We start from the raw sequence: 57,671 nt of genomic DNA, 5'->3' as shown, positions 1-57,671 counted from the left end.
GTGCGGCACAGTGCTGGCCCATGGCGGCATGGCGCTGCACCACAAGCTGTGCCATACGCTGGGCGGCAGCTTCAACCTGCCGCATGCGCAGACCCACACCGTCGTGTTGCCCTACGTGCTGGACTTCAATGCCCGCCACGCCGAGGACGCCATGCGCCGCATGGCCGAAGCCCTGGGTACACCAGGCAGCGCGGCGGCAGGCCTGTGGGACCTCGCCCACCACAACGGCGCACCGACCTCGCTGCGCGCCCTGGGCATGGCGGAGGCCAACTTGGATCGCGCTGCTGCCATCGCCACCGAGCGTCCGTATTGGAATCCGCGGCCGGTAGATCGTGCGGCCGTGCGTGCCGTGCTGCAGGCGGCTTTCGATGGCAAACGCCCCGATTGAGTTCATCCATCACAGAGCAATTTCACCAGGAGACAAAACCATGGACACCCCACAAGAACATTCCTCGCCAGCCCTTTTCGGCGAATACGACGTAGCCATCATCGGCTACGGCCCTACCGGACTGGTGGCCGCGTCGCAGCTCGGCCAAGCTGGATACAAGGTGATCGTGGTGGAGCGCTGGCCCACCATGTATGGTCTGCCACGCCTGACGCACATTGACGGAGAAGCGGCCCGTATTGTCCAGGCCAGCGGCGATATCGATCAGGCGATGCGCGATTCGCTGCCGTTGCACACCTACCACTACGTCAACGCTGAGGGCGAGTTGCTGCTGGAGTTGGAATGGAAAGGCAAGCAGTGCGGCTATACGGCACATAACTCCATCTACCAGCCCGACATCGAAGACGCCATCCATGCCCGGGTCGCCTCGCTGCCCAATGTCGAGTTGCTTCGCGGTTGGGAGGCGGTCTTTCTGAAGCAGAGAGACGATAGGGTCATGGTGTCTATCCAGCGCACGAACCAGGCGAAGAATGGATCATCCGATGCGCAATGGGCGGAGCCGCCCAGATCTTTCACCGCAAGCTATGTCATTGGTGCCGACGGGGCCAACAGCTTCGTGCGCCGCACGCTGGGCATCGAGCGCAACGACTATGGCCACAAGCACCGCTGGCTGAACCTGGATTCGGAAAACCTGTCGGATGCCGCCGAGCGTTTCAAGCTGCTAACCATCTTCTGCGACCCGACGCGCGGCCACATGTACATGCCCATCGGTGACAACCGCACGCGATTCGAGGTGCGCCTGCTGGACGGAGAGAGCATCGAGGAATGGGAAGATCCGGCCAAGGGTTGGCAGTGGTTAGAGGAAAAATATGGTGTCGGCCCGAAGGACTTCAAGTTCCTGCGCAATGTGGTCTATACCTTCCAGACCCGCATGGCTGATCGCTGGCGCGAAGACCGTGTACTCCTGGGCGGCGACGCGGCCCATGCCATGATGCCCTACATGGGCCAAGGTGCTTGTTCCGGCATGCGCGATGGCATCAACCTGGCCTGGAAGCTCGACCTGGTGCTCAGCGGCCGTGCATCGCCTGTGCTGCTGGACAGCTACGAGGCAGAGCGCCGCCCGCATGCCCAGAAAATCATGGAGATGTCGCTGTTCCTCGGCCAGGTCACCAATGAAGAGGATCCACAGAAGGCCGCGGCACGCGATGAGGCTTTCCGCACCCGCACCATGCCTCCCATGCCGCCCTTCCCCAAGGTGGAGAACGGCGTCGTGCATCGCGAAGCCGATGGCAGCCTGCTGCCTTCTACCGGCATCCCTGGGCCACAGGCGCGAGTGCGGCGTGGTGCCAGGGAAGGCCGGCTGGACGATGTGGTGGGCCATGGCTTTCTGCTGGTGGCCCAAGAAGACCCGATGCCATTGCTGAGCCCCAGCCAGCAGGCCTTTCTCGAACAACTCGGCTGCCGCACTGTGGTGCTGACCAAGGACGAGCACGTACCCGGCGCCGTGCTCGAGCTGGATGGCGAGATGTCTGGCTTCATGGCCGAGCACGGCATCCGGGCCTACATCGGCCGCCCAGACTTCGCCACCTTCGGCTCGGTGCAGCACATGGGCAATCTTGCAGCCCTGGTCGATGACCTGCGCCTGAAGCTGCATTGGATCGACGCTGCACATGGAGGCCAGGCGTCCATGACATCGTCCACGGAGCAGACGGTATGAGTGACACGATTGCTTCCGCCACGCTGGCCTTCCAGCGCGCCATGCCGATGACCCGGCTGCTCGACTGCGGCATGGAGTTCTCCGACGCCCAGACGCTTTTCCGGCGCACCAGCGCCGGCGAGGATTGGGATCAGGTAGCCGAGGCACTGGCGCAGGCGCAACTGAGTCGCGCTGCCCAGGCCGCGAATGCAGGCTGCCACGTGACGGCGGTTGAAGCCCAGTCTGCGGCGCTGGCTGACCTGCTGTTTGCGCAGATGGCCTTCAACCACGACACCCCTCGCAAGCGTGCGCTCTACGACCAACTGGTCATGGCAGCACGGCAGCTATGCAAATGGTCCGAGGGCCGCATGACGCGCGTCGAAGTGCCGTTTGGCCCGGGCCACCTAGTGGGATGGCTGGTGCGGCCCCACGAGGCACAAGCTCGCGGCACGGTGCTGGTCTTCGGCGGGCAAAGCGGCTGGGGCACGGCCTACCTGCCGATCGCCCGCGCGCTGGCCCGGCGAGGCTTGGCCACGCTGCTGGCCGAAGGGCCCGGCCAGGGCGAGACACGCATGCGCCAGGGCATCTTCGTCGACGTGGACATGGAGGCCGCCTATAGCCAGTTCATCAGCTTCATCGTGAACGACACTTCGCTCGGCGCACCTGGCATCTGGGGCAACAGTGTGGGTGGACTGTGGTCGGCCCGAACGGCTGCCGCTGATCCCCGTGTCCGGGCATGTTGCGTGAATGGCGGCCTGGCATCACCAACGCTCCTGCCCTTCCGCACCTTTGCCGAGCAGGCCGGCGCCATGCTTGGCACCGACGACGAGGCCGCCATTGGCCAGAACTTCCAACGGATGAGCTTCCGTCCGGAGCGCGACCGCATCGCCTGCCCATTGCTAGTGCTGCACGGGGGAGCCGATCCGCTGGTAAAGCCAGAGGATCTGCAACCCTTTCTGGACGGAGCGGACAGCTCAGACGTCACTCTGCGCGTCTGGGACGACGGCGAGCACACGCTTTACAACCATGCAGCCGAGCGCACCGCCTTCGTAGCGGACTGGTTTGCCCAGAGGCTCTGCGGCGACTGACCCTATCCCGCCAACCAAGCCCGCACACCGGTACAGCCATGCGCCTCGAAGGCCTTTCGGCCTTCGTGTGACGCTACTCCATCCAAGCGACTGATGCCCCCTTTTGACCGGGGTGTGGCGGAGCCTTGCCCAAAACTATTCCAAAGGAGACATGTATGCCGAACCTTCACTCAAAGCGCCAAGCGAATCAACGGACACGCCTGCGGCCAACGGGGGCAGGCCTGGTGCTCGCTGCCCTGCATGCGGCGCCGAGCCTCGCCGTTGAGAACGGTAGTCCCATCACACCGCCTGGTGTATATGACTTCGGCTCCGGTATGCTTCCGCCGGTGAGCGATGTGGGAGCCGTTGCCATCCGCGTGGTCAGCACCCGGGCGACCCAGTTGCGCGACAGCGCTGGCAACGTCAGCCCAGTCAAGCCCGACCTCAAGGTCGACGCGATTGTCTTCGCGGGCATGAAAATGACAGACAAGGACCTGCTCGGTGGCAAATATGCCTATGGCGTGGTGGTTCCCGTCGTAGCGAACGGCTCGCTTGGCTTGCGTATCCCGACACCAGGAGGAACACTCCAGCAGTCCGGGTCCAATCAAGGCGTAGGGGACGTACAACTGTATCCCGTTGTCATTCAGTGGAAACCTGCCGAAGGCCTGTTCACCAATGCAGGGCTGATGATCCAACTGCCAACAGGCGCCTACGACAAGAGTCGCACATTCAACGCGGGTGCCAACCACTGGACCATCCAGCCCAATTTCCAGTTCACCTATCTCACAGCCGGCGGCCTCGAATTCTCGGGCAGCACTCAGGTGAATTTCAATGGCCGCAATCCCGCCACCGACTACCGCTCGGGCGTGGAAGTCCAGCAAGACTTCGGCATTGGTCAGCACGCAGGCGATTGGACGTTCGGCGCGGCAGGCTATGTCTACCGCCAAATCACCGACGACAAAGGCCCGAACGTTGTGGACGGAAATCGGGCGCGCGTCAATGCACTGGGCCCTGCCATTGGCTTCTTCGGCCCCAAGCGCCATCTGCCGCTGGTGTACGTGCACGTCTACAAAGAATTTGGGGCACGCAATCGTGTGCAGGGCACACAGGTGGCAATGAGGGCGTCTTGGGTGTTCTAGGGGCTGCGGCCACGATTTTCCCTGGAGTGGGCGCCAAGCCGCCACCTCTGCACCAGCAAGAGAGCGCTCTCTATTTGAAGCAGCGAACAATCCACAAAATTGTTAACTGCGCTAGCAAAGAATACCTACGTGATTAATAAGATTTCTGACTCAATCGCCGAGGCCTTGGCAGGCATCCAAGATGGCGCCACTGTACTGGTTGGTGGCTTTGGTACCTCAGGCAACCCTACAGAGCTACTCGATGGTCTGATCGCCCACGGCGCACGCGACCTCACCGTAGTCAACAACAATGCCGGCAACGGCGACGCGGGCCTTGCCGCATTGCTCAAGAGCGGCCAGGTGCGCAAGATCATCTGCAGCTTTCCACGCCAGGTGGACAGCTGGGTGTTCGATGAGCTCTACCGCACTGGCCGGATCGAGCTGGAACTCGTGCCCCAGGGCAATCTGGCCGAGCGCATGCGCGCCGCAGGCGCCGGCATAGGTGCCTTCTTCTGCCCCACGGCTTACGGCACCGAGCTGGCCCGCAACGCAGACGGCTCCAGCAAGGAAACCCGCGAAATCAACGGCAAGCACTATGTGCTGGAGTACCCGATCCACGGCGACGTGGCGCTGGTGAAGGCCGAAAAAGGCGACCGCTGGGGCAACCTGACCTACCGCATGGCGGCACGCAATTTCGGCCCCGTCATGGCCACGGCGGCCAAATTCACCGTGGCCACGGTGCACGAGATCGTGGAACTGGGCCAGCTCGACCCCGAAGCCGTGGTCACCCCCGGCATCTACGTGAGCAAAGTGGTCAAGGTGCCCCGCGTGGCCACCCAGGCCGGCGGCTTCAGGAAGGCTGCGTAAGACATGAGCAAGTACCAGAAACGCAGCAAACAGGAGCTGGCCCGGCGCGTGGCCGAGGACATCTTCGACGGCGCCTACGTCAACCTGGGCATCGGCATGCCAACGCAGGTGGCCAACTACATTCCCGCAGGCCGCGAAGTCATTCTGCACAGCGAGAACGGCATCCTGGGCATGGGCCCGGCACCCGCCGAAGGGCTGGAAAACTATGACCTGACGAATGCCGGCAAGCAGCCCGTGACCCTGCTGCCGGGCGGCTGCTACTTCCACCATGCCGACAGCTTTGCCATGATGCGCGGCGGCCATCTCGATATCTCGGTGCTCGGCGCCTTCCAGGTATCCGCCACGGGCGATCTCGCCAACTGGAGCACCGGCGAGCCCGGTGCCATTCCCGCCGTGGGTGGTGCCATGGATCTGGCCGTGGGCGCCAAATCCACCTGGGTGATGATGGACCTGCTGACCAAGGCCGGCGAATGCAAGGTGGTCGAGGCCTGCAGCTATCCGATCACCGGCCTTGCCTGTGTCAAGCGCATCTACACCGACTTGTGCACGCTGGAGTGCACACCACAAGGCTTGCGTTTGATCGATGTAGTGCCGGGACTGTCTCAGTTTGAACTCGAAGCCATGACTGGCCTGAGCATCCGGCCTCTCCTCAATAAGTCACCACGCACATGCTCCACAAGCGCTATTACGGAGGCAGGCTTGTCGTAGGTGCCATCGGCACTGCACATGAAGACTTATGCTGTCATCGACAGCCTTCTCTTTAAATGCTCAATCGCATCGAAAACGCCCGCATGCCCCCGGATTGAAGCATCCGCATCAAGGCTGCCAGCGCTTGAATGCCTTGTATTGGTGACTGCGCGGATCGTCCTTGGCCACCAGCGCGCGATCATCCTCGTGGAACCTGGCCACGAAATGCGCTGTAGTCGCCACATGCTCGTGGCCCAGCAGCATCTTGACCGTTTCCAGGGGTGACCTGCCCTGGTACAGGCGTGTCGCAAAAGCATGTCGCAGCTGATGGGGCGTTACTCATAAGCCGCATTGCGAGCCGTACCGACCCACCATTCGCCGCAGTTGCTAGTAGCGATAATCAGGATACCGACCACTGCTTACAAACAACTTCTCAGTGGATCGACTGCCATGTCTGAGCTGCTGCCGGTCCCGAGCGTGAAGCGGTCATTCAGGACAGGCAGCCTTCAACGGCTGGTGTTGGCAATTGCTGCCGCTCAAGCACCAGACCGTGAATGGCTCAGATCAGCCTAAAGCAATCAGCACTGGAAATATCCAGAACGGCTGTTCCAGGCCATTCCCGCCCATGGTCAACTTCATCAAGCCGCGACGGCAGAACGGGGACAATGGGCTTTAGCTGCGCGGCTTGTGCGACGGGAATTGTTGGAAATGCCTGGGCGGAGTGATTGGCGCTGCTGCGGCTCGATCATGGTTTTTTGCGGATGACTGCATCCAAAAGGATGTACCGAGTACGGATCCAAGCTGGTGTCATAGCCAGCCGGCCCGGCGAAAGCGGTAGTAGACATAGCTGCACACGCAAACAATCAGCAGCAGTGCAACAGGGTAGCCGTACTGCCACTTCAGCTCTGGCATATGCTCGAAATTCATTCCCCAGATGCCTACAAAGGCGGTACAGATTGCAAAGATGCTTGCCCAGGCTGCCAGTCGTTTGGTGACTTCGCTTTCATCGATTGTGACCAGCGCGAGGTTGACCTGCATCGCCGTCGCTATGGTGTCGCGCATTCCCTCGATGAGACCGTTGATGCGAACCAGGTGGTCAGCTACGTCGCGGAAGTAGTCCTGCGATCCCGCGCAGACCTGGGGTACACGTCCACCGTGGAGCTTGCTCACGGCCTCCAGCAATGGAGCAACCGCGTGCTTGAGGATCATGACACGTTGTTTCAGCCCATACAACTGCTTGATGCTCTCGCGTGCAGCTCGCTGCGTGAAAATCTGCAGCTCGACCGTTTCCAGCTCGGCTTCCAGGGCTTCGATGATGGGGAAGTAGCGGTCAACCACTGCGTCCATCAGCGCATACAAGACAAAGCCTGAGCCGTGCTTAAGTAGTTCGGGCTCTTTCTCGCAGCGACCCCGCACCCCCAGAAAACCTTGCTTGCTGCGATTGCGGACCGACAGAACGTAGTTGGAGCCGATGAACACATCCACCTCGCCCAGGTTGAACTGGCCGGGTTGAGCGGTATCAGGCTCCAGAAGATGCATGACGGCGAAGAGGGACTGGCCGTATTCCTCGATCTTGGGCCTTTGGTGTCCGTGGCTGGCATCCTCCACGGCGAGTTCGTGCAGGTTGAACTCTGCACGCATTTCGTCCAGCTCAGCCGACGTCGCATCGGACAAGGCCACCCAGACAAAGCAGTCGGGCCTTGCGATGTACTCGCTGATATCGGCGACAGCGATATCTGCCAGCTTGGATCCCTTTTCGTAGGCCACGCAATTGATCAGCATCGAGATCCTCTTTCCACAATCGAAGGGTTCAATGGTGCCATGCCGCAACACGGCAGAGGCCAACGATAGACAGACAATGCCTGGGCTTGGGGGAGTGGACCAGTGTTGTTCAACGTCCTTTCTTCCACCGGTGCTGTTGTGACAGCAAAACTGGCTGGTTGCCGGGAGCGGGGTCGAGTGGCCAGAGCCAAGTGAACTGACGCTTGGAGTAGGCGCTCTGCAGGCCATTGTCGGCTGTGGATTCAGCTGGGCAACAACGGCTTGAAGGACTGCTGTCGGAGGCAACGACGAGATGGTGCTCTCGGCCAGGAGCAGCCGTTCGCGAAGGCTGCTTGGCCGACTGCTTCAAGCTGATTGCTGCCGCACGCAGCAGAAATCCGAATGACTGCTGATGCTCAGAGCAGTCATTGCGTTGGGGGCTTCGTCACAAGTCTAATCATGGCTTAAAAACTGTCAGGTTGAGGATGGACGAACCAAGTCTGCCGACACAACCCATCGCAGAGTTATCTGCAGATGGGCTGTTAGTCTCTCCTCAAGATAGCCAAGTTACTTGGAGGAGTCCGTGTTACCTAGCTTGGAACATTGAGTGCAGGCAACATCAATGGGTTGACCCCACTGCGTGCTAGCTCTTTTTCTTCCATTTCAGCATCAAGGGCAAGGCTAGCCAAATCGTCGGCTATGAGTTCAAGCTGGTGATCCAGCTGCTGGTAGAACGCTTTCAGGTAGGTGTGGCAGCCATTGCAGCTCTCTGCTTTGATTGGCGCTTTTTCGCTTTCCAAGCACCAGTAGTCCAAAGCACCCGTGCTGTCACAGTTGGTGCAGGTAGTGCGGACCACATGCCATTGGCATTCACACAAACTGCATTGCAGGTAGCGCAGACCAGCCTGAGCACCACCTTGTACTAGGCTGCCAGTAGGAACATGGCCGCACACGGGGCAGAGATGGTTGAGGTCACCCATTTCCGCCTGCCCAGACGCTGGCAACTGGCTGCTTAGCTGGCGCCAGTACATGGACAACGCACACCACAACAACTGTGCAATACCAGGCTCCGGCAATGATGCAACATCAGCCAGTTCTTCGCCACGCAACGCGGTGAGCAGGGCATCTGCCCACACTTCGCGCTGCTTGACGTCTGCAGACTGCAGACTTTGCAGTGCCTTTTGTACCGCGCTGGTATGCATGCGCGGCTGCTCGGTCAGTTGCACCAGAAACTGTTCCAGCAGTGCTTGCCAATGAACAGATCGCTTCCATTTGGCCGAGTTCAATGGCGCTTTCTTGCTCTGCTGCAAGGCAGCACCAAGATATTGGCTTTCCTCCTCTGGCAGAGGTAGAGCTTGCGCGGTGGTCTGTTGTGCGTTGACGAGGTCCGCTGCCCATAGCAGATAGTCCGCCATCGCATGATCCTGTGCAAGTGCTTGCAGACGGCTGGATCGCTGTGTGTAGGGAAGCTTGGCGGAGGGAAGTTGCAAGGCCGCGATCTCCCCCACTCCAGGTGAGCGTTCTGATTCAGGAACGATTTGAATACTCATCGTGTTCCTTTGATTTTTGCCTTGTTCTCAGCGTTTTTGTTGCTGATTTCTTGATGCCAACGGTCATGATGGGTACGTGCCCAAGCATGGCTTACGTAGCCCGTAACCATGCCACGGATGGAGCCTTTGACCCAGAAAGCCAGATAGATGTGGCCGATGATCAGTAAGATCAGTCCAACACCTGCAACCGCATGCAGCAGTAACGCAATGCGCAGCACAGGGATGGGGAACAGGTGAGCAAAGTAGGCACGCCAAATGGCCAGACCTGTGAGCAGCAGCACGCTGATCAGCGTCATGATTCCCCAAAACAGGAATTTTTGGCCTGCGTTGTACTTACCAATACGCAGTGGCTTGCTGTGATCGCCAGCAATGACGGACTTGACGTTGTCTGCCCAGATGCGGTCCTCCTTGACGAACAGGTTGTATTTCACAAACCGGACAAACAAATAGACCAGCGCCAGAAACACCACAATGCCAAAGAAGGGATGTAAGACCCGCGCCATCTGTGGGGTGCCGAAGACGCCATTGAGCCAGTTCAAGCTGGGAAACACCCAGGACAGCCCTGACATAGCGACAAGGAAGAAGCACACCACCATGGCCCAATGGCACAAACGGTCAGGTAAGGGGGTGCGCAAAATCATGCGGTCTTTTTTCATGCCTTCTCTCCCTTCGAGGTGGATGTGTGATCACCCTCCTCATCGTCATCGTCGACTTCGTTGGGGCCGGTGGTGATGTAGTGAGCGGCAGCTCCTGCCAAGGCAGTCACGAAGCCGAGTGCTGCTAGTGGCTTGAACCAGCCTTTCCAGCCCCGCACTACGCTGCTGATCTGGGGATCTTTGGGCAGCTTGTGGTAGAGCTCGGGCTGATCGGCGTGGTGCAGCACATACATCACATGGGTGCCGCCCACGCCTTGCGGGTTGTAGACGCCGGCGTTTTCAAAGCCCCGGGTCTTCATCTCTTCCACACGGCCTTCGGCCTTGAGCAGCATGTCGTCCTTGGTGCCAAAGCTGATAGCGCCGGTGGGGCAGGTCTTGACGCAGGCCGGCTCCTGACCCACGGCCACGCGGTCGGAACACAGCGTGCACTTGTAGGCCTTGTTGTCTTCCTTACTGATACGTGGCACATCGAAGGGGCAGCCGGCCACGCAGTAGCCACAGCCGATGCAATGCTCGGACTGAAAATCAACGATGCCGTTGGCGTACTGCACGATAGCGCCGGGTTGCGGGCAGGCCTTGAGGCAGCCTGGGTCTTCGCAGTGCATGCAGCCGTCCTTGCGGATCAGCCATTCCAGTTTGCCTTGTTCGTTGACATGCTCGTCAAAGCGCATCAGCGTCCAGCTCTGGGGCGAGAGGTCGCGTGGGTTGTCGTACACGCCGAAGTTCTCACCCACGTCGTCGCGCAGATCGTTCCATTCGCTGCAAGCGACCTGGCAGGCTTTGCAGCCAATGCAGATGCTTACATCGATCAGCTTGGCGACATCGTCTTTGTGGTCGCGTGCGCGGGCGGCGGGCGTGAGGTCGTTGGTGGCCGAGCGCCGCACAATATCTTGGGATTGCATAGTCATGGGTGCTCGCCTTATGCCTTTTCGATGTTGACCAAAAAGGCCTTGAACTCAGGGGTCTGGGCGTTGGCATCGCCAATGCCAGGGCTCAGCGTGTTGGCCAGATAGCCCTTACGCGTCGCCCCCTCATAGCCCCAGTGGCAAGGAATGCCGATCTGCTCGATTTCCTGTCCATTGACTTGCAGCGTCATCACGCGCTTGGTCACCACGGCCTTGCCCTTAATATGGCCGCGCCTGCTGGAAACACGGATCACATCGCCGGCTCGGATGCCTTTTTTCTCGGCCAGTTTTTCGGACAGCTCGATGAACTGCTCAGGCTGGACGATGGCGTTCAAGCGCGAATGCTTGGTCCAGTGGCGGAACATCTCGGTGATCGAGTAGGTGGTGGCCACATAAGGGAACTGCTCGCGCGAGCCCATGCGGGCGGCGTCGTCGGCAAACACGCGCGCCACCGGGCTCTTGCTGACTTTGGGATGCAGCGGGTTGGCCGCAATCGGGCTTTCGGTGGGCTCGTAATGCTCGGGGAAAGGGCCGTCGTTCATGCCCTTGAGCGAGAACAGGCGCCCCAAACCATCGGGTTGCATGATGAAGGGACTCACACCGCTGTTCGGTGCGGCCGTCAGCGGGTAGTCGGGCACATCCGAGCCGCCCCATTTCTTGCCGTCCCAATGCAGGATCTGGCGTTTGGGATCCCAGGGCTTGCCTGCCGGATCGGCCGAGGCGCGGTTGTACAGCACACGGCGGTTGGCCGGCCAGGCCCAGGCCCAGCCAGGGGTGTTGCCATGGCCAGTGTCGGTGTTGTCGCGGCGGGCCATCTGGTTGCCGGCTTCGGTCCATGAACCAGCAAAAATCCAGCAGTAGCTCGATGTCGTGCCGTCGTCTCGCAGCATGCCGAAGTCGGACAGCAGCGTACCCTTCTTGGCGATCAGCTTGCCCGTGTCGTCAAACAGGTCCGCCAGCGCATAGCCATTGGTCTCCTTGGCCACTTCCTCGGGGTGCGGATCGTAGGGGTTGTGGTAGTCCCAGCGCATGTTCATCAGCGGCGCGGGGTTGGCGCCACCTTCCTTGGCGTACAGCTCGCGCAGCTTCATGAAGATGCCGCCCAGGATGCGGCCGTCGTGGCGCGCCTCCGCCGGTGGTTCTTGGGCCGCCCAATGCCACTGCAGCCAACGGCCGGAGTTGACGATGGTGCCGTTTTCCTCGGCAAAGCAAGACGATGGCAGGCGGAACACCGTGGTCTGGATCTGGGCAGGATCGACGTCGTTGAACTCGCCGTGGTTCTTCCAGAAGGTGGAGGTCTCGGTCTGCAGCGGATCGATGACGACTAGGAACTTGAGCTTGGACAGCGCGTCGCGGATCTTTCCCGAGTCCGGCATGGCCGCCACGGGGTTGAAGCCCTGGGCGATATAGCCGTTGACCTTGCCGCGGTACATCAGGTCAAAGTAGGCCAGCATGTCGTAGCTGCGGTCCCATTTAGGCAGCCAGTCGTAGCCCCAGCTGTTGTCCTTGGTGGCGTGCTCACCGTACAGGTCCTTCATCAGGCTGACGAAGAACTTGGGCGTGTTTTTCCAGAAGTTCACCTGGCCGGGCAGATCGGCCTGCGGCGTGGACTCCTTCAGGTAGTCGTCCATGCTCTGCTGCGCGTCGGTTGGCAGATTCAGGTAACCCGGCAGGCGCGTGGAGAGCAGGCCCAGGTCGGTATAGCCCTGGATGTTGGAGTGGCCGCGCAGCGCATTCACTCCGCCGCCGGCCATGCCGATATTGCCCAGCAGCAGCTGGATCATGGCCGAGCCGCGAATGATCTGCGCCCCTGCCGTGTGGTGGGTCCAACCCAGGGCGTATAGGAAGGTCGCGGTGCGATCGGGTACGCAGGTGCTGGCCAGTTGCTCGCACACGTGCAAAAAGTCTTCGACCTTGGTGCCGGTGATGGTGTTGACCATCTCGGGCGTGTAGCGCTCCACATGCTTTTTCAAAAGCTGAAGCACGCAGCGCGGGTGTTGCAGCGTCAGGTCTTGTAGCGCATGGCCTTGGGCATCGCGCTCGTAGTTCCAGCTGGTTTTGTCATAGCTCTTTTTGCCTTCGTCGTAGCCGCTGAAAAGGCCTTCGTCAAAGCTGTAGTCCTCGCGCACGATCAGGCTGGCGTTGGTATAGGCCTTGACGTATTCGTGCTGGATCTTGTCGTTTTGCAGCAGGTAGTTGACGACGCCCATCAAAAAGGCGGCGTCCGAGCCTGCACGGATCGGCGCGTAAAAGTCCGCCACCGAGGCGGTGCGGTTAAAGCGCGGATCGACCACCATCAGGTGGGCTTTGTTGTGGATCTTGGCCTCGATGGCCCACTTGAAGCCCACGGGGTGGGCCTCAGCGGGGTTGCCGCCCATGACCAGAATCACGTTGGCGTTCTTGATGTCCACCCAGTGGTTGGTCATTGCACCGCGCCCAAACGAAGGCGCCAGGGCAGACACCGTGGGGCCGTGGCACAAGCGGGCCTGACAGTCAAAGCCCACCATGCCCAGCGCGCGCGCAAAGCGGAAGTCCAGCACGCCGGTTTCGTTGGATGCGGCCGAAGACGCCAGCATGCCGGAGGACAGCCAGCGGTTCACGGTCTGGCCCTTGTCGTTCTTCTCAATGAAGTTGGCGTCGCGGTCGTCCTTGAGCAGGCGAGCGATGCGCTCGTTGGCCTCATCCCAGCTGATGCGCTTCCACTCGTTGGTACCGGCTTCACGCACCTCGGGGTACTTGAGGCGCTGGTCGGAATGGATATAGTCCAGTGCGCCTGCACCCTTGGGACACAGAGAGCCGCGGCTCACCGGGTGGTCCGGGTCGCCTTCGATGTGGAATATCTTGGCCTTGGCGTTCTTGGCGCCGTCGCCCAGGCTATACATCAACATGCCGCAGCCCACTGAGCAGTAGGTGCAGTTATTGCGGGTTTCTTTGGCGCGCAGTAGTTTGTACTGGCGGGGAAGAGTGGCTTGCGCCACGGATGGGGCAAAGCCCAAGGATGCAGCAGTGGCGCCAGCAGCAGCCGCGCCGCACAGCTTGAAGAATCGTCTTCTGCCGTGATTTATCATCGTGAGTGGAAGTCATAAACCGCGCTCCCATGACCATGGAGGGCGTTAGGTTTACAGGCCGCGTGTGCATGAGGCACGCCACCTGCTGAGTCGGGGGAACAACCCGAACCCGTAGGCCTCGACCTTGACGATTGCTCACACATTGCCGAGCCTCACGGGCCACGTCGAATGTTGAGGGAATGCCAATGGCAAGCAATTGAGCCACTTGATGAAAAGCAGCTCGCAAGACGAGGAATTGAGAACAAAGCCCTCAAGCTTTGTCACTTGACTCCTATAGAAGAGTCAAAGGTCCGCAAATCTATCACCTGTTACATAAATTTTGAAGAGATACCTGCATAGCGCAGATCTTTTGTCAGTTATTTCAGGCGAATCAGATTCTTTGAATCGACCAGCTTTTCCTAAACGACTTCCGACTTTGCAAAAATGTTTCGATGCGATTCCCTAAACGGCTGCTGCTCGGCCGAGAGCAGTCTTTCATGTCACAGATTCGGTTGGTAGCTATCGCTGCATAGCTGCCATAGAACGGTGAAGTTCAAATGACAGCAAAGGGTCGCAAGCTCCTGTTCACACTACCTGACAGCAGACATCCAGTGACCTATCTGCCTGCACTTGATGGTCGCTGTCCGCTGCACACCTGAAACCCGTCATTGGGCTGTCCCCCGCGTCAATGCTCGGATGGCCGGTATGGGACGGTGACCGTTAGGCTGCGTTGCGGCTACGAGCAGCGGCAATCGCTGCAAAGCGCTCCTCGACTGTCAAATCTTGAAATGCCGCATTAGATCGTTCCAAGACACTCACCCACCAGCCAGAAGCAGTCGCCGGACTAGAACCCAGCCGGAAACAGTGAGCGATCTGCAGCGGTCACAGCCTGGCCAGCAGCGGCGTACTGCGTGGTTTGCTGCGTGGTTCGCGTACATTGAAATTCGTCGTTTCCCTCACCTACGGTCAGCATGGCTGACTGTCATTGAGAACCGCCAACAAACCTTGATACGTCGTTGCGTCGCCTTGTCGTACTTCTGCACTGCCCTCGGCTTCGCGCCTCATCTCAAGCACAAGTCTTCGGTTTGCCCCGCTCTTAGCAACACAGGACTCAGATGCGCTATCTAGTGATCGGCACCAGTGGCTCGGGCAAATCCACCTTTGCAAAAAAAACTGGCGCGCAAGATCCGGGCCTCATATATCGAACTGGATTCGCACTACTGGGGGTCAGACTGGCAAGCGGTGCCACCCGAGCAGTTCAGGCATTCAGTTGTTGAAGCTACTCAAGGAGCATGCTGGGTAGCCGACGGGAACTACAGTGCTGTTCGAGACCTGCTTTGGTCACGAGCCACACATGTCGTGTGGCTCAACTACGGTCGCTTCACCGTATTTTCTCGCCTGCTCCGGCGCACTCTTGGCCATGGCATCACCCGTAAGCGTCTGTCGCACGGGAACCGGGAGTCGCTGCGGATGGCGTTTTTCTCGAAAGACTCAGTACTTCTCTGGTCGCTATCCACCTATGCAAAAAACCAGTCAAAGTTCGCCGCTCTGCGCGAGCATGGCGAGTTCGCGCATCTGCAATGGATTGAATTCTCCGAGCCTTCAGAGGCCTCGACGTTCCTCAAGGCGATCGCGACCTCACAGGAGCTCTGACACGGGTTCATCTCCACTGCCCTGCTTCAGCCCGGCATTTCAATGACCACCTTGTTGCCGCCCGGATGTCGGTTCGGTGCCTGACCGCGACGGCCGCAGTCAGGCCCGGACCAGACCGTCGAATATGCTCGCTATCGCTGCACATCGAGGTCGTAAGTGACCCAATCGGTCGCCGACGCAAGCTTGTCGTAGAGCTGGCGCGCCTGGGCATTGCTGCCAGCGGTAATCCAGCGCACCACGGGCCAGCCACGTTCCTGGGCTTTGGCAGCCACGCCCATGATCAAGCTGCGGCCTACCGGAATACGGCCGTGGGGGTTCAGCGCAAGAAAGGCGGATTGACGGTGCTCGCCTTCATCGATGCGCACATGGTGCAGCTGGTAAGGCAGAGAAAGCTCTTCAAGCGCGATCGTCGCTTTGAAGCCATTGGGGGAACTGTCGGAGTAGAGATGCAACACTGAATTTGTAGATAATCTAAAACCATCGGAATCGCCGGCATCACAAATTCTCAGATGAATACAGCCTCATATAAAGCGATCATTTCTCCCCAATAAATTTAGAAAACCTAAAGTAAACATGAGCTATCCCTTGCAGGCATTGCGCACATTCGTAGAGGTTGGGCAGCGCAAAAGCGTCAAGGCCGCAGCGCAGGCCCTGCACGTCACCCCCGGCGCCGTAAGCCAGCAAATCCGCGTGCTGGAAGACCGCCTGGGAGTTGTCTTGCTCGAACGTGAACGCCTTGGCATGCGGCTGACCGAGGCAGGTGCGAGCGTGTACCCCAGGCTGCGTGAAGCGTTTCTTCAGATTGACCAGGCGATGCATGCCCTGGAACGCAGCAAGGGAGAGCGCAGCCTGACGGTCAGCACCGTCGCAACGTTTGCGGCATCGTGGCTGGTACCTCGGCTTGGGCGCTTCAAGCAATTGCACCCCGACATCGAAATCCGCGTGGAAGCAACGTCGGAGCTGGTAGACCTGCGACGTGACCGCGTGGATGTCGCCTTGCGCCATGGGCTGGGCGACTATCCCGGGCTTGAGGTCACCTGCCTCATGGCGCCGGTTCTGACGCCTGTCGCTTCACCCGAGTTCTTGAAGACCTGCCAGGGGGCGGTGATCAATGAGGCAGGCGATTGCCTTGACTACCCCCTGCTCCACGACGGAGACCGCGCAGATTGGCCGCTCTGGCTCAAGGCGCACGGGGTGGCCGACGACGCGCGTGCGCAGCGCGGCAGCGCATTTGAAGACGACTTCCTTCTCATCCGCGCGGCGGAAGCTGGACAGGGCCTGGCGCTGGTGCCGCAGGCATATGCCCAGGAAGAAATCGCGACAGGCCGACTCGTTCAGGTGCTGGACAAGCCCTGGCCGGCAAGATTCGCCTACTACGCCGTGACCCGCCCTGGTGCGGCTGACCGCCCCGAAGTGCGCGCCTTCCTGGACTGGATTCGCGCAGAAGCGGCCCAGTAAGGCTGCAAGCAGAGACCCTGCTGCCTTGCTGCCTTGCTGCCCTGCAAGTTGCTCGAATTGAATCACCCGCCGCGCGAAGCCGCAGCCAGTACCGCCGTACAACAAGGCGAAGCAACGACGTATCAAGAGTTGTGTTCGCGGCTCCAAGGCAATACCGGGCGATGCAATAACCGCCACGGCAATCAGCGATTATTCATACCATTGTTGAATGGCAATTTCCCAAGCTACTGAAGGTATTTCGCCAATAGACCCGACATGTAACGGCAATGACCCGACACGGCCCCCTCTCAAGCCTGGAATCTCGTCCACTCGCTCAAAAACAGATTATCTCCAGCATTGATTCCTCTAAATGGAATGTCTTAATATTATCTTACTTCTTTCCCTCCAATATCTAAACAATAAAAATTCGGCGTATCAAATATCAATTGAGATATTTCATCTCACAAAAAATACTCAACTTATTTTCCAAGAAACATCACCAAGCAAATACGCTAAATTAATGACTTAAATACACCATCGATATCCAAGACAACAATGCAAATAGCACAAAATTTACGACGTTTTATTTCAATTTCATATAAATTGAAAAATTTAATTAACATAGTTAAGTCAATTAATTATATTAACAACACGACTCAACAAACACAACATCAAGCGGCTACCCATTTCCCAGGATTCATTTTGTAAATTCAGTAAAAATTGACATTATTTGACATTTTCTATGGATTTCCCAATGAGCACTAATTAGTTTCCTAGAGTATTCAAGCCCCCTGGTCTTTTCGTCGGGAGCCATCTATGCCAGCCGTCCAGACTTCATCTTGCCCGCCCTTGTTCACCCATCACAATGACGCCCCTCCATCGCTTAGCCACTCGATGTGGCCCGGGCACATGGTGGGCCAGCGAGAGCAGCCCGTTCGCGTCTTTCTGGTGGACGACGACAGCCATATCCGCAGAGTGATTGCCCAGGATCTGATGGGCGACTCAAGAACCCTGCTGGTTGGGCACGCCTGCAGCTTGCGTGAGGCACGCAAGAGCATTCAGCAGCACGACTTCGACGTTCTGATGATTGATCTCAACCTGGGCGACGGTGAAGGTCTCGATTTGCTTGAACTTGTCCAGGGAACACACCCCCATGTGCAAAGCATTATCGTCTCGGTAACTGAAAGAGATGAAAAGGTCTTTCAGGCTTTCGAGAAAGGTGCTGTAGGCTATTTGCTGAAAAACTCCTGGTTTGGCGACTACGCACAAGCTGTATTGCAAGTTGCCAATGGCGGTGCGTCCATTACTCCATCTCTTGCCAAGAAAATCCTGTCGCTGGTCAGCAGATCACAAACTTATGTCGTTCCGGCGTCAAGCCTCACCAAGGAAGAGAAACTTTCTGAGCGAGAAATAGAAATACTGAAGCTCATTGCCTGCGGCTACAGCTCTCCTGAAATATCCACGCAACTCAAGATAAGCACATTGACCGTATCCACGCATGTAAAGAACATGTACCGGAAACTGCAGGCCAAGACAAGAGCTCATGCAGTGAAAGCCGCCTCTTTGCGTGGGTTGATATAAATTTGAAGGCATTTTCTATATCTATCGCCCGAGATGGCAAGCGTATGGAATCACTGAGAAATATCGGTTGGAGGGCAACAACCATTTTCCTTCAAACCATTACCATACTGAGCTGGTGTTTTCTCACACCACTGCGGGATCAGAATTGGTTTTTTGTCTTCAGTATTTTGGTGGCTTTGAGCGGATTGTTTATCTCGCTTCGCTACATTCCTCGAATCTATCGTCTCATCAAGGCCAGGCTGCGCGCCAGTGCCCAACCCTCAAAAGAAGTCCAGGAAGAGCGCAAGCGCATCGCGTCAGACCTGCACGACACCCTGGGCAGCCAGTTGGTAGAGGCCTTGAACCTGATGAACTCACAGCCCTCGGTTGAAGATGGCCCTGCCAGAAAAGTCCTTGAGCAATCGCTGCTGGACCTGCGCCTGATCGTCGACTCCATGGATGCGCAATCCGACAACCTGGCCATGCGCCTGGCGCGATTGCGCTACCGGCTGGAGCCAGCGCTTCAAAGAAAAGGCCTTGTACTGCACTGGCAGTTGACCGACCCTGAGCTCGGGGTCGGACAGCAGACGACGCTGCAGCTTCCCAAAGATCGCGTTGCGCATGAAATCCTGGCCGTCGTTCAGGCCGGCATAAGCAATGCCATCGAGCACGCCCATGCAACCGAGATGTGGCTGACCCTGGAGCCCTATCAACAAGGCGATCTGCAGAGCTTCGGCTGGGACTGGTATCTGAGCATAGAAGACAACGGCACGGGCTTCGATCTTCGAGCCGTGCTCAACAACCCCGGCAAGTCCGGGCAAGGCGTCATCAACATGTTTCATCGCATGCGAAACATCGGCGGCGACCTTCACATCCAACCCCGTCATGGTGGAGGCACGCAGGTATTGATGCGATGGCGGTCTGAACCGACCAGCCTTTGCTAGTGAAGCCTGAATTGAGCGGGCAGCGCAGGAAGCCATCATCGGAAAGCTCTCCGCACACCCTGAAAAAAGGCCCCTTGAAAGCCCTATGCAGGCCTGCTGAAGGCGTCTTGTCGTCGACAGAGATCCTGTGCCGGCGCTGGAGCAGCACCCAGAGTCGTGCCCACGTCATGCCCATTCCATGCCCACCTCATGCTCGGTTGGGGCACCAGGGCAAGCGATCTCATCTCATTGATGAAACACGCCGCTATTCAGGCAAAACGCCATCAGCTCCTGATTGGACTTCGCCTCGAGCTTGCGCATCGCGGTCATCTTCTGCGAGCTGACCGTCTTGATGCTGCGGTTCAGACGTTCGGCAATCTCGGCAAGGCTGCCTCCCCGCACGTAGTAGCGCAGGACTTCGAACTCGCGCGGAGTCAACGACTTGAAGCGCTCCTGCAACATCTGATGCTGAAGCGAAACGTTGGTCTCCAGGAAGGATGGCGGGGTGTAGGTGTTGCCCAGCGACACCAGCCGTATGGCCTTGAAGACCTCGGTGGGGTCGTCCTGCTTGAAGACCACGCCCTTGACGCCGGCCTCGTAGAGCGCCTTCACGATCATCGGGTTCGACAGCATCGTCAGCACGATGACCTTCAGGCCCTCGAACTGGCGCAGCAGATAGCCGATGAACTTGATGCCGTCGCCGTACTGCGGATCAGGCATGTGATAGTCGACGATGACGATGTCGGGAAGAGACTTCGTCAGCTCCGCCACAAGCTCCGTCGAAGAGCTGGCAGTGGCGGTCAGCGTGAGATGGATATTTTGCTTGAGCAGGTCGCCAAGCCCCATCAGCACCAGCGGGTGATCATCTGCCAGGACTATTCGTAGTTTCGTCATGCTTCTCTCAATTCGGCCTCGATTTTGCCCGCCAAAATCCCGGCTTATCGAGATGTGTCTCAAGACGGCATTAACTTTCAGGAGTGCGCTGCACGACCTCTTGAAGCTAATCAAGACTGATTAGAAAAGATATTCCCGAAACGCAATAGTTAAAAATCTACAACTGTCGGGTTGCGGGCAGCAGCCAGAAAACTCTTGACAAATATTGCGCCCGGTCTCCCCCCGAAAGCTCCGAATTTCAAGATCGCACAAGGCGACTTTGAGAATTTTCTGAGACTTTCCAGGCTCCCATTTTCATATCCTTGCCAGGCACCTCAACAAAAGGTGCGCAAGCAAATCGCAATGCATTTGCATTCGATTTGAGGGAGTTTCCGCACCCGCACTCCAACGCCCGGAAACACTTTCTCAATCTTCAATCAAAGAGTCATTTATGAAAAAACTCGTTATGAGCCTGGCCGTCCTGTCTGCACTCGGTGCTGCGAGCATCGCTCAAGCCGCCCCGGCCGATGGCGCCAAGGGCCTTATCAAGTTCACCGGCGTGATCAATGCAGACACATGTGTCCTGAGCAGCCCCAGTGGCACGATCGCCGGCAAGACCCTGACCGTGGACATGCAGGAAGTCCCCGCCGCCTCGCTGGGCACCGAAGACGCGCCCACCACGACTGGTAACGGTCTGACGGCCGAGGCAAGGGATCTGGATCTGGACATCCAATGCGCCACCGGCACCAAGGTGTCGATGTCCCTCACCCCGTCCGCACCCTCTGGCAAGGGTATTGCAGTGGAAGGCGGTGCCAAAAACGTGCAAATCGTGCTGACGCGTGACGGCAATTTGGTGGACTTCACATCCGGCTCCGCCGATGTGGCTGCCAGCCCTGCGGTCGACGGCAAGTTCCGCGTGCCGCTGAAGGCCTATTACACCCGCGTGGCCGGCAAGGCACAGGCCGATGTCACGGTGGGTGCTGCCAACGCAACGGTCAACTACGTCCTGAAGTACGAGTAAATATCGGAATGCCGCGGCAAGCCGGTAAGCCGGCCGGGCCGCGGCTCAAAAAAAAGAGATTGCAATGACATCTTTCGCCCAATTCCAACGCATCTTCGTCGGCGGCTTTGCGGCAGTGGGCATGCTCTACGGAACTTGCGCCCAAGCATCAATATCACTGAGTGCGACCCGCGTAATTGTCCAAGAGAAGAAGCAGGAAGCCTCTATCTCAGTGCGCAATAGCGGCACCCCGACTCTTGTCCAGGCATGGCTGGATTCGAATACGCCCGATGCTGCCGACAACCTTCCTTTTGCCGTCACACCGCCGCTTGCCAAGATTGCTGCACCCGGTCAGCAGCTCATGCGCGTACTCTATGCCGGAGGCAACACCGGTCTTCCCGGCGACCGCGAATCGGTCATGTGGTTGAACGTGCAAGAAATCCCTCAATCGACAGGCGGAGAAAACCATCTTCAGATCGCGGTTCGGCAGCGGATCAAGGTATTTTTCCGCCCGACCGGAATCGTGGGCGCCGTCGCCGATGCGCCAGGCTCCTTGCGCTGGGCCCTTGTCCAGGACGCAGGCCGGCCGACACTCAAGATCACCAACCCCAGCATGTACCACGTGTCGTTCGCCTACCTGGGTATTGCCGGCGGCAAGGAACTGCCTACGCCGGAAATGATCGCTCCGGGCGAAACGCGCTTGCATAGCGTCGACGGCGTTGCGCCCAATACAAGCATCACCGTCAAGATCATCAATGACTTCGGCGGCGTTGACGCCTTTGACGTTCAACCGACCGAGGAGTCCGCAAGGCCTTCTTCAGCAGTCAAGGCAGACCAGTAGCGGCAGGGCGCCCTCTTCTGCGCCCTGTCTTCCACATCCCCGGGTTCGGACAAGCATTCCGCTGCACATCTGCGGATAGGGCCTTCTTACGCCCTGTTTTTGAGGCCGCCCGCCAATTTGCTCGCCCACCTATGCAGAACCATCACGAACTTCCTCGCGACGACCTCTCTCCTCATCCTGTTCTTCGCCGCTGGCTGGCTGGCGTGCTGTGCGCATCTCAGGCCGTTGGTGCAGCAGCGTGGGCAGAACAGGAAGCCGTGCACCAGGCACCAGGCGGGGCTGCGGCGCCCCTCAAAAAGCCGCAAGCGGTACAGGTTGCTGCGCTGGACGCCCCGGTCGTCGTCGGCTACAACACGGCCTTCCTCTACGGAATGACATCCACCACCGACATCAGGACACTGCTGGCTGGTTCGGGCGTTCCACCGGGCTTTCAACGCGTCGACTTCTATATCAACCAGATGCTTGCCGGCCGCTTGGATGTCGAGTTTTCGCGCAACCCCAAAAGCGACGAAATCGAACCGTGCATTACCGTGGCCATGCTGGAACAAGGCGGGGTTGATCTGGCCAAGCTCCCCAGCCCGCTGGAGCCAGGCGCCAGCTGTCTGCGCCTCCAGGAAGTCATACCGGACGCAAGCGCTGCATACGATATGGCAAGCCTGCGCCTGAACGTGAGCGTGCCGCAGATCTACATGACATCGCTGCGTCGTGGCTATATCAACCCCTCTCTGTGGGAGACCGGCGCCGACGTTGCCTTTCTCAACTACAGCCTCAATGCACGCCGCAGCGAGTCGCAGCACGGCGACTCCCGGAGCGATCTCAGCGCCAGCGTCCGTTCAGGGGTCAACCTGGGGGAATGGCGCTTGCGAAATGACTCGTACTTCACTTCAGGAAGCCGTCAACCGTCCAAGTTCACCAGCCAGAACACCTATCTGCAGCGCGGCTTCAACACCATCAAAAGCCAGATGGTCGTGGGAGAGACATACACCTATTCGCCGTTGTTCGACAGCGTGCGCTTTCTCGGCATGCAACTCGCATCCGATGAGGCCATGCGACCTGACGAGGAGCGAGGCTACGCGCCGGTGATCCGCGGCACGGCGGAAAGCAACGCGACCGTGGAAGTCCGCCAGAATGGCTATCTGATCTACACGACGACCGTTGCCCCCGGCCCGTTTGCAATCACTGACTTGCAGCCCTCCGGCACCAACGGCGACCTGGAGATCGCAGTCATCGAGGCCAGCGGTGCCCGGCGAATATTTCGGCAGGCATTCGCCAGCCCTCCGCTGATGGTTCGCGAAGGCCGGATCAAGTACGACATTGCAGCCGGCCAGGTGCGCCTGGATCGCCGACAGCAGGAGCGGCCTGGTTTTGTCAGCGGATCGATGATCTACGGCCTGACGGCCAACACCAGCCTGGCTGCCGGTCTGCAGGCCTCGCCCGGCTATTTCTCATACTCGCTGGGTGCGGGCCTGAACACGCCGCTTGGCGCGGTCTCCCTGGATGCCATCCACTCGCGCAGCAACGCCGGTAGCTCGTCCGCAAGCGGGGACCGTCTCAACCTTCGCTATGCAAAATTTGTCGAGACGACCGGCTCCCATGTCTCCTTCAATGTGCAGCATGGCTTGCGCGAAGGGTTTCGCACGCTCTCCGATCACATCGAGCGAAACGGCGCACAGTTCGGCTCGCGGCCCGGCTCGTATTTGAACCTGGGGCGAGCAAGCAGACAGCGCCTGGACGGCTACCTCTCTCAACCTATCGGCCGTGGCCATATCTACCTGAACGGGTCCTATGGCAAAAACTGGAAGGGAACTACTTCGCGCAGCGTGTCGCTGGCGTACAACAATACGATCGGCAAGCTGAACTACAACATCTCGTTCACGCAATCACGAAACCTGAACTCGTCATGGGCCAACGCTCACGCTCCTCGTCATGACAACACCTTGATGCTCACGCTCAGCATGCCCCTGGGCGGCCCGGGCAACTCCACGCACGCCTTCTCAACACTGAGTCGACAACGTGCCGGTACAAGTGCGCAGGCCGGCGTCTCCGGCACACTGCCCTTCGAACGCAATGTCAGCTACACCGTGGCCGGCAACAGAGATGCGGACGGCCAGCGAGACGCCTCGATCGGCGTGGGCACCGCAACCTCATTCGGCCGCCTCAATGCCAGCTACACCCATGGCGACCGCTACCGTGCGAGCAATTTCTCGGCATCGGGGTCCGTCGTGGCCCACGCGGGCGGCGTCAACCTCGGCCAGGGCTTGGGCGAAACCTTCATGCTCGCCAAGATCGAGCCGCCGGTGCCGGGCGTGGCAATCTCGAGCTTCTCCGGCGTCGAGACAGGACGCAATGGCTATGCAGTCATCCCCAGCGCTACCCCTTTCCGCGGCAACTGGGTGACGCTCAGGACACTGGGACTCTCCAAGGACGTCGATATCACCAACGGCACGCAGATGGTGGTGCCTACACGGGGCGCAGCCGGGCTGGCCAGGTTCACGGCAGTGACCGGGCGCCGCGTGCAGTTCGAATTGCGCGGGACCGACGGCCAGCCCCTGCCCTTTGGCGCGACAGTCGATGAACTGGACGGGACAAGGCTGGGGATTACCGACCCGCGCGGCCGTGCCCTGACCCTGCTGCCCACAGACCGCGAACACGGCGAGCTGGACGTACGCTGGGACAAGGCCACATGCCGCGTTGCCTATACGCTGCCGCCAAAGGTCGAAGGCGAGAACTACCAGCGCCACGCGCTTACCTGCTCGACACCCATCCCGCCCTCCCCCGCGCGCAAGGACCCTGCCTCCATTGCAGCAAGCGATGTTCGGCCGTCCCAAGGCAGGGCCCCAAGGCTGACGCCTCATAACAGACGTCCAACAGGCCCAAAGGGCGGGAAGTGGTTCCCGCCCTTTTTTGTCCCGGCCAGGTAGCCAGATAGAGCGCTGAGCCCTCAAGGCATAGACGGCTGGAGCTGGCGGCAGCCAGAACGCTACCTTCGCCAGCAAGTTCCATATGCCGACACACGGAATGGATTGAGCCGGCCGCTCTGCAACGCTCAAACACCGTCGCGCCTTCATCGATACTTGCCTGACTTTTCGCGGCTCTCGACTCCTCGCCTTGCAATCTGGCTGGCGATGCCCCGTGATCTGATGGTCTGAGACAGGCACGGCGGCGCCAGCAGTCATGGCTGCGTATTCCGGTCGAACTGACCGCCTGTACCGGTTGTGGCTGACCAGGCTGCTGGTCGTTACCGACTGAGTTCGGCCAGGAGCTGCCGTCCAGTGCGTGACCGCGAACGGCAGTTCTAGGCTGATTGCAGAAGTTCACCAACGACTGCTGTGGGACAACTTGGTGCAGGTCAACGAGCCCAATGGGCTGCGAGCCGCGCCGCAACCCAGCTCGCTCGTTATGCCTATTTGCCCTTGAAGCCACCCCAGCGCTACCACGATGCGTTCCAGCGCATCCATCACCAGCAGCCGGAGCTGCTTGTCGAACACGTACAGGCCGACCGCATTCTGGAAGGTGGTTCCAGCCCGGAAAGCATCAAGCGCGAGGCACTCTTCACGTATCTTCTTCGGCTTGCGGCCCTGCTCATCCAACCGACACAAGGGCTCGCCGCGCTCGCGGAACGCGAACCAATAGGCACTGGGCGGTAGTAGCCGATGCGCTCTAGGTAATCCAGCCCGTGCGCCAGGTCGATGACGACCATGCCTCGGCCGAACAACTGATCTAGTTGTTCGGCATAGCTCTTCCAGGGCTTGGGGTAACTCACTTGACCAATCCGATAACGAGCGAGCGTCGTCAATTGCAGAAACTCATGCAGTAGCACCCGGGTTGCACTTTGATTTGATGAATTCAAAAATCGGCCTGAATGGTTCAAAACATGGCTTACCAAGCGCGGGGACAATCTCCTTGGCGAAAGTGGTTTTGTCTCTATCCGATTTGAAGACCACTTTCGAGCCACCAACGCAGGGCTCCTGATGGTAGTAGTCCGCTGTCGCCGCTTGCCCGTAAAACAAGTGCTCTATTTCACAGCACGACTCACCACCAAAGGTTTCACCAGTTGCCGGGTTTCGGATTACCTGCTTCTGAATATCGGCATGCGCAGGGATGGGCAGCATGACTGCATAAGACTCGCCATGGGCCCATTTCTTAATCAAGCCTTTGAATGGATCGTTGGCTGTCACCTCTCCGTTGAGGCCATTCCATTGATCATACGCCTTATCAAAATCGAATAATGCGAAAATAGGCAGTCCACCCATCTCTCCGTGAATTCGGTTGTCGGTCAACAGCTGATTGATGTAAGTGCAGCTGAAGGCATAGAACGGGATGAAGGGCATCTCCTCCTCATAGAGCTTGTACCAAGCTTCCTTGAGTATGACCGGGTCGGTGCTACCCTCAGTAAAAAGAACGGGTTTCTTTTCGATCTGGACTGCATTAATAATGCTGAGCAATTGTTCCTGTTCTGAATACTTGATCAAGTCCGAGCTAAGTTTTTTGATTGCAATCGATTTTGGCAAATCGAAGCAATTTGCCTGATTGTCCTTGATGTCAAAGAACTTGATCTTTTTCTTGTCGTGAGGAATGAGCGTCACAGCGCTGTGACTGCTCATCAAAACGTGGCTGGTTTTCGCTGCAGCGTCAGTGATATCGAATACCTGCCGCAAGAAATCAAACTGCCATTCTGGATGGAGAAATGCATCAGGCTCATCTAGTAAAATTAGGCAATTGCGGTCTTTGAAAAGCTCGACGATGGTGTAGATGTACACCGACTGAAACTGACCATCGCTGAAATGGGCAATGGTGCCGTCCAGGCCGCTGGTCAGGGTGAGCGGGACAGAGAGGTCCGCTAACATGCCTAGGGTCTTCAAATTATCGAACTGTCGAAAGGTGTCCGATAACGACACGTCGGCAAAGCGCTGTTGAAACAGTTCGATATTGACAGGTATTTGATAGCGCTCCTTCTCCGCATCAAATACATTGCTGTGATTAAACTCGCCCTTGACACAGACAATCAACTCGTCCAGAAAGTCACGCGTTATGCCGTCCGCACCCCAGTAGTGAGTGCGAGGATCAAAGTTCTCGATGCTGTCTGTGCCAAGTACCTTGAGTGCGCCAGTGGCAAATGATGGCCGCTGCAACACCAGTTGCAGATCAGATCCAATATTTTGTATTCCCAGTTTTTGGCACGCGAACTGCCGCGCCTTGACGCCCTCTGGCTGTGTCAGCAAAACGGATAGCAGCAGCGCCTTGTACTCTGGCCCAACGCAGATAAAGCGCCGACTTTCGTCGAGATTAGCGCCTTTGATGCGCTTGCGAAAGCTATCCTCATAACGCTGCACCAGATCGGCCACGGTAGTGTTGTGGCCGGAATAGTAGATCAGCACATTGTCTGGCAGTGGCGTCTTACCCAGCGTGGCGCGCGCCTTGCCGTCAATGGCGAGTGCACCAGCGTTCCAAGCTATTTCCGTTTTCGTCCCGTCGATTTCGTACTTGAGGGTGTAGTCGAAGCCGGGGTTGCCTTTCTCTTTGTCGTACTCAAAAAGGTGACGGAAGATTTCCGTCAGAGCCTCGAACAGATTGGATTTTCCACTACCGTTTTTACCGACAAACACGTCGATAAAGCTGTTGCCGTCGAAGCTCAGGGAAAAGTTCCGCAGGTTTTTGTACTGGCTAATGGTGAGCGCTATCAGACGCATGATCGCTTCCTCAAACCTGCGCCATTACGGCGCGCAGTAGTTCGGTCTGTTTGTCTGTCGCATCGCTGATCTTCTGGTCCATCGTGTCGCACAGGGCCATCAACTGGTCGATGCGGGCGACAATGCGGTGTTGTTCCGGTAAGGGAGGTAACGGGACAAGTGTCTCCTTAATTTTCCCTACATTGAGATTGGGCTGGGCAGCACCTTCAGCAAGCAGGCGAATCTCGTCGTATATCTTGATAAAAAAATACTTTAGATATTTTTTTATCCCTTCAGATGATCTGAAAAACACCAGTGCAGCCACGGCCTGGTTTGTAGCTCCAGGGAAGACAATTTCACTTACCTGCCCACGAGTTTTCCCCTGCCCGTACATTGCAACCATTAAAGATCCAGCGGGAAATACTTTGCAATTGGTCTCGCTGATTGCCTTCTCGGTAATGAATTTATCTGGCATTGGTGCAAACAAATCATTGGTTGCAGAGCTGGTGTACCAAGGGATACTTCCACCGTAAAAATCTTGATTTGTTGTTTCTGGTGTTGAACCTGTTCCCACATCAGTCAGCTCAGCCACTCGTACCCACTCCCACCCCTGCGGCAATTGATAAGGCACTTCCTCCGGCTTGATCGGCGGCAGCGGCTTGGGCGTTTTGATCTTGCCTGCCTTAACCAGCCGCAGTCTTTCGGCTCCAATTTCCTCGAGCAGTTCGCTGGCCGGAAGGTCGTTGGGGTCTTGAGGGACGAGGTGGCCCATAACGGCGAGCAGGAGGATGGCTTTGCGCAGTTCGGCGACGTTTTCCTTGACGCTGTAGAGCTCGCCAAAGTGCTGCTCGATAAAGCCCCAGGCCGAGCTGTCCGACGCGGCGAGAAGTTGCTGCATGGCGGCAGCGTGGACAGTCAGTCGCTTTTCCTCCCGCTCCTTGCGCAGGGCTTCCAGCGCATCGCAACGCGCCATCAGTTGGTCGATTTTGGCGACGATGCGGTGTTGTTCGGGAAGAGGAGGTAGAGGTACAAGCTTTTCGTTGAGAACCTTAAAATGCCGAGCATATCCTCGGTCTGTCAGGTCGAATGACTGGATAAGGCGGTATAGAAAATTTGTCGAAATACCTATGTGTGGACAAAGGACTTTTACACCATCTGCTCCGATGACAAAGTCAAAATCTACGAATTTTATATTTTTCGTATGATCACCGAAAACAATGACTGGGCGCTCTAGATGGAGAAGCTTTGACTTATCGTCACAGTAGCCAGTGACGAAGTTTTTTCCTTGGTCAATTACTGGAAACTGGCCGTGCTCAAGATATTCCTTGGTTTGAATTTGATTCGATTTGTTGCCTATTCCGAAATAACATTCTGGCAACCTCACCCACTTCCATCCTTTTGGCAGCTCGTAAGGCACTTCCTCAGGTTTAATCGGCGGCAAGGGCTTCGGCGCTTTGATCTTGCCTTCCTTTACCAGCCGTTTTTTTTTCGGCCTCAATGTCTTTCAGCAATTCACTAGCCGGCGCGTCGTTTGGATCTTGTGGAACCAGTTTGCCTTGCATGGCCAGCGTCAAGATCAGTTCGCGCAGCTTGGCAATGCCATCGGGCGCGGCAAAGGCGGTGTCGAAATGCTGTTTGAGCAGATCGCGGGTCGCGGTAGTCATGCCTTGCCCCCGAGACACGCCATCAGCTCGGCTTTCAAAGCAGTCTGCGCTGTTTCGAGCTGGGCGACGATTCCCTGGTATTCGCGCATCAAGTCTTCTGGCTCGCCATGCTCGACTTCTACCAAGTGCGGGTTCTTGCCAACGGCATCCAGGTTGTAGTTTTTGTCGGCTATCTCTTTTGCAGAAACTTTCCATGCGTATTGCGTTGTCTTGCGACCTTTGCGGCTGGGGCCACCCCACCAGGCTTTTTCGAGATCGAATTCCTCGATGGTCAGTGGCTTGGAGCGTGAATAGCTCTTGTAGCCCTCCGGGTAGGGGTGTTCAAAGAACCAGACGTCCTTGGTCGGCTCGCCCTTTTCGAAGAACAGCACATTGGTGGCGATGCTGGTGTAGGGCGCAAAAACACCCTTGGGCAAGCGCACGATGGTGTGCAGGTTGAACTCTTCGAGCAGTTCGCGTTTGAGCGTGGTCTTGGCGCCTTCACCAAACAGGAAGCCATCCGGCAGCACGACGGCGGCGCGGCCTGTCTCGTGCTTGAGCAGATGCATGATCAGCGCCATGAACAGATCGGCGGTTTCGCGGGTCTGGTACTTGCGCGGGAAGTTGTTCTCGATGCCGTCTTCTTCCATTCCACCAAAGGGTGGATTGGTGAGGATGATGTCGACACGGTCTTTCGGGCCGTAGTCTTTGAGTGGGCGACTCAGGGTGTTGTCGTGCCTGATATTGCTGGGTACATCGATGCCATGCAGCATCAGGTTGGTCATGGCCAGCATGTGGGGCAGTGGCTTCTTCTCTACGCCGTGGATGCTATCTTGCAGTTTGGTTCGGTCTTTGTCCGTTTTCTCCTGCTTCTTCAGGTGCTCAATGGTGCAGGTCAAGAAGCCACCCGTTCCGCAGGCTGGGTCCAGCACGCTCTCGCCCAATTGCGGATTCAGAATATCCACCATGAACTGGGTAACGGCACGTGGCGTGTAGTACTCGCCTGCGTTGCCTGCCGACTGGAGATCGGCGAGGATTTTTTCGTAAATGTCGTTAAACAGATGCCTGTCTGTGGAGGAGTTGAAATCAACATCATCTTCAATGGTGTTGATCACCTGCCGCAGCAGGGTGCCAGATTTCATGTAGTTGTAGGCATCCTCGAACACCGAGCCCAACACCTTGCCATGGGGCGTGACACCGGCAGAGGTGGCCAGCTTTTTCAGCGAGGGGAAGAGTTCATTGTTGACGAAGTCAATCAGCTCTTCGCCGGTTATGCCCTCGGCGTCTTTGGCCCAATTGCTCCAGCGGAATCGGGTTTGCAGCGGCGACTTATAGCCGGGAATAGTGAGCTGCCATTCCTGCTCTTTGTCGTCGAAGATTTTCAGGAACAGCAGCCAGACGATCTGGCTGATGCGCTGAGCGTCGCCATCCACGCCGACGTCCTTGCGCATGATGTCTTGGATGGTTTTGATCAGGGTACCGATAGACATGATTGTGGATTCCGTGTTTTTTGTTATGCGCGCAGCTGTGATGAGCCGTATAGCGCTTGTTCGAGTTCGTGCACCGCGTGCTGGTATTGATCAAGCCCGCCAAAGGTGCGGATGATTTCGATGGGGGTGCCGAAGCTGGTGAAGGGCGCGATGGTGAGGATCTGGGTTTCCTCAATGGGGCCCACGCCTTCATCGGCGTATTTATCCAGCAAGGCCTGCAGCACGCGCTGCGCCTGTTCGCCATAGCGGGTGAAGTAGTCGCGCTTCTTCACCTGCTCGGCACGCTCCTTGCGGGTGAGCGGCGGCTGGTCCCAGGCGACATGGCAGACCAGATCGAAAGGGTCGAACTCCTTGCCCGACTGACGGCCAATTTCTTCGGCCAGTGCCTCAAAGAACACGCCTTCGTTGGCCAGTTCGTCGATGATGGCCTGCTTTTTCTCGGCATCGTTCCAGCGCCGCAAAAAGTCATCGAGTGAGCTGAACTCTTTGGCAAGCGCCTTGCGTGTGTAGTCTTTGAGAGATTCGGTGATCAAGCGGCCAGCGGCATCGAAATACTGCACCCGCTCGGATGCCACCTTGACTTCTACATTGGCGACCACATAGCGACGGATGCCGCTGCCTTCTTCGCCGGGCGGAGGTTCAGCTACGCCCGACCACGGCGATTCTTCTGCCGGTGGATAGGTGAAGCCATCTTCGGCGGGTGAGCTCTCGCCATCCTCCGGCGGTACTGGCGAGTCGTCGCCCTTGGGTTCATAAATCTGCACCGGGTCGCCATCAAAGTCTGGGTCGGCAAACAGCTCCGTTGCCTTCTTGAAATCAATGATGGTGAAGTAGTACTTGTCGTAATCCTCATTGATGCGCGTGCCGCGCCCGATGATCTGCTTGAACTCGGTCATGGACTGGATACGCTGATCCAGAACGATGAGTTTGCAGGTCTGCGCATCCACACCCGTGGTCATCAACTTTGAGGTGGTGGCAATAACGGGGTACTTGGACTCTGGGAAGATGAAGTTGTCGAGCTCTGCCTTGCCCTCTTCGTTGTCGCCGGTGATGCGCATCACGTACTTGCTGTTCTGTGCAACGAGATCGGCGTTCTCGTTGACCAGGGCTTGGCGCATGCGCTCGGCGTGATCGATGTTGTCGCAGAAAACGATCGTTTTATCGAAGCGATTGGTTTGCTTTAGGAAGTCACTGATTTTTTTTGGCAACCAGTGTAGTGCGCTTCTCCAAGACGAGTTTTTTATCAAAATCCCGCTGGTTGTAAATCCGATCCTCAATTTCATTGCCGTGTTTATCGACCATGCCTTTGTCAGGGCGCCAGCCGGTGAGGTCTTTATCCAGGTCAATGCGTACCACCTTGTAGGGGGCAAGAAAGCCGTCGTCGATACCCTGCCGCAGGGAGTAGGTGTAAATCGGTTCGCCGAAGTAATCGATGTTGGATACTTCTTTTGTTTCCTTCGGGGTGGCTGTCAAGCCGATCTGTGTGGCCGACGAGAAGTATTCCAGAATCTCCCGCCAGGCCGAGTCGACTGCCGCGCTGCCGCGATGACACTCGTCGATGACGATCAAGTCGAAGAAGTCACGGCTGAACTGTTTGTAGATGTTGTGTTCTTCTTCCGTGCCAGTGACGGCCTGATATAGCGACAGATAGATTTCATACGACTTGTTGGCCTGCCGCTTTTGGATTTTGGTCATGGCCGACCCGAAGGGCTTGAAATCGTTGGTCATGGTCTGATCGACCAGGATATTGCGGTCGGCCAGGAACAAGATGCGTTTTTTGGCTTTGGATTTCCACAAGCGCCAAATGATCTGGAAGGCGGTGTAGGTTTTGCCGGTACCGGTGGCCATGACCAGCAGCAAGCGGTTCTGGCCGCGAGCGATGGCTTCAATGGTCTTGTTGATCGCCAGTAATTGGTAGTAGCGGGGTGCTTTGTTGCTGCCGTCGCTGTAGTAGTCCTGCGAGACCAGCTCGCTTTGCGCCGCGTTCAGGCCGAGGTGTTCTGCCCACCATTGCCAAAGCACATCCGGGCCCGGCAATTCGTGCAGAGCCAACTCACGCTCGATGACCCCATCCTTGGCAATCTTGTTGTGAAACAGGAAGCCGTCGCCATTGCTGCTGAACACAAAAGGCACCTGCAGCATTTCGGAATAACCCAGCCCTTGCTGCATGCCATCGCCCAACGAGTGCTTATTGTCTTTTGCCTCGATGACCGCGATCGGCATGTTGGGCTTGTGGAACAAGACGTAGTCGGCGCGCTTGTTTTGAGCGCGGGTGTGTAGCTTGCCTCGGACGATGATGCGTCCCTTCGTAAGTGGAAACTCTTCTCGCACCTGGGTGGCAACATCCCAGCCCGCTTGCTCAATCGCGGGGGTGATGAACTTGGTACAGATGTCCCGCTCTGACAGCTCTTTCTTATTCATGCGCCATTCCCTTCCGGCCTGTGCTCAGCGAGGCTGGTCTTCAAATCGTGAACTCGCGCGTAGTCCAACACCAAGATTTCGATCATCGACGCCACCGAACGGCGCTCGCGATCAGCCGCCAAGCGCAAAAGCTGCTTGATCTCGGCGGAGGTGCGGATGGAAAGGGTTTCGTCTTTCAGGCGTGACATGGCAGCGTCTCGTCAAGGTTGACACGCAAATGTACTGCCTTTGTATGTTTCTACGCAATGTCGAGTTGCACCTTAGGCACACCCTTCTAGAGCGTGTTATGAACTTGCCCCTGAAGCCAGCACCCAAGCGGCTGCCGGCAGCATGAGCACGGCAAAGACCAAGAAATGCAGACCGCTGAGAACCATGGGCAAGCGCTCGTAATCTCTGGCCAGCCGACGAAACCGCGCCAGCCAGCCAAAGCTGCGCTCGACCACCCAGCGTCTGGACAGCAGAACAAAGGCCTTGCGGGGCATCGCTCCACTCTGCCGCTACGACGCCACTTCGGAAAGTTCATGACACGTTCTTGCCAGCGAAATTGGCCCATTTGGCGAAGGCATTGCCTCATCGAGCCGGGGCGACAGCCCTCTGCGCGGGTTTGTTCGGCTGAGCTCAAACGTTAGGCGTCTGCTTTCGGGTGACGAGTTCGGCAATTTGAGGGACGGCACCCGCTGCTAAGCGGACCTCTGCTGGCAAATAACGAACGGCAGCAGCGGGTCGTTTGTTGCCGGTGGTCAGTACAAGCAGGCCGGTCATTGCGTATCGAAATGATGGTCAATGAAGGCCAGCGCCCGCACATGGCCTCTTGTCCGCATGCAACTTCACCGGTCGCTTGCGTGTCTGCCCTCGGCAAGCCTTCAACAGCTGCAATCACATCCAGGCATCTCTCGAACATCATGAGCCGCGCCATGCTTGGCGGGCCGCACTGCGACACAGGCCATGTCAGGTTCGCCGTCCCCTGATTAGAAATACTCACAGCCTTGAAGAACAGGATCGACAACATCTCCAGGAAGTGCGCAATCCTTGCAACCCTGGTTCGACAGCCATCGAACTCTTCAGTCCATGCTTGCTGCTTGCACCGGGCACACCAGGCTGTAGAGATTCGAGTTGCTGCACCTCAGATACAAAAAAGTGCCCGGCCTCCATCACGGAGAGCGGGCACTGTTCTGATAACAATCTTATTTATAGCTGATGGTAAACGTGGCATTGGCATTCGCACTGCCGACAGTAGGTTTGAGAGTCATAGACGTTCCGACGTAGCGTGCTCTCAACTTAATGTCCACGGGCACATTACCAAACTCGCCAACCATCCATTGGTTCTCCTCCCCGGATTCCGGACCGTAGCGAACAAGCTCGCCATTATCTCGAAGGATTTCTATCCCGACATTCTTTGCCTTGGAGTCTTTGGAGAGAGAAAGTGTACTTGAACGGTTAGAGGGGTTCGTAGAATCCGAGAAAACAATGAACATTCTCGTCGTTGAATTAGGATCTCCACCCGAGCACTGCAGCCTCAGGTTGAAATCTTTTGTTGGCCCCGCGCGCTTGTCGGTCAGCTCACTTGCATCGCCGTCCAGTTCAACACTGACGGTTTTTGTTTCCAGCGCACAAGATGGCACTCTTGGCTTGACCTCAATTCCTTGACCCTCAAGCCGTATTTGTCGAACGACATAACCAAAATTGACAAACGTGGTTTCACCGATGACACCAGATATTCTACCTCCCGCCGTAATTTTGCCTATTTTCACAAGTTCCACGGTGAATTCATCGGCCGCTAACATGTCAATCCACCGTTTGTTACCATAGTCTATCCATTGCGGCCACCACTCCTGGTTAATGCCACCTTTGATCCGTATTCCTACGCCCTCTATGCCAGTCAAGTACGTATTGTATGGACCTCGACTATGGCTTGTCGAGACTGTGTAAAAGCTTAAACCAATATCCAGCGGGCATATAACTCTTCCTCCTTTTCCATTGGCTCTCGAATTTGACCTATAGAACACTGTTCCATCAGAAACATTGGGATCAAATTCGCCCGCATTAAAGGAAGGGAATGTCCAATCCAACCGATCCGCTCTTCCGCCACCATCCAGTTCAATATGGCAAACATCAGACCTTGCGGCTGTCGACAGCAGAATTGAGAACAACAGAAAAGATATCCGTACAAAATTTTTCGGATAATTTTTTGATTGAAATTGATAGTTTGCCATTATTCATCCAATATTTTTTGGACATGAAATAGTATCTGACTCAATGGTATTCAGGCTTAGGAAAATTCTCAAAATCTCGGCGGGTTTAGACTCTCGCCAGTACGGGAGTTCTCTCACTCAGTCTTTTGCTTGACGGAAAAATACCTCGCTCTTCAACTCATTGATTCATTTATGAAAAATTCGAGTTCTTCGAGAGCATTAACCACATATTTTTCTTATTCATCAGGCAATACTCCCAAGAAGTCGAACGTCTTGACATGCGACTTCGCCTTACACGGTATCTGTTTGCATGCAATGCTGCCGCCCTGCTCCCTGGTGTGGAGATGACGCCATGAGTTGCACGCCTTCGTGAGCGCAATTTGTGAGTCCTGCCGGGGGCCGGCCCGGGCCAGCCGCTCTAAAGCGGCCAACACGACGCTGCAGTCGCGGCTTGGTGAAGCAGGTCATAGGCGGGGATTGCCTGGAGCAGGCACCCGAGGCGCACAAATCAGGCGCATAGTAAGGCTGTGGGTGCTGAGGAGCCGAAGACATGAAATCGGATGCTTCGTTTCGTGACCGGGCGGAGGCCGGCCAGGCCCTGGCCGCGGTGTTGACTGCGTGGCGTGAGCAAGCCGATGTGCTCGTGCTGGCCTTGCCACGGGGCGGCGTACCGGTCGCCTATGAAATTGCCAGCGCACTGGCCCTGCGGCTGGATTTGATGCTGGTGCGCAAACTAGGCACGCCCGGCCATAAGGAGATGGCGATGGGCGCCATTGCCAGCGGCGGCGTGCGGGTGTTGAACGATGATCTCATCCGTGGCCTGCACATCCCTCCATCGGCCATCGATGCAGTCACGCAAGAGGAAGTACTGGAGCTACAGCGCCGTGACCTGGCCTATCGGGGCCAACGCCCCTCGCCAGCCGTGGCCGGGCAACGGGTGCTACTGGTCGATGACGGCCTCGCGACCGGCGCCACCATGCGTGCTGCGATTGCTGCGGTACGCCAGCAGGCGCCGGCGCACATCGCAGTCGCCGTACCGGTCGCGCCCGTGGAGACGCTGGCGATGCTGCACCCTCTGGTCGATCAAATGATCTGCCTGCTCACTCCAGCGCCCTTTCTTTCCGTTGGTCAGTGGTACCGCAATTTCGCCCAGACCACGGATCAGGAGGTGAAGACCTTGCTGAGCAAGGCCTGGCTCAGGGAATTGCGTGATGCTGACCAATAGCCCGGTGCGCTGTGCAGCTGCTGCCCGGCCACTCCAAGCCGGAGTCGACACCGAGGTGCCTGAACATCAGGGTTGACGATGCCCGCGAGATCTCTGAGCAGACGGAGATTTGAAGCTGTTGAAGGCAGCAATGTGGCGCTGGGGCGAGCTAGCATTCCCGGCCAGAAGCTGTTCTTGAAGGCACTCCCTCAGTTGACTGCTTCAGGCTGAGAGCCGTCATCAAGTTTTGGCCGCTCAATGACTGCTGATGTCGATACCTGACAGACTTTCGTAACCTTGATGCCTGCGTTGTAGACCTCAACGATTTGCCTGAACTCTTCTCTGCTAGTACCCAGATGTGCCTGAACTACCCGCCAGCAAGGCCACCAAATCAACCTCGCGCTCGACCTCCGCACCATCGATCACCCGCTGCTCCAGCTCATCCAGGTGGGTCATGGCCACGGCCAACGCTTTATCGAGTGCACCACTCAGCAAGGCGTTGATGATCTCCTGGTGCTCACGGGGGGCACATGCGGTCGCAGCCACGCTGTCGAACAAGGCTTTGTACAACTCAGTAGTGGCCACCAAGCGCTGTATGTAAGACAGCAACTCATCGCTGCCCGCCATTTGCGCCAGCACCAGATGGAACTCACCGGCCAGCCGAATAGAGTCTGCTCGGCGCCCTTCCTCCAGCGCCTGGTGTTCCGCCTGCACATGGCGCTGCAGCACCTCTGTCTGCGCGCTGCTCAACTGGCCGCACAGGCTGGTGACCAGACCGGCCTCGACAATGCGCCGTGCACGGTAGATGCTGCGCATTTCCTCAACCGTCGGGTTGGGCACAAAGGCACCACGGTTGTGCTCCAGGATCAGTCGCTTTTCAGCCCCTAAGCGCGCGAACACCTTGCGTACGGCACCACGGGTGCAGTCCAGCGCCTCGGCAAGCGCTCGCTCGCGCAAAGGCGTGCCGGGCCGCAGCTTGCCGCTCAGCAGCGCCCGCGAGATTGCCTCATAGACGCGCTCGTCCACGCTGCCTATGCCGTCGGCTACAGGCTCTTCGCTGGGGACATTGGGAGCAAGGCGGCGGGAGGAAGCGGACATGGGCAACACAAAGACAACAAGCGTGAAATCTTAGCGGCAAGGGCACCCTGCATTGAAGTCAGGCGGCTAGTCACCGCCAAGCATCAGGGTTTACGCGCAATACCTGCATAAATAGTTGTCAGATCCTAAATCTTGGTTAACCAAAATATAGAATTTGGTTAACCATTTTATGATCAGCCCTGGAAGAAGGAGAGATATGCCATGAAACCTGTTTATTGCAGTGTTGCCCAGACCTTTGACACCCTGGTCTTCATCGTCGTCGCTCTCATCAGTGGATGTTCTTCGTCGCCCGCCAGGCACATGTCGGTCTGAGGCATTTTTCTGTTCTCTAGAAAGTTATCCATGGGGCAATTTCCCGCTTTTCCTCTCAAAGCCCTGGCGGCCCTGTCGCTAGCTGCAACATCTGTCTTAGCCCACGCCGCATGGCCTGACCGCCCCATCTCCCTGGTGGTGGGTTTCACCGCCGGTGGATCGGCCGACACTCTGGCGCGCACGATCGCCGAGCCGCTGTCCCGCCGCCTGGGCGTGCCGGTGATTGTGGACAACGTGGCCGGCGCTGGCGGCACCATCGCCACCCAGCGTGTGGTGCGTGCCAAACCAGACGGCAACACCATCATCCTGGCATCCAACAGCGAAATCGTGCTGGCCCGCCACTTCAATAACGCCATTGCCTACGATGGCACCAAGGATCTGCGCCCGGTCACGCTGGTAGGTGTCATGCCCATGGTGCTGGTCGCCGGTCCCAAGGTGCCAGTCACCTCGATCGAGGCCATGCTCGCGCGCGCCAAGACCCAGGCTGGTGCTGACACCTTCGCGTCCTCCGGCATTGGCACGGCCTTGCACATTGCCGGTGAAATGCTGAACCAGCAGGCCAAGGTGTCGATACAGCACGTCCCCTACAAGGGCGCAGTACCCATGCTGACCGACATCATCGGCGGCAATGTGGATTACGGCTACTTCATGGTGCCTTCGGTGCTGGGTTTCCTCAAAGAGGGCAAGGTCAAGCCATTGGGCACCACCTCGAAGACCAACTGCGAAGTCCTGAATGGCATCCCCGCCATGTCGGCGAGCAAGGCCCTGCCCAACTATGACTTCGGCGTATGGACCGGCATCTTCGCCCCCAAGGGGGTGGCGGACACTGTGGTGACGCGTCTGAACACCGAGATCAATGCAGTGATGCGCGAACCCCAAGTCATCAAAATGCTCGACCAGGCATGCATTGGCCAATCGGGCGGTACGCCCGCTGATTTCGCCAAGCTGATCCTGTCAGACGCCCAGAAGATGCGCCAGATCGCAACGCCCGAAATCGGCGCCGTGCGATAGGCGCCATCACCACAGGAAACATTCAACGTGAGCACTTCCAGCCTTTTACTGCAGAACGTTCGCCCCATGGGCAAGCCAGCCTGCGACCTGTTAATCGAGCACGGCCGTATCGCGGCCATGGGCACCTCTCTGAATACACCCGAGGGTATTGAGCACATCGATGGCTTGGGTCAGTTGCTACTGCCCGGCCTGATCGAATCCCACACCCACCTGGACAAGACACTCTGGGGCCAAGACTGGTACGTCAACGAGGTGGGCAACCAGTTGGTCGACAAGATCAACAACGAGCGTGCCTACCGTTCCCAGGCCCAGCACGACAGTGCGAGCCAGTCGCTGCGCATGGCACGCGAGTTTCTCGCGTTGGGCACCACGCGCATCCGCAGTCACGCCGACGTGGATACGGAAATTGGCACCAAGCATGTGGCTGGCCTGCTGCAGACCCGCGCAGACATGGCGCCCTGGCAAGACATTCAGGTGGTGGCTTTCCCGCAATCGGGCCTGCTGCAGCGCAAAGGCACGGCACAGTTGCTAGATGAATCCCTGGCCATGGGGGCTGACGTGCTGGGCGGTCTGGACCCCTGTGCCATCGACCTGGACCCTGCTCAGTCGCTGAACGTGCTGTTCGAGATCGCCGAGCGCCATAACAAGCCGCTCGACATCCACCTGCACGAACCCGGTGACATGGGAGCTTTCTCGCTCAAGCTGATTTTGGACCGCACCGAAGCCCACGGCCTGCAGAACAAGGTGGTTATCAGCCACGGCTTCTGCCTGGGCGATGTGAGTGATGCCCAGTGCAGCGCGCTGCTGGCACGCATGGCCAAGTTGGGAGTCTCGCTGGTCACCAGTGCGCCGCCTTCGCGCATCGTGCCGCCACTGGGCGCTTGCCAGCGCGCTGGCGTACTGATGGCCGGCGGCAACGACGGCATCCGCGACACCTGGTCGCCCTATGGCCGCCCTGACATGCTGGAACGCGCCATGTTCATTGGCATGCGTTACAACTTGCGCCGCGACGATGAAGTGGAACAAGCCCTGCACTGCGTCACCCATGCAGGTGCCGCAGTCTGTGGCTTTGCCGACTATGGCCTCACACCGGGAAGCCGAGCCGATCTGGTGCTAGTGCCCGCCCAGACGCCCGCCCACGCCGTAGCCGCCCGCCCCGTTCGCTCACTGGTCATCGCCAACGGCCAGATCGTGGCGCGCGAGGGCAAATTGCTGCTGGAGTAACCGCAATAAGAAGCTCAGTACCCACTGACGAACTTCTGTGGAGCCTGCATTCAAACAGCAAACTGTGAAGTGTAGCGAGCGCTCGAGTTCACAACCACTCATGGATCACTCGCCGTTAAAACCCTCGTCGGTGCCGTTTTACCAAGGCTTGCGGCGAATGGTCAATCGCCCGATCGAGCTGTGAGTGCTTCACGCCTCGCGCCGGCTGGTCAGCACTAAAGTGGCCGCCTTTGTCGATTACATGTGCATCGTCTTTCCACACTGCACTTTGGTGGAGGCCCCATTAACTGTTCCCAAAGGACACCCACTCGCAGAAAAGCAAGACATAGGGCCGGTCAATCTTTTGCGGCAACGATGGATTGGCGTGAGGCACAAGGAAAGTGCACTGCGGCACGACACCGCCGACTTCCAGCTGAAACCCGTCGCTGGGCCGGATCGAACCTCGGTGCTCGGATGACCGCTATGTGGCTGTGACCGAAAACTCACGATGAGGCCATGAGCGGCAGCAATCGCTGCACAGCAGACCTTGCTTGACGGGACTCAAACGACAGCAATGGATCACCCCCTGTACAAATGAAGGAAAACCGGCCCCAGGAGTTGCACATATTGGATTGACCAATCCCTTGACCGCACATCAAGCCATCAAGCGCACCCAAAATCGCTCAGCCTCTGACGAGAGCCGTGGACTCGCAAATCACTCTGGCCATGTCCTCTTCTCGGATGGGCTTGCAGAGCACCTCATCGGCGCCGGCAGCCATATAGCGCTGCCGTTCCGCGTCTTCGATGCTGGCGGTCAGTGCCACGATACGGCAGCGAGTTCGAGCCTCGCTGGTTTCACGTGCGCGTACTCGAGAGATCAACTCGGCACCATTCATATGGGGCATCTGGCCGTCCGTGACAATCAAGTCGAAATCCATCTCGCTGCACAGCTCCCAGGCCTGAACGCCGTCCTCGGCAACCTCGGGCACCACACCTTGATCGGACATCATGCCTTTGACAATCTCGCGATTCAGCGCGTGGTCCTCTACAAGCAGCGCGCGCAGCAGCGACGCGCCATGGGCTGGCGCCCTGGCTGCCGGCCGGGGCATGGTGCGCGGCTTCGGCGGCGGCAAAGTCTGCGCCTCGACAATGGGCAGCGTAAGTTTCACCGTGAAGCGGGAGCCTCGTCCGAGTTCACTGCTGACCGATACGGTACCGCCCATATGGTTCACCAAACGGCGGGTGATGTGCAGCCCGAGACCGCTGCCAAAGGCCTGCCCCTGCTGAGCCGATGCCACCTGTTCATAGGGCTCAAAGAGCCGAGCCTGATCCACTGGCTCGATACCGATTCCGGTATCTTCGACCTCCAGGCAAAGGTTCAGCATTCCGCCCTCTGCGCTGCCAGTCGCCGTCAGGGCAATGCTCCCGCGAGCGGTGAACTTGACGGCGTTGCTGAGAAGATTGAACAGCACTTGCTTGAGGTGCAGCGGGTCGACCATCACCCATGCATCGACCTCAGGGGCGACCGACATCTCCAGGGTGAGCTGCTTGCGATAGGCCATGCCCCGGACCAGGACCGCCATGTCCTCGATCAAGGGCCTGAGCGCCACGGGCTTGGGGCTAGAGTGGATCAGGCCCGACTCGATCCGGTTGAGGTCCAGCACATTGTTGAGCAGCAGCAGCATGGTCTGCGCCGCATCCTGAGCTGCTGGCAGGCTGGCATCCTCGGCGGCCGCTCCCTGGCTTCGCTGCCGGGCCATGTCCAGCAGGCCGATGATCGCCGCAAGAGGCGTGCGAATCTCATGGGTCATGGTGGCGAGGAACTGGGTCTTGGCCTGATTGGCGGCTTCGGCACGCTGCTCCGCGCGCCTTGTCCGGCGGACCTGACGGGTCAGGTATATCCCCCAGATCAGCGAGATCGCGGCGGCCATGCCCAGTGCGGCCGCCACCCGCAAAAGCGCCTGTCGATGCTCGTTCCAGAACCCCCAGCCATCGGCCGGATGTCCGGGCTCCCAGTTGCGCACCAGCTCAGCCACGTCCTCAGGCGTGATTGAAAGCCGGGCTTTCTCCAGGATCGCAATCAGCTCGGGCTCCTGCGCCTGTACCGCCATGCTGACGCGGCGCGTGTAGTCGTCCAGAATGCCTATCGGCGCCAGCCGGTTGCCAAGATACCTGGCGTTGATGAAGCGCATCGCGTAGTCGCTGCCGACAACGGCATCGCTGCGCCCTTCCACAACGCTCTGCATGGCCTGCGTCATGTCCGGGAACGCGCGGATCTTCACGCCCGGATGGTCGCGTCGGATGACACTATCGAGAAAGTAGCCCTCGACGACGGCCACCCTCTTTCCATTCAGGTCTGCCAGATGGTGAATGCTCTGCCCGTCGTCCGTGATTCCCTGGGCTGCTCCTGCCGGGGCCATGACGATGACCGAGGTCCTCAGATAGGGGCTGAGCATTTCAAGCCCCTGCGGCGCCTCATCCGAGGGTGCGAAAACCGGGGTCAGCAGCGCCTGCCGCTGGCCCAGGATGGCATTGAGCTGCGAGTAGTTGCGAGCGCGAATGTAGTCAAACTTGAGCCCGGTGCGGCGACTGATGAGCTCCAGATAGTCGGGGCCTATGCCCTGGGCCTTCCCGTCGCTGGAGAACTGCCCCAGCGCCCCCAGCGAGCCATTCAAGACCACCGGAATACTCGGATGCGCGGCCAGCCAGCGATTCTCGGATGCAGTCAATGGAATACGGTCGTCGCCCAGGCGCAGTGGTCGTCCGCCGCTCCAGGAGTACAGGATGTCGTCGCCATATTCCGCCGCAACCTTCGGAATGGCCAGGTCGAGATAGTCGAGCAGCGTGTCGTCGCCCCTGCGGACCAGGAAGCCAAATCCACCGCTGTCCACGGGAACAAAGCCCTGGATCTTGAGATTCACCAGATAGTTGACGCTGATGAGGTAGTGGGCTGACGATGCATCGGCCAGGACGGCATCGACCTCGCCCAGACTCAGTGCCTCCAGCGCACGTTTGGGCGACACAAAGTTCAAGAGACGGCTGTTGGGATACACCTCGGCAGTCTGTGCAGCCGGCAGATATCCCGGGTTGACCGCCATTTTGGTTCCCTGGGTCTTCCCGTCGAAGGGAGCATCGATCCTGGAGACCAGCACAGGCTGGTCCGCAAGATAGGGGTGGGTGAGTTGCAAGCCTGCCAGCCTGGCTTCGCTGGGTGTGCCGCCGCCAAGTATGTCGATCTCGCCGCGCTGCAGAGCCTGCAAGGCATCCTCGCGACTGCTGAACGGCTGCACGCGCACGGGAGACGCAAACAGCAGGCCCACATAGTCGGCCGTGATGCCGCGAAACCGGCCTGCATCAAAAATCCCCAGGGGCGGATAGTCCGGCAGCGAAACACCCAGCGTGAGCTGGCCACGCTGGTCCAGCGTTTTGCGCTGCTCATCGCTCAGCCAACTGCGGGAGGCAGAAGTAATACGCGGTTCAAAATTGAAGACGCTCAACTCTGCCCGGCCTGGGGCCATGACTGCCAGCGACAGGATCAGGAGAACCAGGGAACACCGAATAAAGCGCATCGTCTTGGTATGTTTGTTTATCTCGCCATTCAACTCACTGATTACCTTGGCATTGCATGCGCGCCAGCCGAAAGCGGTCTTCGGCTCGACGAAATAAGGACTGACGGGGTTTCATGGTCAGCCCCCTGCTCTGCAGCCCTCACTGCGCCTGATCTTATCAAGCAGGCCGCCGATAAACGCCGGGACGGCATTTTCTGAATATTGATCGGCGGGATAGATTCACGCATCACTACCTGCTCGATTTCTGCCTGGAGATTTCCTGAGGACTATAAAGCTGGTCAAGAAAATCGGGGCATGGAGATGACTTGAATTCATTGCTGCGCCTGATGGCCTAACTAATAAGCCTACTAAGCCGGCACTGCCCGTCATTCAACTACCAAGTGCCAAGTATTCAGTACCAAGTACTAAGTGCAATTACGCGTCCGGGCAACTGCGCCGACCTGAAAAGCAAGACTCTGCGTCACGGAGCAGGAATTCGGCAGCAGCGTCTTCCCTGCCCTGCTGCCACGCATGCAGCAAGCATGTGCTGCTTGCCGCATTACCGCCAATCACTACGGGACTATGGGCTGGGGTTGTTCCCCCGCGCGGCCAGCGACCAGGAGAGGCCGAAATCGCTCCTCTCATTGATTGGGCTGAGGTATGGGACTGAGATATTGGAGTGCGAGGGCAATCTGCAGCCCGATTCTCCCCTGCCCTGTTTTCAGAGAGCGATGTTTTAAGAATTTTCCTAGACCTGTAAAAGAGCTCGACTTCTATCATTCCTTGCATGATTTTGACCAACCCTCCCACCGAGAGGTTGAACACCACCGCGCTCGGCTTGCCTATGCTGCTGCTTCATCTGTTGGCTGTAGCGCTGCTGGCCTGCATCCTGTTTGGCACCGCGCTTTATCTGTATTGGGCATTCAGCGGGGAGGTTTCCAACTACCGACGACGCATGAATGCAGCCGCCTACAGCGCGCAGCTTTATTTTGACCAGCGCGAAGCCTTGCTCAAGTCGATCGCCGGATCGTCCGTGCGCAATACCAACCGCATGTCGCCCGAGCGTACCCCGCAAACATTTGGCGAAACACGCCAGATCAGTGTCACGCCGCTGCTGACGGACAAGAACAGCTATGACTGGGCCCTGGTTCTGACTCCGCACGATAGAGCCGACGTCAAGCAGGCCAGCGCCCGCATCATCTATCTGTCGCTGGAGCATTCCACGGCAAAGCGCCTGGGCGCAGATACGGCGGCAAGGCCCTCTCCGGTGTCGCCCGGCACCACGGCGTGGCTTACGGAAGCCCTGGCCGAACGCGCGCCTGCAATCGAGGCTGGCAGTCGTGCGCCCATAGTCTGGCTGCGCCCGCCAACAGATGAAATGGACAGGATCTTTCTGTTCACCCCGCTGGACGCAGCGCATCCTGAACAAACCTGGATCGGGTTGGAGGTCGACGGTGTCGCCTCGGTCATCGCCTCCGAATGCGCAAGCGATGGCGGTAGCTACGCGCTCTATGACACCAACAGCCGCATAACCCTGCACGGCGGCCCGCTGCCCATGATGGGCGATACGGTTGCAACGCAGCTGACCCAGGACTCTTTCGGAGTCCAGGGCGGCACCTGGTTTCCCGAGAATCTCGTGCTGGTCAAATCGGTGGGTGAAGCGCAGTGGAAGCTCGTCTACTACGTCCCGATGCGGGATGTCCTGACCCGTAGTGCCCACTCCTTCTGGATGGCAGGAGGCGTCGCAGCCGTGCTGGCCGCCATCGTCTTGCTGGCCGTGCGCCACATCAAGAGAAAGCTGGTGGCGCCGGCTTTGCGCCAGTACGCGGCTCTTGTCGACAGCCTGGCCCTCAACAACAAGATCATTGAAGTTGCCCCTGTCGGCCTGAGCCTGGTGCGCCGCTCAGATGGCAGGCTGCTTGTATCCAACGACGCAGCCAGGCGCCTGCTCGAGGAGCACGACAGCTGGCGCGAGGATATCCGCCAGGCCACGACCCGGGCAGGCAGCCGCGAGTGCGAGCTTCGCGACGGGCGCAGCGTCATTCTGACCTTCGCCTCCATGCCTTATCAGTCCGAGGACGTGGTCATCTGCGGCATCAGCGACATCACCGTGCAAAAGGAGGTCGAGCGGTCGCTGCGAAGCGCGAAGCTGGCCGCCGACCAGGTGAACGAAGCGAAAACGATGTTCTTCGCCACGCTCAGCCATGAGATCCGTACACCGCTGTACGGCATCGTGGGCACGATGGAGCTGCTGGCGCTGACAGGCTTGAACGTGCAGCAGCAGCAATACCTGAACACGATCCAGCAGTCCTCTGCGACGCTGCTGCGCACCATCAACGACACCCTGGACCTGTCGCGCATAGAGGCCGGCCGGCAAGAGCTATACATCGCCGAGGTCTCGCCTGCGGAGCTGCTGGAGCGCGTCGTCGCGAACTTTGCGGCGCGCGCGCAGGGCAAGGGGCTGCTGATCTACGGGCTTTGCGACGTTGGGGTTCCCTCCTCGGTTCGTGCCGACTCCGCCCGCATACTGCAGGTTCTGAACAATCTGGTCGGCAATGCGGTGAAGTTCACCGAAGCAGGCCGGGTTGCCGTGCGCGTGAGCGCCGAGAATCTTCAGCCCGGGCGCATTCGCCTCAAGTTTCAGGTTGCGGATACGGGCGTCGGCATTCGGGCCGAAGCCCAGGCTCAGCTCTTCGAACCCTACTTCCGTGCCGACGCCAGCGCCAAGGAAGACATTTCCGGATCGGGGCTGGGCCTGGCCATCTGCCGGCGCCTTTCAGACCTGATGGGCGGAAGCCTGTCTGTTGTCAGTGAAAAAGGCCTGGGCACCAGCATTACGTTTGCCGTCACGCTGGATGTTGCCGCGTCAGAACCTGCCCCGCCGGTGGTACTGCGCAAGCGCGCGGTGTATGTCGACGGCGCAGCTCCGGAAGTTGTGGCAAACCTGTGCGAGTGGCTGAACTCATGGGGCGCTGTCGCGCTGCCGTACCGGAGCGATCTGAAGCTTCCGGCCTCGAAAGACGCCGTCTTCGTCCAGGCCTGGCCGCCGGCCCCGCCTGATCTGCCGTGGAAACACAAGAGGGTACGCGTCGTGGCACCCGGGTCCGGCCAGGAGTCCTTGGCCTCGACAAGCTCCAAGCTGAGCATCACCTGCACCACGAATCCGGTCAGCATCGGGCGCGCCGTCCGGATGGCACAGGATGGTATCGAGCGCCCGCTGAGCGCGAAGGTTCACGCCAAGCGGATATCGCTGGGATTGCGTGTGATGGTGGTGGAAGACAACATCATCAGCCAGATCATCCTGCGAGAGCAGCTGGAGCATCTGGGCTGCAAGGTAGTCACTGTCGTCAATGGACATGAGGCGCTGCGCCGCTGGAGCGCTCAGGAGTACGACGTCGTCATTACCGACCTGAATATGCCGCTGATGGGCGGCAACGAGCTGGTCCGCGCCTTGAGAAAGCTGGACTACCAGGGCGCCATTCTGGGCCTGACGGCAAGCACCGCGCCCGATGTCGCGCGCCGGGGTGTCGAGGCCGGCATGAACCAGGTGCTCCTCAAACCCTTGCCACTTCTCACCCTGGCGCAAACCTTGCACACCCTCGTAGAGGATTTGACCTGACCATGCTTTCCAAATACAAAGTTCTTGTCCTGGATGATCACGCCTTTCAATGTATCCGCCTGAAAGACATGCTGGAGGAAGCAGGCTTCGCTCATGTCGACGCGGAGCAAAGCGCCAGTGTTGCCCTGACGCGGATCAAGGAACAGGGCTACAACGTCGTCGTCATGGACGTCAACATGCCCCTGATGGATGGCGCCCAGTTCATCGATCAGCTTGCGCGCCAGGACTTGAATCCCGTCCTGGCCATTGTCACGGCATGCTCGCGCCGCATGGCCAACAGCATCAGCCTGATGGCAAAGGAGCGCGGCTTCGCCGTCATCGGCTCATTCGTGAAGCCTATCGTGCGCGAGCAGATCGACGAGATGGTCAGGAACCTGTTGCGCCGCCCCGCGGCAGAGCGCTCCAGCGCGGCCGCATGCGACGACAGGGTCCTGGACAAGGAGAGCATGGAGATTGCGCTTCGCGACGGCAGTATCCGGGCCTGGTTCCAGCCGAAGAAGTCGCTGCTGTCCGGGAGCATCGTGGGGGCGGAAGCCCTGGTTCGCTGGCAACACCGCGATTTCGGCCTGATGATGCCGGCCTCCTTCCTGAAATCTCTGCATGACTATGGACTGGACCACGCGTTGCTGATGCGCATGGTGGAAGATGGAGTCGATGCCTACAGGACATGGAGACGCCAGGGCTATCGGGTGCCGATATCGATCAACCTGCCGACATCGTTGCTGGATCAGCAGCAGTTGCCGGACGAGCTCCACGCTATAGTCACCAATTGCGGCGTGCCGACAGAGGATGTCACTTTCGAGCTGCTCGAAGACGACATGAGCATGGACGCCGGCCAGTTCTACATGGGTGCCAGCCGCCTGCGACTGCGTGGTTTTGGCCTGTCTCAGGATGATTTCGGCAAAGGGTACAGCTCCATGTACAACCTGATCTCCATCCCGTTCACCGAATTGAAGATTGACCGGGCCTTTGTCTATGGCGCCGCCAGCGACGAAGTGCTGGCCGCGGCACTTGCTTCATCGGTTCAGCTGGGCAAACAGCTGGGCCTGCTGGTGACTGCCGAGGGTGTCGAAACCATGGAGGATCTGCAATTCGTGCGGCAGCTTGGCTGCGACTGCGCCCAGGGATACCTGATCTCAGCCGCCATCGACGCGCCCGCATTCGGCGAGCTGCTGATTGACGAGCCCAAGCTGCATTTCCCTGACTCTGCGCCACATTGAAACAAGAGCGCGTCAAGCGTGCACCACCTATGACACGACAGAAGCATCAAAAAATGGTGATGCCCGCCTCCAGCCGCTTGAGAGCACTTTTTTTTCGGCGTTTTTCCGGTTGCTCTTGTGCTGGCTGGTGCCGTGTATTGGCTCGGCCAGCATATCCTGCAGAATGAAAAGGACCAGCTTCAGGCGGACTTTTCATTCCTGATGGGCAACATCAACGCCCAGGAGCAGATGTTGCGCGCGCTGCGCATGCAAAGTCAGCAGGCCGAACGGGCGAGCCTGGCTTCACGCACTTCGGTCAGCTCGGCTGCAGGCACCGAGTCGCCCTCCTGGCGATTCTTCGATGGGCAACGCGCAGCGGCGTCCATGCCGTTCACCCTGCTCTGCCAGCGGGCAGAATTCTGCCCGGTGACGAGCGGCGTCTACTCAGGGGCAGGCTCGTATCTTTCCGACTTCTATTCCACGTATTGGGCAAATCTGGCGTTCCCAGCCGCGCCCGTCTTCGTCGTATCGCCCGCCAGGCAGTTCAGCCTGAGCGTGCCGGCAGTTGCCGCAGATTCAAGCCATACGCCCCTGACGCGCCGAGTGTTGCTGAGCGTGGTTCAGGCGATCCAGCAACACGCATCCAGCGAGAGTCCGCAAGGAGTCAGGCTAGATTCACCGATCGAGTGGCGACGGGACGCCGATCTCCCCGGCGCGATGATTGGGGTTCTTCCGGTATCCCTGCCTTTGGACGCAGACGATGCGCAGTCCGGCACATCAGGCAATGTCTATGCGGCGACGCTGTTCACGCGAGACCGAATCAGTGCATCGGAGCGCCCCTCTTTCCAGCCTGCCTACGATGATTTCTGGTTGATGCGGCGCGACAGCGGCGTGCTGATAGGCGAGGGACGGCTTCCGGCTGCCGACGATATCGGCTTCAAGGCTTCGTCCGAAGGCTTGATTCTTCGGCTTGCCGACAAAAATGGCGATTGGACTGCGGTCTACTTGCTCGGCTACAGCAGCTTCATCAAGAACCATGCTTGGCTGCCGGTGGGCGCCTTGACCGCATTGCTGCTGGTTCTGGCGGGCGGATTGGGGTTTAGGCGATGGTATCGGCTGCATGTCACCGATCCTGCGCAGGCCGCAGCCCAGAGCGAGCAGGAAATGGATGCATTCAATCTCACCTTGCTTGGCACTGTCCCGGTCGCGCTCTGCGTCCTGTATCGCTCGACCGGCAAGGTCGCCTTCAGCAATGAGCTCGCGGCGCAATGGCTGGGCATAGGGGCCGACGCTGAATTGCACAACGCCCCGGGAGCCAATGGCCTGCTGCGGCAGATCATGGGCACCACGAAGCCGGGGAGCATCGAAAGCATTCAGGGCCTGGACGGCCGCCCCTTGCATGTGAGATTCGTGCCGACACGCTACAAGAGCCAGGATGTGGTGCTCTGCGTGTTCGCGGACGTCAGCGCACGAGCCGAGATGGAGCGCACCCAGGAACAGGCCAAGGTGCAGGCACAACGGGCCGTAGAGGCGAAATCGACCTTCCTGGCGTCAATGAGCCATGAGATCCGCACGCCCTTGTATGGGTTGCTGGGCACGCTGGAGATTCTTGCCATGACGCCACTCAGTGATGAACAGCGCCGACATATCGATCACATCCAGAATTCATCGGGCATTCTGCAGCAGCTGATCAGCGACATCCTGGATGTCACCAAGATCGAGTCGGGGCAGCTTGCACTCGAGGCAGCAGCCTTTGATCCCGGCGAGCTGGTACAAAGTGCGGTCGCGTCCTGCGCGCCAGCCGGCGAGCAAAAAGGCCTGGTCATCTATGGCTGCGTGGACACCTCCGTGCCGGCATGCGTCTACGGGGATGCAGGGCGCATACGCCAGATTCTCACCAGCCTGCTTGGCAACGCCATCAAGTTCACGAACGCCGGACATGTCATCACCCGGCTGCGCGCCGAATCCTTGCAGGACGAGAAGGTTCGGCTGTGCCTGCAGGTGGTGGACAGCGGACCGGGCATCGGCCCCGAAGAACGAAAACGACTGTTCGAGCCTTTCTATCGGATCAACGGCGGCTCGCATACGGTTGGCGGCATGGGCATCGGCCTTGCCCTTTCCGCCAGATTGGCCAGGCTCATGGGCAGTGAGCTCCATGTCACCAGCGAACCCGGCTTGGGCAGCAGTTTTTCCGTGGATCTCGTTCTTGAAAAGGGCAGCCCGCCTGCGAGCTCTGCTCCCCAGCTGCGAGATATCACGACCTATGTACGCAGCCCGCGCAAGGAGCTCAGCGAGAACCTGTGCCTGTGGCTGACACGCTGGGGGGCTCAGGCAAGCGCCCTCTCCCCGCATGCTTATCCCGAGAGCGAGTCGCCTGGCGTGCTCGTGGACGTCGTGCTTGATGATCGAGTCGATCTTGAGGAATGGACGGGCCCGCGGATCGTGGCCAGGGGATACGAAGACTTTGGCAGGCTCCCGCCGCAGGCAAACCGATACTCCGTGCGCAGCGTCGGATTCGCCATTCAATATCTGGTGAGCGGGGAGCTGGAGATTTCGCCGGAGCCCGCTCATCCGCCCTATCATCAGCTGAATCTGCATATTCTTGTTGCCGAGGACAATCCGATCAATCAGATCACGCTGCGCGACCAGCTTGAACAGCTTGGCTGCCAGGTAACCATTGCCCCCGACGGGGCAGACGCCCTCGCGCTATGGAGCATTAACAACTTCGATCTCCTGCTTACCGACCTGAACATGCCGCGCATGAATGGCTATGAGCTGGCAAGCACCCTGCGCGAGCGTGGCGTGTCCACGCCCATCATTGGAGTGACGGCGAATGCCATGAAGGAAGAAGAGACCCGATGCCGGGCTGCCGGTATGAACAGCTGGCTAGTGAAGCCTATCGATCTGCGATCGCTGTGGCTGCACTTGCGCGCGCATGCGAAAGCCAGCGCTGATGCAGCGCCGCCAGGCGGCTCGGACGATCCCGCCGGCAATCCCAGGCTCGACACTTCGGCGAACGCCGCCGCTATTCCCAGAAAGTACCGCGAGGTCTTCATCCAGACCATGAGCCAGGACCTGAACACCCTCGAGGAGTCCGCCAGTGGGGACAATGCCCCGGCCATGCTCGCCGTGTTGCACAGGATCCGGGGAGGTCTTTCTGCTGTCGCGCTCAAGGATCTCCTTGCGCAAGCCGAATCCCTGGAAAATCAGATCAGGTCCAACGGACAAACTCCTGCGTCACGGGAAATGCTGACCCTGCTTGTCAAGGACATGCACGAAACCCTGGACATCGTCAGAAGCAGCATTTCCGCCTAGAAGGTACGCGGCGCCCCGCAGGCCAGCGCCAGCAGTCGACTCGCCTGAAACGACTGCGCTCTGCGCTGAGCCACACCACCCCGATCCCTGACGTGACTACGCCACCGCCTGCAATTGTGCGCGACCCGGCTCCGTGAATCGATGGGCAACGGCAGCCCGGATGTGCAGCTCGCTGAGCTGCCGGAATGGCTTACGTACAGGACTGGCCATGGACAGCCATCCACTCCTATCAGGCTTCAGCACAAATCAGTTGCACAATACAACCATATAGTTGTATATTGCAACCAATATTGATTGCTTGACACCACAGATGACCAACACCCTGTCTGAAATTGACTCGATCCGAGCCGACTCCCGCGCCCTGGTAAGAGAGCTCGGATTCATGCAGCCGACACTGGCCGCAACGGATTACTCGGCATCGGCTGTGCATGCATTGCTTGAAATCGACGCCCATGAAGGCATGACCTCGGTTCAGCTCGTGCAGCTTTTGGGGCTGGAGAAGTCAAGCGTCAGCCGAATGCTTGCGAAGCTGGTTGCAGCAGGAGAGATCAAGGAAGTGGCTGCTATCGATGATGGCCGTTTCAAGCTACTGCAGTTGACGGCCCAGGGGCGCAGCACGGTCAGGCAGATTCATTCCTATGGCCAGATGCAGGTACAAGCTGCGTTTCAGCACCTCAATCGCTCCCAGCAACAGGCGGTTGCGCAGGGCTTGTCTGCATATGCAGGAGCACTTAAGGCCCACCGCTTGAATATGGCAGAAAAGCAGCAAAGCCCAATCACCGTCAGCGCAGGATATCGCCCCGGACTGGTTGGGCGTATTGCCGAAATGCATGCAGCGTTCTACTCGAAGCACTCCAATTTCGGGCAGTTCTTCGAGAGCCAGGTCGCGACTGGCGCGGCAGAGTTCGCCGGACGGCTGAACGAGCCGTGCAATAGGGTATGGACCGCCCTGCTCAATGACCGAATTGTTGGCTCGCTCGCGATTGACGGCCAGGACTTGGGTGACAACAGAGCCCATCTGCGATGGTTCATCTTGGACGATGGTTGTCGCGGTAGCGGTGTCGGCAGGCAGTTGATGACAGAGGCGATGACATTCTGCGATATACGTGGGTTCCGTGAAGTCCATCTGTGGACATTCAAAGGCTTGGACGCCGCCCGCAAGCTGTATGAGTCTTTTGGCTTCAAGCTGCAGAAGGAGGAGCCAGGAGCGCAGTGGGGAAGCACGGTGACCGAGCAGCAACTCGTTCGCTTGACTTGAAAATTCATTGCCTGTTTCAAGGACAGCTTCTGGCCGGCTGCAGCTGTCTTGAGTTTGCCGGGTCGTGCCAGCCGCCCCAAGGGCAAGGCGTGTAACGTTCGACGATGCTGAACGCCGATTGGCTGTTCAGCATCGCCATTGTCCATGGCGTCATCTTCCAGTGAACGCTTCTGAGATGTGCGAAGGGCCACAAATGGTCCATCTATGACTGTCGCCATACGTCCCAAGGTGGTTCGGCAAGGTGCTATTTCCTTGCTTCGGTCAACATACGTACGGCCAAGCCGGCGAGAACCGTTCCCATCAGCCATCGCTGGACCAGGATCCACGTCGGACGGGCGGAAAGAAATACTGCTATCGAGCCTGCAAGCATGGCAATCGTGGCATTCACACTGACGCTGATCACAATCTGGGTGAAGCCCAGAACCAGGGATTGCGAGAGCACGCTGCCATGTTCAGGGCTGATGAATAGAGGCAGCAGTGACAAATACATCACGGCGATCTTCGGGTTGAGAAGATTGGTCAGGAACCCCATCAGGAACAGCTTCTTTGGGCCGTCCTGCGGAAGGTTCTTGACTTCAAACGGAGAGCGGCCACCCGGCTTGACGGCTTGCCATGCCAGATAGATCAGGTACAGAGCCCCGCCAATGCGCAACGCATCGTAGGCATACGGTACCGCCATGACGATCGCCGTAATGCCCAGTGCCGCACACATCATGTAGAACACGAAGCCGAGAGCAACTCCCCCCAGGGAGATAAGACCGGCGGTACGTCCCTGGCATATCGATCGGGAAATCAAATAAACCATGTTCGGTCCTGGAGTGAGGACCATTCCAAGGGAAACAAGGCCGAAGGCAAGCCAATTCTCAAAGCCAGGCATGATGGTTTCTCAAGTGCTGTTGCATTTGAATATATCAGTCGAGGACTGCTCCTGGCCGAAAGCAGCAGCGCTCGACCCGAATCAGGCAGCCGCAGAGTGAGAGGCTCTCTCCAGCCGCATGCGCCCTATATTCATCAACAACATGCCGAAGATGGCCGTAGCGCCGCCACCCAGCAGCGAGTTGGTGATGGGCTCTCCGAGCCAGACGCTGGACAGCAGCATGCCAAACAGCGGCACCAGTGACATATACGCGGCTGCGGCGCCAGCACCCAGCTCCTGGACGCCCTTCAAGTACCAGGCGTAAGCCAATGCCGTAGCGCCCAGGGCCAGCGCCACAACGCTGTACCAGGCGACGGCAGGGGCTTTTGCCAGGCCAGTCCAGGCGGACGAGCCCTCCAGAGCAATGCTGGCCATAAGAAGCAGTGCAGCGCCAATGAGTGCGGTTGCCGTCGTCGTGGTCAGCGCATCCACGCGGGTCAGAACGATGCGTCCTATCAGGGTATAGGCAACCCAGCATGCGGCGCAGCCAAGCAGCAGCCATTCTCCCACGCCGGACGAGGAAGACACCAGCTCCCCCAAAGCGCCGCCGCTCAGCGCATACAGGGCGCCCGTCACGGCCAGCCCCAAGCCCAGGCACATGACGGCGTTCACGCGTTCACGAAACAGCAGCGCTGCGAACAGCATGGTCAGTACCGGGTTGAGCGCCACCACCATGGCCGCCTTGCCCGCGGGCACGGTCTTGAGTGCCTGCAAGAAGAACACGGAGTAGCCCAGCACGCCTACGGCAGAAGCGCAGGCCAGGCCCCCCCCATTGGCGAGGCCCCAGAACACGCAATGCACCCATGCGCCCGCTACGGTATAGCCACAGCACCAGCAGGAGACCAGCCAGAAAGAAGCGCAGGCTGGCCGCTGCCAGCGGAGGCATGGTTTGCGCGACGATGCGTCCCCAGGGCCAGGAGGCGCCCCACAGGGCAGCCATGCCAATCAATCCCAAATGGGTGGAAGTTCGTAATGTGTTCATGAGACGTTACTATCTGATAATCAGCATTCATCGTCGAATGAGTAAAAGCTCATGACATTCACACAACTCGAAGTCTTTGCAGCGCTCGCCCGGGTCGGCAGCTTCTCTCGCGCAGCGGGTGTGCTGGGTATTTCCCAGAGCGGCGTCAGCCATGCCATCAAGCAGTTGGAGACAGAGCTGGGTGTCTCACTTTTCAAGCGCGAAGGGGCTGCGGCAACACTGACCGAAGTGGGCGCCAGGCTACTGAGCCGCGCCAATGACATTCTTCAGCAAAAAGAGGCATTGCAGCAGGAAGCCGATGCGGAGCATGGCATTGCCCGAGGCACCTTGCGCATTGCATCTTTTGGCGCCACCTCGTCGCTGCGTCTGCTGCCGAAGCTCCTGGCACGCTTTCAGCAGAAGCACCCCCTGGTCGAGGTGCACATCGAGGAAGCCATGGACGACACAGTCGTTCAGTGGCTGCTGGAGCGGCGTGTGGAACTGGGCTTTGTCGTCTTGCCCGACGAGCGCTTCGACACCCTGACCCTGGCTGAAGACGAGCTGGTGGCGGTGCTGCCTGCTGCGCACCCCCTTGCGTCCCAATCGGCCATTGCTGCCATGAGCTTTCATGGACAGCCCTTTATCCGTACCAGCGCAGGCTCGGGCCCCCATATCGATGCTTTTTTGGCCAGCCAGGGCGCCTCACCCAGAACTCTGTTCAAGTTTGAGCAGCTCACCTCGATGATGGGCTTTGTCGCGCAAGGCGAGGCAGTCACCATTGCCGCACGTCTGGCTCTGCCCGAGCCCCCGGCAGGTGTTGTCTACCGCCCGTTAAAGCCCCGTTGTCGCCGGAAAATCGCGTTGGCCGCGCTGAGCTTTGACAAGCTCTCGCCCGCTGCTTTGGCATTTGTCGAGCTGGCCCGGAAAAGCAGGGCCAGCCTGACGGTTGAGTACTGAGCGACCTCGTCATCCGAAGCAAGTGGTCTCCCGAATGCCTGAGGCCAAAGGTCGTCTGCAAAGGCCACGCAAGGCAGATTGCCATCTTCGATAAGGCAACCAGTCATGGCCGTGCAATGAGTGCAAGGTTCATTGCATGACTGGATATCGGCTAACCAGTCTTCGCCGTCATGGCAGGCTCAAGTCCATGCCGAGCATTCTGGCAAGGCCGAAGGTGAACAGCAGAACAAACAGCAGCCCCAGCATGAAGGCGGCAGCCACCTTGCCACCCGTGCGCAGCAGCGCGCGCCTGTCCATCCCCTTCTTTCCTTGGTCGTAATGCCACTTGATGGCGAAGAACATGCACGCGCCGAAGATGAGAACCTTGAACGTAACAAAGATTACAGGGACCCAATCGATCATTTTGAAAATTTCCAGCTATGACTTGACACTGTCTACCGTGAGGAACACCGCCTCCCGAAGGAGAGAGGCGAAAACGTCGGCGATTGCCATACAAGAATGGGATCGCCACACGCTCTGAGGCATATTACTTAAAAGCAATTTCCATACATTGAGACAAAATGTCTGCGTATGAAAACCATACAAGATGACAGTTTGCCAGTTTGGCTGCCGCGATTGGCCGTGCATGGCGGGCCACGCTTCTTGCAGATTGCGGATGCCTTGCAAGCGGCAATGGCAGACGGTTCGCTGAAGCCGGGTGATCGTCTGCCTCCGCAGCGCCAGCTGGCAGCACAGCTGAACCTCGACCTGACGACGGTCACGCGCGCATACGACGAAGCCAGACGCCGCCATCTGCTGGAGGGCCGCGGCGCGCGAGGTACTTATGTCGCGGCACCGAGAATTGAACTGACCTCGGTCCTCGACCTGAGCATGAACACTCCTCCCCCACCCGCTGGCGTGGACTTCGACGACCTGCTGAAACAAGGCCTTTCTCAGGTAATGATGGGGGCAGACACCGCATTGCTGATGACTTACCACCTGGGCGGAGGAAGCGACTCCGACCGTAAGGCAGGAGCCAGATGGCTGGAGCCGATGTTTGGATCCCTGGATTCAGCGCAGGTTGTTGTCTGTCCGGGCGCGCAAGCCGCAATTGCCGCATTGATCCTGGCGCTGACGAAGCCTGGCGATGTGATATTGACAGAGCCAGCAAGTTATCCGGGCCTGCGTACTGCTGCGACCCAGTTCGGCCGGCGCATCGTTGCGGTGGAAGCGGACCAGCATGGGATGGTGCCCGAGATGCTGGAGCAGGCCTGCCATCAGCACCAGCCTGGGCTGCTCTACCTCAACCCTACATTGCAGAACCCGACCGCCATCACCATTCCGGAGCGCCGGCGCAAGGAGCTCGCCAACATCGCCAAGCGCTGCAATGTACGCATTGTCGAAGATGACCCCTACTGGCTGCTTGCCGATGCACCGCCGCCACCTATTGCCACGTTTGCCCAGGAACAGGTGTCCTACATCTCGACCCTGTCGAAGTGCCTGACGCCCGGCTTGCGTGTCGCCTTCGTGCTCATACGTGACCCGCATGAACGCGAACGCTTCCTGGTCGCGCTCAGGTCATTTGCGCTGATGGTCGCTCCTCTGACGGCCGCACTGGCCACACAGTGGATTCTCGACGGTTCGGCTGCT

General features: G+C 58.6%; 40 protein-coding genes and 6 pseudogenes (2 of these 46 cut by a window edge). 23 read left to right on the top strand and 23 right to left on the bottom strand.

The genetic code is table 11. The annotated features are described in order from the left end of the window. The 6 genes from V8Z78_RS20065 to V8Z78_RS20040 form a co-directional block, all read left to right on the top strand. A protein-coding gene (locus tag V8Z78_RS20065; protein ID WP_349731972.1) for a maleylacetate reductase crosses the window boundary here: on the top strand, window positions 1–388 show its 3' portion. 677 nt of this gene lie to the left of the window's left edge; the window shows 388 of its 1,065 coding nt (coding positions 678–1,065); its start codon lies off the left edge, out of view; the stop codon is at window positions 386–388. A gap of 40 nt (window positions 389–428) precedes the next feature. Continuing rightward, entirely contained in the window at window positions 429–2,102 is a 1,674-nt protein-coding gene (mhpA, locus tag V8Z78_RS20060; RefSeq protein WP_349731971.1) for a bifunctional 3-(3-hydroxy-phenyl)propionate/3-hydroxycinnamic acid hydroxylase MhpA, read from the top strand. Beyond that, a complete protein-coding gene (locus tag V8Z78_RS20055; protein WP_349731970.1) occupies window positions 2,099–3,169 on the top strand; it encodes an alpha/beta hydrolase family protein in 1,071 nt (356 codons plus the stop codon). Before mhpA ends, V8Z78_RS20055 begins: the two co-directional genes overlap by 4 nt. Before the next feature lie 155 nt (window positions 3,170–3,324). Then, on the top strand, window positions 3,325–4,287 hold the full coding sequence (locus V8Z78_RS20050) for a SphA family protein (protein WP_349731969.1): 963 nt from the start codon (window positions 3,325–3,327) through the stop codon (window positions 4,285–4,287). A gap of 129 nt (window positions 4,288–4,416) precedes the next feature. Continuing rightward, window positions 4,417–5,133 (top strand): 3-oxoacid CoA-transferase subunit A, encoded by a 717-nt coding sequence (locus tag V8Z78_RS20045; RefSeq protein ID WP_349731968.1) that lies wholly within the window; start codon window positions 4,417–4,419, stop codon window positions 5,131–5,133. A 3-nt stretch (window positions 5,134–5,136) separates the two neighbouring features. Then, window positions 5,137–5,841, top strand: coding sequence for a 3-oxoacid CoA-transferase subunit B (locus V8Z78_RS20040; protein ID WP_349731967.1), 705 nt, complete (start codon window positions 5,137–5,139; stop codon window positions 5,839–5,841). A gap of 108 nt (window positions 5,842–5,949) precedes the next feature. Here the strand turns inward: V8Z78_RS20040 and V8Z78_RS20035 are convergent, their stop codons facing one another. The 6 genes from V8Z78_RS20035 to fdnG all read right to left on the bottom strand — a co-directional run bounded on the left by V8Z78_RS20035 (window position 5,950) and on the right by fdnG (window position 13,760). Beyond that, a complete protein-coding gene (locus V8Z78_RS20035) occupies window positions 5,950–6,144 on the bottom strand; it encodes a tyrosine-type recombinase/integrase (protein WP_502878866.1) in 195 nt (64 codons plus the stop codon). A 483-nt stretch (window positions 6,145–6,627) separates the two neighbouring features. Next, window positions 6,628–7,602 (bottom strand): magnesium and cobalt transport protein CorA, encoded by a 975-nt coding sequence (locus tag V8Z78_RS20030; protein ID WP_349731980.1) that lies wholly within the window; start codon window positions 7,600–7,602, stop codon window positions 6,628–6,630. A 569-nt stretch (window positions 7,603–8,171) separates the two neighbouring features. Continuing rightward, window positions 8,172–9,131, bottom strand: a complete 960-nt coding sequence (fdhE, locus tag V8Z78_RS20025; RefSeq protein ID WP_046462334.1) for a formate dehydrogenase accessory protein FdhE — start codon at window positions 9,129–9,131, stop codon at window positions 8,172–8,174. After that, complete coding sequence (locus V8Z78_RS20020) at window positions 9,128–9,787, bottom strand: formate dehydrogenase subunit gamma (protein ID WP_046462335.1); 660 nt, start codon at window positions 9,785–9,787, stop codon at window positions 9,128–9,130. The genes fdhE and V8Z78_RS20020 overlap by 4 nt, the downstream gene beginning before the upstream one ends. Then, window positions 9,784–10,695 (bottom strand): formate dehydrogenase subunit beta, encoded by a 912-nt coding sequence (fdxH, locus tag V8Z78_RS20015; protein WP_349731966.1) that lies wholly within the window; start codon window positions 10,693–10,695, stop codon window positions 9,784–9,786. The genes V8Z78_RS20020 and fdxH overlap by 4 nt, the downstream gene beginning before the upstream one ends. Window positions 10,696–10,706: 11 nt before the next feature. After that, on the bottom strand, window positions 10,707–13,760 hold the full coding sequence (gene fdnG / locus V8Z78_RS20010; protein ID WP_502878865.1) for a formate dehydrogenase-N subunit alpha: 3,054 nt from the start codon (window positions 13,758–13,760) through the stop codon (window positions 10,707–10,709). Between the two features lie 1,094 nt (window positions 13,761–14,854). Here fdnG and V8Z78_RS20005 point away from each other — a divergent pair. Continuing rightward, window positions 14,855–15,392, top strand: a pseudogene (locus V8Z78_RS20005) (AAA family ATPase). A gap of 269 nt (window positions 15,393–15,661) precedes the next feature. On the opposite strand, the pseudogene V8Z78_RS20000 reads toward V8Z78_RS20005, so the two are convergent. Further along, window positions 15,662–15,847, bottom strand: a pseudogene (locus V8Z78_RS20000) (glutathione S-transferase N-terminal domain-containing protein); the annotation flags it as partial. Between the two features lie 118 nt (window positions 15,848–15,965). On the opposite strand from V8Z78_RS20000, the gene V8Z78_RS19995 reads away from it, so the two are divergent. The 3 genes from V8Z78_RS19995 (at window position 15,966) to V8Z78_RS19985 (ending at window position 19,333) form a co-directional block, all read left to right on the top strand. Further along, entirely contained in the window at window positions 15,966–16,850 is an 885-nt protein-coding gene (locus tag V8Z78_RS19995; RefSeq protein WP_046462331.1) for a LysR substrate-binding domain-containing protein, read from the top strand. Between the two features lie 888 nt (window positions 16,851–17,738). After that, window positions 17,739–18,410, top strand: a complete 672-nt coding sequence (locus tag V8Z78_RS19990) for a response regulator (RefSeq protein WP_052951111.1) — start codon at window positions 17,739–17,741, stop codon at window positions 18,408–18,410. Window positions 18,411–18,454: 44 nt separating this feature from the next. After that, window positions 18,455–19,333 (top strand): sensor histidine kinase, encoded by an 879-nt coding sequence (locus V8Z78_RS19985; protein ID WP_349731965.1) that lies wholly within the window; start codon window positions 18,455–18,457, stop codon window positions 19,331–19,333. Between the two features lie 225 nt (window positions 19,334–19,558). On the opposite strand, the gene V8Z78_RS19980 is transcribed toward V8Z78_RS19985, so the two are convergent. After that, window positions 19,559–20,206 carry a response regulator gene (locus V8Z78_RS19980; RefSeq protein ID WP_034363443.1) on the bottom strand — a complete coding sequence of 216 codons (648 nt, stop codon included), beginning with the start codon at window positions 20,204–20,206 and terminating at the stop codon, window positions 19,559–19,561. Window positions 20,207–20,636: 430 nt separating this feature from the next. Here V8Z78_RS19980 and V8Z78_RS19975 point away from each other — a divergent pair, with 430 nt between their 5' ends. From V8Z78_RS19975 to V8Z78_RS19965, 3 genes are all read left to right on the top strand, one after another. Beyond that, entirely contained in the window at window positions 20,637–21,206 is a 570-nt protein-coding gene (locus V8Z78_RS19975) for a fimbrial protein (RefSeq protein ID WP_349731964.1), read from the top strand. A 64-nt stretch (window positions 21,207–21,270) separates the two neighbouring features. Beyond that, window positions 21,271–22,026, top strand: coding sequence for a fimbrial biogenesis chaperone (locus V8Z78_RS19970; protein ID WP_349731963.1), 756 nt, complete (start codon window positions 21,271–21,273; stop codon window positions 22,024–22,026). Between the two features lie 131 nt (window positions 22,027–22,157). After that, entirely contained in the window at window positions 22,158–24,947 is a 2,790-nt protein-coding gene (locus tag V8Z78_RS19965) for a fimbria/pilus outer membrane usher protein (RefSeq protein WP_349731962.1), read from the top strand. Between the two features lie 393 nt (window positions 24,948–25,340). Here the strand turns inward: V8Z78_RS19965 and V8Z78_RS19960 are convergent, their stop codons facing one another. The 9 genes and pseudogenes from V8Z78_RS19960 to V8Z78_RS19920 form a co-directional block, all read right to left on the bottom strand. Continuing rightward, entirely contained in the window at window positions 25,341–25,625 is a 285-nt protein-coding gene (locus tag V8Z78_RS19960; RefSeq protein ID WP_349731961.1) for an Abi family protein, read from the bottom strand. A gap of 207 nt (window positions 25,626–25,832) precedes the next feature. After that, on the bottom strand, window positions 25,833–27,716 hold the full coding sequence (locus V8Z78_RS19955) for an AAA family ATPase (RefSeq protein ID WP_349731960.1): 1,884 nt from the start codon (window positions 27,714–27,716) through the stop codon (window positions 25,833–25,835). Between the two features lie 10 nt (window positions 27,717–27,726). Continuing rightward, entirely contained in the window at window positions 27,727–29,136 is a 1,410-nt protein-coding gene (locus tag V8Z78_RS19950) for a restriction endonuclease subunit S (protein WP_349731959.1), read from the bottom strand. Beyond that, window positions 29,123–29,359, bottom strand: a complete 237-nt coding sequence (locus V8Z78_RS19945; protein WP_349731958.1) for a hypothetical protein — start codon at window positions 29,357–29,359, stop codon at window positions 29,123–29,125. Before V8Z78_RS19945 ends, V8Z78_RS19950 begins: the two co-directional genes overlap by 14 nt. Then, the gene (locus tag V8Z78_RS19940) at window positions 29,356–30,828 is read right to left on the bottom strand and encodes a type I restriction-modification system subunit M (RefSeq protein ID WP_349731957.1); all 1,473 of its coding nucleotides are present in this window, start codon (window positions 30,826–30,828) and stop codon (window positions 29,356–29,358) included. Before V8Z78_RS19940 ends, V8Z78_RS19945 begins: the two co-directional genes overlap by 4 nt. A gap of 23 nt (window positions 30,829–30,851) precedes the next feature. After that, window positions 30,852–33,249, bottom strand: a pseudogene (gene hsdR / locus V8Z78_RS19935) (EcoAI/FtnUII family type I restriction enzme subunit R). Then, entirely contained in the window at window positions 33,246–33,437 is a 192-nt protein-coding gene (locus V8Z78_RS19930; protein WP_349731956.1) for a hypothetical protein, read from the bottom strand. Before V8Z78_RS19930 ends, hsdR begins: the two are co-directional and overlap by 4 nt. A 96-nt stretch (window positions 33,438–33,533) precedes the next feature. Next, window positions 33,534–33,725 (bottom strand): annotated as a pseudogene (locus V8Z78_RS19925) (transposase); the annotation flags it as partial. Window positions 33,726–34,433: 708 nt separating this feature from the next. Next, entirely contained in the window at window positions 34,434–35,462 is a 1,029-nt protein-coding gene (locus V8Z78_RS19920; protein WP_349731955.1) for a fimbrial protein, read from the bottom strand. Window positions 35,463–35,991: 529 nt separating this feature from the next. Between V8Z78_RS19920 and V8Z78_RS19915 the strand changes: the two genes are divergently transcribed. Both V8Z78_RS19915 and V8Z78_RS19910 read left to right on the top strand, forming a co-directional pair. After that, window positions 35,992–36,666: a phosphoribosyltransferase gene (locus V8Z78_RS19915; RefSeq protein ID WP_349731954.1), complete on the top strand. Its 675-nt coding sequence runs from the start codon at window positions 35,992–35,994 to the stop codon at window positions 36,664–36,666. A gap of 8 nt (window positions 36,667–36,674) precedes the next feature. After that, window positions 36,675–36,779 (top strand): annotated as a pseudogene (locus tag V8Z78_RS19910) (integrase); the annotation flags it as partial. Window positions 36,780–36,990: 211 nt separating this feature from the next. On the opposite strand, the gene V8Z78_RS19905 reads toward V8Z78_RS19910, so the two are convergent. Next, window positions 36,991–37,743 (bottom strand): GntR family transcriptional regulator, encoded by a 753-nt coding sequence (locus V8Z78_RS19905; protein ID WP_003070010.1) that lies wholly within the window; start codon window positions 37,741–37,743, stop codon window positions 36,991–36,993. A gap of 342 nt (window positions 37,744–38,085) precedes the next feature. Between V8Z78_RS19905 and V8Z78_RS19900 the strand changes: the two genes are divergently transcribed. Both V8Z78_RS19900 and V8Z78_RS19895 read left to right on the top strand, forming a co-directional pair. Then, the gene (locus tag V8Z78_RS19900) at window positions 38,086–39,066 is read left to right on the top strand and encodes a Bug family tripartite tricarboxylate transporter substrate binding protein (RefSeq protein ID WP_003070015.1); all 981 of its coding nucleotides are present in this window, start codon (window positions 38,086–38,088) and stop codon (window positions 39,064–39,066) included. Window positions 39,067–39,093: 27 nt separating this feature from the next. Beyond that, entirely contained in the window at window positions 39,094–40,290 is a 1,197-nt protein-coding gene (locus V8Z78_RS19895; RefSeq protein WP_349731953.1) for an amidohydrolase family protein, read from the top strand. Window positions 40,291–40,952: 662 nt separating this feature from the next. On the opposite strand, the gene V8Z78_RS19890 is transcribed toward V8Z78_RS19895, so the two are convergent. After that, window positions 40,953–43,766 (bottom strand): ATP-binding protein, encoded by a 2,814-nt coding sequence (locus tag V8Z78_RS19890; RefSeq protein ID WP_314353671.1) that lies wholly within the window; start codon window positions 43,764–43,766, stop codon window positions 40,953–40,955. Between the two features lie 838 nt (window positions 43,767–44,604). Here V8Z78_RS19890 and V8Z78_RS19885 point away from each other — a divergent pair. The 4 genes from V8Z78_RS19885 (at window position 44,605) to V8Z78_RS19870 (ending at window position 53,208) form a co-directional block, all read left to right on the top strand. Beyond that, complete coding sequence (locus V8Z78_RS19885; RefSeq protein ID WP_046462339.1) at window positions 44,605–47,436, top strand: ATP-binding protein; 2,832 nt, start codon at window positions 44,605–44,607, stop codon at window positions 47,434–47,436. 2 nt (window positions 47,437–47,438) lie between these two features. Then, window positions 47,439–48,656: an EAL domain-containing response regulator gene (locus V8Z78_RS19880; protein ID WP_179626249.1), complete on the top strand. Its 1,218-nt coding sequence runs from the start codon at window positions 47,439–47,441 to the stop codon at window positions 48,654–48,656. Between the two features lie 117 nt (window positions 48,657–48,773). Next, the gene (locus V8Z78_RS19875) at window positions 48,774–51,950 is read left to right on the top strand and encodes a hybrid sensor histidine kinase/response regulator (protein WP_349731952.1); all 3,177 of its coding nucleotides are present in this window, start codon (window positions 48,774–48,776) and stop codon (window positions 51,948–51,950) included. Between the two features lie 310 nt (window positions 51,951–52,260). Continuing rightward, window positions 52,261–53,208 (top strand): bifunctional helix-turn-helix transcriptional regulator/GNAT family N-acetyltransferase, encoded by a 948-nt coding sequence (locus V8Z78_RS19870; protein WP_314353664.1) that lies wholly within the window; start codon window positions 52,261–52,263, stop codon window positions 53,206–53,208. A gap of 244 nt (window positions 53,209–53,452) precedes the next feature. Here V8Z78_RS19870 and V8Z78_RS19865 read toward each other — a convergent pair whose 3' ends face one another. From V8Z78_RS19865 to V8Z78_RS19855, 3 genes and pseudogenes are all read right to left on the bottom strand, one after another. Next, window positions 53,453–54,085 (bottom strand): LysE family translocator, encoded by a 633-nt coding sequence (locus V8Z78_RS19865; RefSeq protein WP_314353662.1) that lies wholly within the window; start codon window positions 54,083–54,085, stop codon window positions 53,453–53,455. Window positions 54,086–54,166: 81 nt separating this feature from the next. Continuing rightward, window positions 54,167–54,916 (bottom strand): DMT family transporter, encoded by a 750-nt coding sequence (locus tag V8Z78_RS19860; protein ID WP_349731951.1) that lies wholly within the window; start codon window positions 54,914–54,916, stop codon window positions 54,167–54,169. A gap of 64 nt (window positions 54,917–54,980) precedes the next feature. Beyond that, a pseudogene (locus V8Z78_RS19855) lies at window positions 54,981–55,064 on the bottom strand (hypothetical protein); the annotation flags it as partial. Between the two features lie 93 nt (window positions 55,065–55,157). Here V8Z78_RS19855 and V8Z78_RS19850 point away from each other — a divergent pair. After that, entirely contained in the window at window positions 55,158–56,042 is an 885-nt protein-coding gene (locus tag V8Z78_RS19850; RefSeq protein ID WP_314353658.1) for a LysR family transcriptional regulator, read from the top strand. Between the two features lie 168 nt (window positions 56,043–56,210). Here V8Z78_RS19850 and V8Z78_RS19845 read toward each other — a convergent pair whose 3' ends face one another. Next, the gene (locus V8Z78_RS19845) at window positions 56,211–56,444 is read right to left on the bottom strand and encodes a hypothetical protein (RefSeq protein WP_003062279.1); all 234 of its coding nucleotides are present in this window, start codon (window positions 56,442–56,444) and stop codon (window positions 56,211–56,213) included. A 168-nt stretch (window positions 56,445–56,612) separates the two neighbouring features. Here V8Z78_RS19845 and V8Z78_RS19840 point away from each other — a divergent pair, with 168 nt between their 5' ends. Next, window positions 56,613–57,671: the 5' portion of an aminotransferase-like domain-containing protein gene (locus V8Z78_RS19840; RefSeq protein ID WP_314353655.1), read on the top strand. It continues 342 nt past the right edge of the window; 1,059 of the gene's 1,401 nt are visible here — the first part of the coding sequence; its start codon is at window positions 56,613–56,615; the stop codon falls past the right edge of the window.

Source organism: Comamonas sp. wu1-DMT (genome assembly GCF_040187805.1).
Classification (GTDB): domain Bacteria; phylum Pseudomonadota; class Gammaproteobacteria; order Burkholderiales; family Burkholderiaceae_C; genus Comamonas; species Comamonas thiooxydans.
This window is presented reverse-complemented; position numbering and strand designations above follow the sequence as displayed.

Bases quoted from the DNA above. Each gene is read 5' to 3' on its own strand.
- V8Z78_RS20050 (WP_349731969.1), top strand. From the start codon at position 3,325: ATGCCGAACCTTCACTCAAAGCGCCAAGCGAATCAACGGACACGCCTG.
- V8Z78_RS20055 (WP_349731970.1), top strand. From the start codon at position 2,099: ATGAGTGACACGATTGCTTCCGCCACGCTGGCCTTCCAGCGCGCCATG.
- V8Z78_RS19885 (WP_046462339.1), top strand. From the start codon at position 44,605: ATGATTTTGACCAACCCTCCCACCGAGAGGTTGAACACCACCGCGCTC.
- V8Z78_RS19930 (WP_349731956.1), bottom strand. From the start codon at position 33,437: ATGTCACGCCTGAAAGACGAAACCCTTTCCATCCGCACCTCCGCCGAG.
- V8Z78_RS19980 (WP_034363443.1), bottom strand. From the start codon at position 20,206: ATGACGAAACTACGAATAGTCCTGGCAGATGATCACCCGCTGGTGCTG.
- V8Z78_RS19945 (WP_349731958.1), bottom strand. From the start codon at position 29,359: ATGACTACCGCGACCCGCGATCTGCTCAAACAGCATTTCGACACCGCC.
- V8Z78_RS20040 (WP_349731967.1), top strand. From the start codon at position 5,137: ATGAGCAAGTACCAGAAACGCAGCAAACAGGAGCTGGCCCGGCGCGTG.
- V8Z78_RS19965 (WP_349731962.1), top strand. From the start codon at position 22,158: ATGCAGAACCATCACGAACTTCCTCGCGACGACCTCTCTCCTCATCCT.
- V8Z78_RS19955 (WP_349731960.1), bottom strand. From the start codon at position 27,716: ATGCGTCTGATAGCGCTCACCATTAGCCAGTACAAAAACCTGCGGAAC.
- V8Z78_RS19985 (WP_349731965.1), top strand. From the start codon at position 18,455: ATGGAATCACTGAGAAATATCGGTTGGAGGGCAACAACCATTTTCCTT.
- fdnG (WP_502878865.1), bottom strand. From the start codon at position 13,760: ATGATAAATCACGGCAGAAGACGATTCTTCAAGCTGTGCGGCGCGGCT.
- fdhE (WP_046462334.1), bottom strand. From the start codon at position 9,131: ATGAGTATTCAAATCGTTCCTGAATCAGAACGCTCACCTGGAGTGGGG.
- V8Z78_RS19975 (WP_349731964.1), top strand. From the start codon at position 20,637: ATGAAAAAACTCGTTATGAGCCTGGCCGTCCTGTCTGCACTCGGTGCT.
- V8Z78_RS19845 (WP_003062279.1), bottom strand. From the start codon at position 56,444: ATGATCGATTGGGTCCCTGTAATCTTTGTTACGTTCAAGGTTCTCATC.
- V8Z78_RS19880 (WP_179626249.1), top strand. From the start codon at position 47,439: ATGCTTTCCAAATACAAAGTTCTTGTCCTGGATGATCACGCCTTTCAA.
- fdxH (WP_349731966.1), bottom strand. From the start codon at position 10,695: ATGACTATGCAATCCCAAGATATTGTGCGGCGCTCGGCCACCAACGAC.
- V8Z78_RS19920 (WP_349731955.1), bottom strand. From the start codon at position 35,462: ATGGCAAACTATCAATTTCAATCAAAAAATTATCCGAAAAATTTTGTA.
- V8Z78_RS19990 (WP_052951111.1), top strand. From the start codon at position 17,739: ATGGTGGGCCAGCGAGAGCAGCCCGTTCGCGTCTTTCTGGTGGACGAC.
- V8Z78_RS19940 (WP_349731957.1), bottom strand. From the start codon at position 30,828: ATGTCTATCGGTACCCTGATCAAAACCATCCAAGACATCATGCGCAAG.
- V8Z78_RS19905 (WP_003070010.1), bottom strand. From the start codon at position 37,743: ATGTCCGCTTCCTCCCGCCGCCTTGCTCCCAATGTCCCCAGCGAAGAG.
- V8Z78_RS19995 (WP_046462331.1), top strand. From the start codon at position 15,966: ATGAGCTATCCCTTGCAGGCATTGCGCACATTCGTAGAGGTTGGGCAG.
- V8Z78_RS19915 (WP_349731954.1), top strand. From the start codon at position 35,992: ATGAAATCGGATGCTTCGTTTCGTGACCGGGCGGAGGCCGGCCAGGCC.
- V8Z78_RS19900 (WP_003070015.1), top strand. From the start codon at position 38,086: ATGGGGCAATTTCCCGCTTTTCCTCTCAAAGCCCTGGCGGCCCTGTCG.
- V8Z78_RS20030 (WP_349731980.1), bottom strand. From the start codon at position 7,602: ATGCTGATCAATTGCGTGGCCTACGAAAAGGGATCCAAGCTGGCAGAT.
- mhpA (WP_349731971.1), top strand. From the start codon at position 429: ATGGACACCCCACAAGAACATTCCTCGCCAGCCCTTTTCGGCGAATAC.
- V8Z78_RS19870 (WP_314353664.1), top strand. From the start codon at position 52,261: ATGACCAACACCCTGTCTGAAATTGACTCGATCCGAGCCGACTCCCGC.
- V8Z78_RS19850 (WP_314353658.1), top strand. From the start codon at position 55,158: ATGACATTCACACAACTCGAAGTCTTTGCAGCGCTCGCCCGGGTCGGC.
- V8Z78_RS19865 (WP_314353662.1), bottom strand. From the start codon at position 54,085: ATGCCTGGCTTTGAGAATTGGCTTGCCTTCGGCCTTGTTTCCCTTGGA.
- V8Z78_RS20020 (WP_046462335.1), bottom strand. From the start codon at position 9,787: ATGAAAAAAGACCGCATGATTTTGCGCACCCCCTTACCTGACCGTTTG.
- V8Z78_RS19970 (WP_349731963.1), top strand. From the start codon at position 21,271: ATGACATCTTTCGCCCAATTCCAACGCATCTTCGTCGGCGGCTTTGCG.